Annotated in this window: 57 protein-coding genes and 8 pseudogenes (1 of these 65 running past the window's edge); 49 read left to right on the forward strand and 16 right to left on the reverse strand. The window is 32.8% G+C overall.

What is annotated here, in order from left to right; translation table 11 throughout:
• The first annotated feature begins 125 nt into the window (after positions 1-125).
• A complete protein-coding gene (locus COE49_RS24165) occupies positions 126-536 on the forward strand; it encodes a YkvA family protein (RefSeq protein ID WP_176550863.1) in 411 nt (136 codons plus the stop codon).
• Between the two features lie 294 nt (positions 537-830).
• Here the strand turns inward: COE49_RS24165 and COE49_RS24170 are convergent, their stop codons facing one another.
• Both COE49_RS24170 and COE49_RS24175 read right to left on the reverse strand, forming a co-directional pair.
• A complete protein-coding gene (locus COE49_RS24170) occupies positions 831-1,652 on the reverse strand; it encodes a class I SAM-dependent methyltransferase (RefSeq protein ID WP_088233141.1) in 822 nt (273 codons plus the stop codon).
• Between the two features lie 33 nt (positions 1,653-1,685).
• The gene (locus COE49_RS24175; RefSeq protein ID WP_088233142.1) at positions 1,686-2,126 is read right to left on the reverse strand and encodes a MarR family winged helix-turn-helix transcriptional regulator; all 441 of its coding nucleotides are present in this window, start codon (positions 2,124-2,126) and stop codon (positions 1,686-1,688) included.
• Between the two features lie 532 nt (positions 2,127-2,658).
• On the opposite strand from COE49_RS24175, the gene COE49_RS24180 reads away from it, so the two are divergent.
• Positions 2,659-3,069 carry a GNAT family N-acetyltransferase gene (locus COE49_RS24180; RefSeq protein WP_088233143.1) on the forward strand — a complete coding sequence of 137 codons (411 nt, stop codon included), beginning with the start codon at positions 2,659-2,661 and terminating at the stop codon, positions 3,067-3,069.
• A 109-nt stretch (positions 3,070-3,178) separates the two neighbouring features.
• On the opposite strand, the gene COE49_RS24185 is transcribed toward COE49_RS24180, so the two are convergent.
• Positions 3,179-3,796: a TetR/AcrR family transcriptional regulator gene (locus tag COE49_RS24185; RefSeq protein ID WP_140417530.1), complete on the reverse strand. Its 618-nt coding sequence runs from the start codon at positions 3,794-3,796 to the stop codon at positions 3,179-3,181.
• Positions 3,797-3,920: 124 nt separating this feature from the next.
• Between COE49_RS24185 and COE49_RS24190 the strand changes: the two genes are divergently transcribed.
• Positions 3,921-6,152, forward strand: coding sequence for an MMPL family transporter (locus tag COE49_RS24190; protein WP_088233145.1), 2,232 nt, complete (start codon positions 3,921-3,923; stop codon positions 6,150-6,152).
• 43 nt (positions 6,153-6,195) lie between these two features.
• Here COE49_RS24190 and COE49_RS24195 read toward each other — a convergent pair whose 3' ends face one another.
• Entirely contained in the window at positions 6,196-6,378 is a 183-nt protein-coding gene (locus COE49_RS24195) for a DUF4021 domain-containing protein (protein ID WP_088233146.1), read from the reverse strand.
• Between the two features lie 200 nt (positions 6,379-6,578).
• On the opposite strand from COE49_RS24195, the gene catA reads away from it, so the two are divergent.
• The 4 genes from catA to COE49_RS24215 all read left to right on the forward strand — a co-directional run bounded on the left by catA (position 6,579) and on the right by COE49_RS24215 (position 9,545).
• A complete protein-coding gene (gene catA / locus COE49_RS24200) occupies positions 6,579-7,229 on the forward strand; it encodes a type A chloramphenicol O-acetyltransferase (RefSeq protein ID WP_088233147.1) in 651 nt (216 codons plus the stop codon).
• 194 nt (positions 7,230-7,423) lie between these two features.
• On the forward strand, positions 7,424-7,954 hold the full coding sequence (locus COE49_RS24205; protein ID WP_088233148.1) for a GNAT family N-acetyltransferase: 531 nt from the start codon (positions 7,424-7,426) through the stop codon (positions 7,952-7,954).
• Between the two features lie 20 nt (positions 7,955-7,974).
• Positions 7,975-8,901, forward strand: coding sequence for a GNAT family N-acetyltransferase (locus tag COE49_RS24210; protein ID WP_088233149.1), 927 nt, complete (start codon positions 7,975-7,977; stop codon positions 8,899-8,901).
• Positions 8,902-9,035: 134 nt separating this feature from the next.
• Positions 9,036-9,545, forward strand: coding sequence for a GNAT family N-acetyltransferase (locus COE49_RS24215; RefSeq protein ID WP_088233150.1), 510 nt, complete (start codon positions 9,036-9,038; stop codon positions 9,543-9,545).
• A gap of 42 nt (positions 9,546-9,587) precedes the next feature.
• Here the strand turns inward: COE49_RS24215 and COE49_RS24220 are convergent, their stop codons facing one another.
• Positions 9,588-10,475 carry a DMT family transporter gene (locus tag COE49_RS24220; RefSeq protein ID WP_088233151.1) on the reverse strand — a complete coding sequence of 296 codons (888 nt, stop codon included), beginning with the start codon at positions 10,473-10,475 and terminating at the stop codon, positions 9,588-9,590.
• A gap of 171 nt (positions 10,476-10,646) precedes the next feature.
• On the opposite strand from COE49_RS24220, the gene COE49_RS24225 reads away from it, so the two are divergent.
• From COE49_RS24225 to COE49_RS24240, 4 genes and pseudogenes are all read left to right on the forward strand, one after another.
• Positions 10,647-11,207, forward strand: coding sequence for a helix-turn-helix domain-containing protein (locus COE49_RS24225; protein ID WP_088233152.1), 561 nt, complete (start codon positions 10,647-10,649; stop codon positions 11,205-11,207).
• A 66-nt stretch (positions 11,208-11,273) separates the two neighbouring features.
• Positions 11,274-11,491 (forward strand): annotated as a pseudogene (locus COE49_RS24230) (hypothetical protein); the annotation flags it as partial.
• Between the two features lie 165 nt (positions 11,492-11,656).
• The gene (locus tag COE49_RS24235) at positions 11,657-11,806 is read left to right on the forward strand and encodes an aspartyl-phosphate phosphatase Spo0E family protein (protein WP_088233153.1); all 150 of its coding nucleotides are present in this window, start codon (positions 11,657-11,659) and stop codon (positions 11,804-11,806) included.
• Between the two features lie 213 nt (positions 11,807-12,019).
• On the forward strand, positions 12,020-13,420 hold the full coding sequence (locus COE49_RS24240; RefSeq protein WP_088233154.1) for a protoporphyrinogen oxidase: 1,401 nt from the start codon (positions 12,020-12,022) through the stop codon (positions 13,418-13,420).
• A gap of 56 nt (positions 13,421-13,476) precedes the next feature.
• Here COE49_RS24240 and COE49_RS24245 read toward each other — a convergent pair whose 3' ends face one another.
• On the reverse strand, positions 13,477-14,025 hold the full coding sequence (locus tag COE49_RS24245; protein ID WP_088233155.1) for a hypothetical protein: 549 nt from the start codon (positions 14,023-14,025) through the stop codon (positions 13,477-13,479).
• A gap of 210 nt (positions 14,026-14,235) precedes the next feature.
• Here COE49_RS24245 and COE49_RS24250 point away from each other — a divergent pair, with 210 nt between their 5' ends.
• Both COE49_RS24250 and COE49_RS24255 read left to right on the forward strand, forming a co-directional pair.
• Positions 14,236-14,862 carry a class I SAM-dependent methyltransferase gene (locus tag COE49_RS24250; protein ID WP_088233156.1) on the forward strand — a complete coding sequence of 209 codons (627 nt, stop codon included), beginning with the start codon at positions 14,236-14,238 and terminating at the stop codon, positions 14,860-14,862.
• Positions 14,863-15,065: 203 nt separating this feature from the next.
• On the forward strand, positions 15,066-15,617 hold the full coding sequence (locus COE49_RS24255) for a GNAT family N-acetyltransferase (protein WP_088233157.1): 552 nt from the start codon (positions 15,066-15,068) through the stop codon (positions 15,615-15,617).
• Positions 15,618-15,654: 37 nt separating this feature from the next.
• On the opposite strand, the gene COE49_RS24260 is transcribed toward COE49_RS24255, so the two are convergent.
• Both COE49_RS24260 and cspD read right to left on the reverse strand, forming a co-directional pair.
• Complete coding sequence (locus COE49_RS24260; protein ID WP_000286203.1) at positions 15,655-15,840, reverse strand: cold-shock protein; 186 nt, start codon at positions 15,838-15,840, stop codon at positions 15,655-15,657.
• An 85-nt stretch (positions 15,841-15,925) separates the two neighbouring features.
• Positions 15,926-16,129: a cold-shock protein CspD gene (cspD, locus tag COE49_RS24265; RefSeq protein WP_000176365.1), complete on the reverse strand. Its 204-nt coding sequence runs from the start codon at positions 16,127-16,129 to the stop codon at positions 15,926-15,928.
• A 374-nt stretch (positions 16,130-16,503) separates the two neighbouring features.
• Between cspD and COE49_RS24270 the strand changes: the two genes are divergently transcribed.
• From COE49_RS24270 to COE49_RS24300, 9 genes and pseudogenes are all read left to right on the forward strand, one after another.
• A complete protein-coding gene (locus tag COE49_RS24270; protein ID WP_088233158.1) occupies positions 16,504-17,400 on the forward strand; it encodes a CPBP family intramembrane glutamic endopeptidase in 897 nt (298 codons plus the stop codon).
• Complete coding sequence (locus tag COE49_RS24275; RefSeq protein WP_140417531.1) at positions 17,400-18,059, forward strand: DEAD/DEAH box helicase family protein; 660 nt, start codon at positions 17,400-17,402, stop codon at positions 18,057-18,059. The genes COE49_RS24270 and COE49_RS24275 overlap by 1 nt, the downstream gene beginning before the upstream one ends.
• Positions 18,060-18,422: 363 nt before the next feature.
• Positions 18,423-19,028: a PRK06770 family protein gene (locus tag COE49_RS24280; RefSeq protein WP_088233168.1), complete on the forward strand. Its 606-nt coding sequence runs from the start codon at positions 18,423-18,425 to the stop codon at positions 19,026-19,028.
• A 442-nt stretch (positions 19,029-19,470) separates the two neighbouring features.
• Entirely contained in the window at positions 19,471-20,595 is a 1,125-nt protein-coding gene (locus COE49_RS24285; RefSeq protein WP_088233159.1) for a C45 family autoproteolytic acyltransferase/hydrolase, read from the forward strand.
• Between the two features lie 55 nt (positions 20,596-20,650).
• Positions 20,651-20,737: pseudogene (locus COE49_RS27405) on the forward strand (MOSC domain-containing protein); the annotation flags it as partial.
• A 258-nt stretch (positions 20,738-20,995) separates the two neighbouring features.
• Entirely contained in the window at positions 20,996-21,880 is an 885-nt protein-coding gene (locus tag COE49_RS24290; protein ID WP_088233160.1) for a GNAT family N-acetyltransferase, read from the forward strand.
• Between the two features lie 8 nt (positions 21,881-21,888).
• Positions 21,889-21,978 (forward strand): annotated as a pseudogene (locus COE49_RS28175) (DUF1349 domain-containing protein); the annotation flags it as partial.
• Between the two features lie 245 nt (positions 21,979-22,223).
• A complete protein-coding gene (locus tag COE49_RS24295; protein WP_088233161.1) occupies positions 22,224-23,978 on the forward strand; it encodes an ABC transporter ATP-binding protein in 1,755 nt (584 codons plus the stop codon).
• Positions 23,971-25,767, forward strand: coding sequence for an ABC transporter ATP-binding protein (locus COE49_RS24300; protein ID WP_088233162.1), 1,797 nt, complete (start codon positions 23,971-23,973; stop codon positions 25,765-25,767). The genes COE49_RS24295 and COE49_RS24300 overlap by 8 nt, the downstream gene beginning before the upstream one ends.
• Before the next feature lie 755 nt (positions 25,768-26,522).
• Here the strand turns inward: COE49_RS24300 and COE49_RS28530 are convergent.
• Complete coding sequence (locus COE49_RS28530) at positions 26,523-26,771, reverse strand: hypothetical protein (protein WP_373605068.1); 249 nt, start codon at positions 26,769-26,771, stop codon at positions 26,523-26,525.
• 117 nt (positions 26,772-26,888) lie between these two features.
• On the opposite strand from COE49_RS28530, the gene COE49_RS24310 reads away from it, so the two are divergent.
• Entirely contained in the window at positions 26,889-27,632 is a 744-nt protein-coding gene (locus tag COE49_RS24310; protein WP_098253435.1) for an N-acetylmuramoyl-L-alanine amidase, read from the forward strand.
• 249 nt (positions 27,633-27,881) lie between these two features.
• On the opposite strand, the gene COE49_RS24315 is transcribed toward COE49_RS24310, so the two are convergent.
• Positions 27,882-28,466 carry a LysE family transporter gene (locus COE49_RS24315; RefSeq protein WP_088233164.1) on the reverse strand — a complete coding sequence of 195 codons (585 nt, stop codon included), beginning with the start codon at positions 28,464-28,466 and terminating at the stop codon, positions 27,882-27,884.
• Between the two features lie 58 nt (positions 28,467-28,524).
• Here COE49_RS24315 and COE49_RS24320 point away from each other — a divergent pair, with 58 nt between their 5' ends.
• The gene (locus COE49_RS24320) at positions 28,525-29,139 is read left to right on the forward strand and encodes a helix-turn-helix domain-containing protein (protein ID WP_098253434.1); all 615 of its coding nucleotides are present in this window, start codon (positions 28,525-28,527) and stop codon (positions 29,137-29,139) included.
• Between the two features lie 730 nt (positions 29,140-29,869).
• The gene (locus tag COE49_RS24325; protein WP_098946133.1) at positions 29,870-31,183 is read left to right on the forward strand and encodes a BclA C-terminal domain-containing protein; all 1,314 of its coding nucleotides are present in this window, start codon (positions 29,870-29,872) and stop codon (positions 31,181-31,183) included.
• 62 nt (positions 31,184-31,245) lie between these two features.
• Here COE49_RS24325 and COE49_RS24330 read toward each other — a convergent pair.
• A pseudogene (locus COE49_RS24330) lies at positions 31,246-31,954 on the reverse strand (transposase).
• A 136-nt stretch (positions 31,955-32,090) separates the two neighbouring features.
• Between COE49_RS24330 and COE49_RS24335 the strand changes: the two are divergent.
• A complete protein-coding gene (locus COE49_RS24335) occupies positions 32,091-32,399 on the forward strand; it encodes an exosporium glycoprotein BclB-related protein (protein WP_098253324.1) in 309 nt (102 codons plus the stop codon).
• An 882-nt stretch (positions 32,400-33,281) separates the two neighbouring features.
• On the opposite strand, the gene COE49_RS24340 is transcribed toward COE49_RS24335, so the two are convergent.
• The gene (locus COE49_RS24340) at positions 33,282-33,914 is read right to left on the reverse strand and encodes a cupin domain-containing protein (RefSeq protein WP_098253323.1); all 633 of its coding nucleotides are present in this window, start codon (positions 33,912-33,914) and stop codon (positions 33,282-33,284) included.
• Positions 33,915-34,159: 245 nt separating this feature from the next.
• Entirely contained in the window at positions 34,160-34,318 is a 159-nt protein-coding gene (locus COE49_RS27740) for a hypothetical protein (RefSeq protein ID WP_001100984.1), read from the reverse strand.
• A 305-nt stretch (positions 34,319-34,623) separates the two neighbouring features.
• On the opposite strand from COE49_RS27740, the gene COE49_RS24350 reads away from it, so the two are divergent.
• The 11 genes from COE49_RS24350 to tdcB all read left to right on the forward strand — a co-directional run bounded on the left by COE49_RS24350 (position 34,624) and on the right by tdcB (position 45,472).
• Positions 34,624-35,217 (forward strand): O-methyltransferase, encoded by a 594-nt coding sequence (locus COE49_RS24350; protein ID WP_088233309.1) that lies wholly within the window; start codon positions 34,624-34,626, stop codon positions 35,215-35,217.
• A gap of 311 nt (positions 35,218-35,528) precedes the next feature.
• Positions 35,529-36,641: a toxic anion resistance protein gene (locus COE49_RS24355; RefSeq protein ID WP_140417543.1), complete on the forward strand. Its 1,113-nt coding sequence runs from the start codon at positions 35,529-35,531 to the stop codon at positions 36,639-36,641.
• Between the two features lie 24 nt (positions 36,642-36,665).
• Positions 36,666-37,499, forward strand: a complete 834-nt coding sequence (locus COE49_RS24360) for a DUF3974 domain-containing protein (protein ID WP_088233307.1) — start codon at positions 36,666-36,668, stop codon at positions 37,497-37,499.
• Positions 37,500-37,987: 488 nt separating this feature from the next.
• Complete coding sequence (locus tag COE49_RS24365; protein ID WP_088233306.1) at positions 37,988-38,293, forward strand: PTS sugar transporter subunit IIB; 306 nt, start codon at positions 37,988-37,990, stop codon at positions 38,291-38,293.
• A gap of 11 nt (positions 38,294-38,304) precedes the next feature.
• On the forward strand, positions 38,305-39,588 hold the full coding sequence (locus COE49_RS24370) for a PTS sugar transporter subunit IIC (protein WP_098946134.1): 1,284 nt from the start codon (positions 38,305-38,307) through the stop codon (positions 39,586-39,588).
• A gap of 78 nt (positions 39,589-39,666) precedes the next feature.
• Positions 39,667-39,933, forward strand: coding sequence for a hypothetical protein (locus COE49_RS24375; RefSeq protein WP_088233304.1), 267 nt, complete (start codon positions 39,667-39,669; stop codon positions 39,931-39,933).
• Positions 39,934-39,956: 23 nt separating this feature from the next.
• Entirely contained in the window at positions 39,957-41,114 is a 1,158-nt protein-coding gene (anmK, locus tag COE49_RS24380; protein WP_098253321.1) for an anhydro-N-acetylmuramic acid kinase AnmK, read from the forward strand.
• Positions 41,115-41,126: 12 nt separating this feature from the next.
• Entirely contained in the window at positions 41,127-42,026 is a 900-nt protein-coding gene (locus COE49_RS24385; RefSeq protein WP_088233302.1) for a BadF/BadG/BcrA/BcrD ATPase family protein, read from the forward strand.
• 136 nt (positions 42,027-42,162) lie between these two features.
• Positions 42,163-42,711: a glycerol-3-phosphate 1-O-acyltransferase PlsY gene (gene plsY, locus COE49_RS24390; RefSeq protein WP_088233301.1), complete on the forward strand. Its 549-nt coding sequence runs from the start codon at positions 42,163-42,165 to the stop codon at positions 42,709-42,711.
• Between the two features lie 69 nt (positions 42,712-42,780).
• On the forward strand, positions 42,781-44,364 hold the full coding sequence (locus COE49_RS24395) for an aminotransferase class V-fold PLP-dependent enzyme (RefSeq protein ID WP_098253320.1): 1,584 nt from the start codon (positions 42,781-42,783) through the stop codon (positions 44,362-44,364).
• 106 nt (positions 44,365-44,470) lie between these two features.
• Positions 44,471-45,472, forward strand: coding sequence for a bifunctional threonine ammonia-lyase/L-serine ammonia-lyase TdcB (gene tdcB, locus COE49_RS24400; protein WP_098253319.1), 1,002 nt, complete (start codon positions 44,471-44,473; stop codon positions 45,470-45,472).
• Between the two features lie 63 nt (positions 45,473-45,535).
• On the opposite strand, the gene COE49_RS24405 is transcribed toward tdcB, so the two are convergent.
• Positions 45,536-45,865, reverse strand: a complete 330-nt coding sequence (locus tag COE49_RS24405; protein WP_088233298.1) for a YkvA family protein — start codon at positions 45,863-45,865, stop codon at positions 45,536-45,538.
• 434 nt (positions 45,866-46,299) lie between these two features.
• Here COE49_RS24405 and COE49_RS24410 point away from each other — a divergent pair, with 434 nt between their 5' ends.
• The gene (locus COE49_RS24410) at positions 46,300-46,770 is read left to right on the forward strand and encodes a sigma-70 family RNA polymerase sigma factor (protein ID WP_098882675.1); all 471 of its coding nucleotides are present in this window, start codon (positions 46,300-46,302) and stop codon (positions 46,768-46,770) included.
• Positions 46,771-46,860: 90 nt separating this feature from the next.
• Here the strand turns inward: COE49_RS24410 and COE49_RS24415 are convergent.
• Positions 46,861-47,202, reverse strand: a pseudogene (locus tag COE49_RS24415) (carboxymuconolactone decarboxylase family protein); the annotation flags it as partial.
• A 230-nt stretch (positions 47,203-47,432) separates the two neighbouring features.
• On the opposite strand from COE49_RS24415, the gene COE49_RS24420 reads away from it, so the two are divergent.
• From COE49_RS24420 to COE49_RS24435, 3 genes and pseudogenes are all read left to right on the forward strand, one after another.
• A complete protein-coding gene (locus COE49_RS24420) occupies positions 47,433-47,861 on the forward strand; it encodes a ferritin-like domain-containing protein (RefSeq protein WP_088233296.1) in 429 nt (142 codons plus the stop codon).
• A pseudogene (locus COE49_RS24425) lies at positions 47,834-48,016 on the forward strand (spore photoproduct lyase family protein); the annotation flags it as partial. The gene COE49_RS24420 and the pseudogene COE49_RS24425, both read left to right, overlap by 28 nt.
• Positions 48,017-49,149: 1,133 nt before the next feature.
• A complete protein-coding gene (locus tag COE49_RS24435) occupies positions 49,150-49,605 on the forward strand; it encodes a GNAT family N-acetyltransferase (RefSeq protein WP_000597922.1) in 456 nt (151 codons plus the stop codon).
• Positions 49,606-49,984: 379 nt separating this feature from the next.
• On the opposite strand, the gene COE49_RS24440 is transcribed toward COE49_RS24435, so the two are convergent.
• On the reverse strand, positions 49,985-51,139 hold the full coding sequence (locus tag COE49_RS24440; protein ID WP_369689533.1) for an Ig-like domain-containing protein: 1,155 nt from the start codon (positions 51,137-51,139) through the stop codon (positions 49,985-49,987).
• A gap of 1,079 nt (positions 51,140-52,218) precedes the next feature.
• On the opposite strand from COE49_RS24440, the pseudogene COE49_RS24450 reads away from it, so the two are divergent.
• The 8 genes and pseudogenes from COE49_RS24450 to COE49_RS24485 all read left to right on the forward strand — a co-directional run.
• Positions 52,219-52,669: pseudogene (locus COE49_RS24450) on the forward strand (ArpU family phage packaging/lysis transcriptional regulator).
• Between the two features lie 14 nt (positions 52,670-52,683).
• Positions 52,684-53,208, forward strand: a complete 525-nt coding sequence (locus COE49_RS24455) for a site-specific integrase (protein WP_255294759.1) — start codon at positions 52,684-52,686, stop codon at positions 53,206-53,208.
• A gap of 246 nt (positions 53,209-53,454) precedes the next feature.
• The gene (locus COE49_RS24460; protein WP_098841205.1) at positions 53,455-53,874 is read left to right on the forward strand and encodes a hypothetical protein; all 420 of its coding nucleotides are present in this window, start codon (positions 53,455-53,457) and stop codon (positions 53,872-53,874) included.
• Positions 53,875-54,051: 177 nt separating this feature from the next.
• Positions 54,052-54,258 (forward strand): hypothetical protein, encoded by a 207-nt coding sequence (locus COE49_RS24465; protein WP_088233292.1) that lies wholly within the window; start codon positions 54,052-54,054, stop codon positions 54,256-54,258.
• A 529-nt stretch (positions 54,259-54,787) separates the two neighbouring features.
• A pseudogene (locus COE49_RS24470) lies at positions 54,788-55,416 on the forward strand (ABC transporter ATP-binding protein).
• A gap of 181 nt (positions 55,417-55,597) precedes the next feature.
• Positions 55,598-55,972: an HsmA family protein gene (locus tag COE49_RS24475; protein WP_088233291.1), complete on the forward strand. Its 375-nt coding sequence runs from the start codon at positions 55,598-55,600 to the stop codon at positions 55,970-55,972.
• Between the two features lie 445 nt (positions 55,973-56,417).
• The gene (locus COE49_RS24480; RefSeq protein WP_088233290.1) at positions 56,418-56,846 is read left to right on the forward strand and encodes a helix-turn-helix domain-containing protein; all 429 of its coding nucleotides are present in this window, start codon (positions 56,418-56,420) and stop codon (positions 56,844-56,846) included.
• Positions 56,830-57,671 carry the beginning of an aminopeptidase P family protein gene (locus COE49_RS24485; RefSeq protein ID WP_088233289.1) on the forward strand. Its footprint extends 937 nt past the window's final position, so only the first 842 of its 1,779 coding nucleotides appear in the window; it begins with the start codon at positions 56,830-56,832; the stop codon falls past the right edge of the window. Before COE49_RS24480 ends, COE49_RS24485 begins: the two co-directional genes overlap by 17 nt.

A 57,671-nucleotide genomic window follows, 5' to 3' on the forward strand; every position in this document is an offset into this window, starting at 1 on the left:
TGCCCCTCGCTTACCCGACTCAACCTAATATGTATAAAATATACATAATGTTTTTTGTAAGTACTCTGATACTATGGACTTAGAACAAAGAAATTGGGGGAAGTAATTTGGACCAAGATAAATTGATGAAAGCAAAAGGGAATTTATCTATCATACAAAAACTAAAAAAATGGGCTAAAAAATTAAAGAAACAACTTCTTATACTTTATTTTGCATATCGAGATGAAAGAGTTCCTTGGTATGCAAAATTATTTACAATGCTTGTTGTTGCGTATGCTTTTAGCCCTATTGATCTAATCCCAGATTTTATTCCAATTTTGGGGTATCTTGACGATGTAATTCTTGTACCATTGGGTGTTTCCTTGGCATTAAAACTAATTCCTAAAGAAGTGTTGGAGGACTGTAAAAGAAAAGTAGAAGAAAAACAAACAACAGGTAAGCCTAAAAATTGGATAACAGGTGCTATTTTCATTGTTATTTGGATTCTTATTTTTGTATGGGTTGGAAAACTTGTCTTATCATATATGAATTATTGATAACTTCCGCTAACGATAATTATGTAAACAAGCTGTCCATATGGGCAGCTTATTCTATTTCTTTCATAGTATAGATTGTTTTGAAAAAATGCACTGAATTCTCATAGGAAATTGTGGTGTGATGAAATTTTTGATTTTGAAGTATTTCAAAGTCTTAGCTAGATGGTTATGAACCGGTCCCCATAATCAAAAGGCAGGAACATTTTGTACATATCAAATATGTTCCTGCTTTTGATTGTATTAAGTTTAACATCTATGACCTAAATTAAAATTTATTAGGGTCTTCTTTATTTATTATTTTTCGAACCGCAAATGAACAAATTTCAACATCTTTATTAAGTTTACAATTCTCATCATTATACGTGTGCTTCCATCCCAATCTTTATTTGTAGGTATACCTTTAAAGAACGGGGAACAGTTCAACACTTTTATGTTAGATGACCATTTTTCTATTGTCTTTGGATTGTTTACGTAAAAATACATCATAGCGCCGTTATTACCAGATTTTTTTACAGTAGAATTCGAAAGTTTCAGTGCGAATTTTGATTCAGCATCAAAATATAATTCTCCTCCAGGAAACCGGTTTGACATAGCGACTATGATTTCTTTTAAATCTTCTTCTTTAAAGTAATAAAACACACCTGCTGATATAAAAAGAATACCATCGTTCGGATTATATTTTATATCGTCAAACCAAGAAGTATCAAAAAATGATTTAGAAATGCTAATATTTCTCGGTGTATCTTCAATTAACGTTTTTCGAAAAGAGATTGCATTGGGTAAATCAAGGTTATACCAGTGTATTGTACCGTTATCAATTCTTGAAAAAGTAGTGTCTAGTCCAGAACCGATATTTACAATAGTAGCATTCGGATGTTTTGTTATAAATCTTTTTATAGTATCGTCTATTTTTCGTGCACGGGTAATGTATGTGATACACCCGTATTCACCAAAGGTATTTGCTATTGCTGAGAAGTTAAAATCACATTCTTTAATAATCCGAATAGCTTCTGTATCATCTAAAATATCCTTATTGTTCTTACTGCCATATGCTCGCCCCCATAGCGGAATAAGCATAGTACCTTGTACTGATTGTAAATCTAATTCTTTAACCATGAAACATCCTCCGTTTAATAATAAACAATATAATTAGTCGTTATTTAACATTTTTGAAAGCATTTTATTTGTTTTATACAATCCGTAAGTTAAATCCCGTTGATCTTCTTCAGATAATGTATCGAGATTAACTGTGAAATTATTATAAATTTGTTTCCACCTCTCATAGTGCACCTTTTCAGCTTTTTCTGTCAAAGAAATTAATACAGCTCTTTTGTCTACCGTATCTTGCTTTTTTACAATATATCCGTTTAGTTCTAAGTTACGTACTGTTACACTTAATTGTTGCTTAGGGATGTTTAAGTAACTAGCAATCATTTTTAAATTTACAGGTACTTTTTGCTGGACGATATACTCCACTACGTGTTGCTCTAAATGTGTAAACTCAGAGGATTTCTCCGATAGTAATTTAAAAGTACCGGACATATTTAATAATAAATTCATGTATTCGTTTAATAATTCGTTATGGGCCATTGTTTTCTCTTCCTTTATGAATTTAGTAATTATTTTATTACTAATTTAACTATAAATCAATTAATTTTATTTAATATGGTAAATTTTTATTTACTAATTTGTCGTTTTTGAATTTATGTGGACTGAAGTCGATGTGTTTGAGTAGTTATTTTAGGAAAGGAGAATATGATTGGAAATAAAATATTACTAAACATATATAACTAATGAATATAATGTCTTTTTCAGTTATTATGTTGTAAATCATTTTATGATAAAATCTATTACATAATTTAATAAAGGGGTAGTATTGTATGGGTTATTTCTCAAATGGTTTATTAGTTTTGTTTGTTCTTATCGTATGTAGCTGTATGATTTTTGGTTGATAATATAATGGTAGTTTTATATAAAAGAAGTTAACTGTGGTGAGGTTAACTTCTTTTTATTATATGTTGAGAAGGAATTATATCGTTTATATGGAAGTTTGTTTAAGTTAATTTCATATTAAGGGTAATTTTACGAAATACAAACAAACGAGAGAATAAGGAGTATTCACATGAATAATAGTATAAGCTACACAATTGAACACCCAACAGACTTCAATGGATTATTAGCTTTATATGAATCTTTAGGATGGAACTCTCTTAAATTAACGGTTAACGAGTTAGAACGAATGTGTAAACAAAGTTGGTATGCAATTTATGTTTTTGATGATAAGAGGTTAGTAGGGATGGGGCGTGTCATATCAGATGGAGTCATAACAGGCATTATTTGTGGAGTGGGTGTATTGCCAAAATATCAGTCTAGTGGCATCGGGAAAGAAATAATGAAACGATTAATCCAGCATTGTGAACAACATAAGGTTATTCCGCAACTTATGTGTGTAGAAAAATTGCAATCTTACTATGAAGCTATCGGATTTGAAGCATTCTCGATTGGGATGACAAAACACATTAAACGATGTTAAAAAAATAATTTAATTACTATTTTATAAATTGAACTCTTAATAAATAATAAAAGAGCATGTTTAAAATTACTTCAAACATGCTCTTTTATTAGAGTGGATATATTTCATATTAATGATTTAACCCGTTCCAATAAAAAGAAACGATTTCTTGTGCTAATTCATCTATATTTGGAAGAATAGGATTGTGATTTTCATCTTTAAAATTCCCGATTGATAATAAAGATACGAAAGCATGAGCGGCAAATTCAGCGTTTCTTTTCGGGATTTCTCCAATCTGCATTACATTCTCGATTACTTTTTCTAATACTTCATACATGCTGTCTTCAGCCTCTTTTAATTCTTTCAATTGCTCTTCAGATAACGATAGTTTTGCATCTTTCATAAAATTTTTCATATCAATATCCATCGTTGCATGTAAATAGACTTTAGCGAAGTCCAATAATCTTTCTTCTAAAGTCTTATTTGTAGAGAGTATTTGAGACATATTTTCTCGTATACGCAACATCATTTGAATCATAGTAGCGGTAAATAAATCGGCTTTTGTTGAATAATAATAGTAGACGGTTGCTTTCGTAACACCGCATTCTTTCGCGACCTCATCCATGGAAACTACTTGATAATTTTGAGTAAGAAATAATCGAGTTGCAACTTCTAAAATTAGTTCTTTTGTAGATTTTGTATTTTTATTTTGACGAGGCCTTCCAAGAGGACGTTGTTTTTGTTCCAAATTCATTCGCTCCTGACATGTATTGTTAAGATAATTATAACACAAATTTTTATTCATTCTTGATTAATTAACCGACCAGTATATATAATTAATAATGGAGGGAAAAAGGAAGGTGGGTTTTTTTATGAAAAAGCACCCGTTACATATGTTAGGGAGGCTTGTAGCAGGGAAAAATACACAATGGATAACTTTATCGGTTTGGGTCCTCATTACATTATTACTTTCATTTACGTTACCACAAGTAAATAATACGAAAGAACCGAATCCGAAAAATTTACCTGAAACTGCTATGTCGCAGCAAGCTGAAGCAGTAATGAAAAAAGAATTTCCTAATAATGCAGGAAATCCGTTGTTAGTAGTATGGCATAGAGATGGTGGACTACAGTCAAATGACTATAAGCTCATACAGGACGTTTATAAAGAGTTAAAGAATAGTCCTTTAAAAGAACAATCAACGTTACCACCATTTGATACAATACCGGAACAAGTATTATCAAAAAGTGCATCAAAAGATGGTACATCATTTGTTACACCAGTATTTTTTAATAAATCTGCTGGGACGGATATATTAAAAGGAAATCTTGAAGATTTAAGAAACATAGTGAATAGTAAGGTCGATGAAGATCCATTCAAACGAAAAATTAGTGAATCCGGTTTACATGTTCGACTATCTGGACCTGTAGGTATTCAAACGGATGCGGTTAGTTTATTTAGTCAAGCGGATGTAAAATTGTTAGTTGCTACCGTATTACTCGTATTAGTTTTATTAATTTTACTGTACCGTTCACCGATTTTAGCAATTTTACCTTTACTTGTTGTTGGTTTTGCATACGGTATTATTAGTCCTACACTCGGTTTTTTAGCAGATCATGGATGGATTAAAGTAGATGCCCAAGCGATATCAATCATGACAGTATTATTGTTTGGCGCTGGAACGGACTATTGTCTATTTTTAATTTCAAGATATAGAGAGTACTTATTAGAAGAAGAAAGTAAATATAAAGCGTTGCAACTTGCGATTAAAGCATCTGGCGGGGCCATTATTATGAGTGCCTTAACTGTCGTACTTGGATTAGGAACGTTATTACTTGCTCATTATGGAGCCTTTCATCGATTCGCAGTACCATTTAGTGTTGCTGTATTTATAATGGGAATTGCTGCTTTAACAATTTTACCAGCGTTTTTATTAATTTTCGGTAGAGCGGCATTCTTCCCATTTATACCAAGAACAACTTCGATGAATGAGGAATTTGCAAGAAAGAAAAAGAAAGTCGTAAAAGTTAAAAAGTCAAAAGGTACCTTTAGCAAAAAACTAGGTGATGTTGTAGTCCGAAGACCGTGGACAATAATTATGCTCACCGTCTTTGTATTAGGTGGTTTGGCTTCATTTGTACCACGTATTCAATATACGTATGACTTATTAGAATCGTTTCCAAAAGATATGCCTTCACGTGAAGGGTTTACGTTAATTAGTGATCATTTTTCAGCTGGTGAACTAGCGCCAGTAAAAGTTGTTGTTGATACGAAAGGAAAAGAGCTTCCTGTTAAACAAGAACTGGAGAAATTTTCTTTCGTAAAAACAGTGAAAGAGCCAAAAGAGGGTAAAGAAAATAAGCAAATTAAAATGTATGAAGTTTCTTTAGCTGAAAATCCATACTCAATTGAAGCATTAGATCAAATCCCTAAATTGAAAAATAGTGTAGAAAAAGTATTAAAAGATGCAGAGATTAGTAATGCTGAAGATCAACTATGGATTGGTGGAGAAACGGCTTCATTATATGATACAAAGCAAATTACAGAACGTGATGAAGCAGTTATTATTCCAGTAATGATTAGTATTATAGCTTTATTGTTACTAGTTTACTTACGATCAATTGTTGCGATGATTTATTTAATTGTAACGGTCGTTTTATCATTCTTCTCGGCATTAGGAGCAGGATGGATATTACTTCATTTCGGTATGGGAGCACCGGCTATTCAGGGTGCAATACCGTTATACGCATTCGTATTTTTAGTTGCTTTAGGTGAAGATTATAATATCTTTATGGTTTCAGAAATGTGGAAAAACAGAAAGAAACAAAATCACTTGGATGCAGTAAAAAATGGCGTTATACAAACAGGTAGTGTCATTACATCGGCAGGTTTAATTTTAGCAGGAACTTTTGCGGTGTTAGGTACGTTACCAATTCAAGTTTTAGTACAATTTGGTATTGTAACAGCAATCGGTGTATTACTAGATACATTTATTGTAAGACCATTACTTGTACCGGCAATTACAGTTGTTTTAGGCCGTTTTGCTTTTTGGCCAGGGAAACTTTCAAGAAAGAGTGAAGAGATACAAAAAGTGGATGCATAGTTGAGAAAGCCAAGGATATTTTCCTTGGCTTTTTTCAATGTAATTAATTTTTTGAAGCCAGATCATCAGTTGCAGCATGATCAACATCTTCAATATCGGTTTCTGGCATTCCATATAAGCCGTTCATTGCTTGTTCTTCGATAGTAAGATTTACAGTGTTATTATTTTGAATTGGTGTAGCGATTTCGGTAACAGTTTCTTTTTTATTTACATTTTTGTTATTCATTTATGGATCCTCCAAATTTCATTTGATGTATGTATAGTATGTGGATGGATTTCCAGAAATATGTGAATGGATTCTTAAAGATGTTATATAATTAAATAAACAATTATGGTGAAATGTAAACGGTTAGGAGTGAACAATTATGGTGAAAGCAAGGAAATTAGCCTTCTAAAATAAAAAGAAAATTTCAGGAGGCTAATAAAATGAAGTTTCATGTAATTGATAGAGAAAATTGGAATAGAGAGCAGTATTTTGAACATTATTTAAAATTAAAATGTACGTTTAGTATGACAGCAAATGTTGATATTACGCTTTTGACAGAGAAAGTACGTCAAAATGAAATTAAATTTTATCCGACTTTTATTTATATAATTTCGAGAATAATAAATAAACATAAAGAATTTCGAACATGTTTTAATGATGAAGGAGTATTAGGCTATTGGGAGGAGATGATACCCAGCTATACAGTTTTTCATAAAGATGATAAATCTTTTTCGAGTATATGGACGGATTATTATAGTGATTTCCATATTTTCTATAAAAACTATGAAGAAGATATGAGATGCTATGCTAATGTTCATGGTCTTTTCACGAAAGAAAATATTCCGCCGAATGTATTTCCGATTTCTAGCATACCTTGGACTAGTTTTACTGGATTTAATCTTAATATTAATAATGATGCTGATTTTCTAGTACCAATTATAACTTGTGGGAAATATTTTAATGAAGAAAATAAGGTTATGCTACCAGTTTCATTGCAAGTTCATCATGCGGTTTGTGATGGATATCATGCGAGTCGATTTATAGAAGGTTTGCAGGAGTTAAGTCATACTTGCAACGAGTGGCTTAAATAACAACTAATTTTTAAGTATATACAATTGAAAATGAATAATAGAAGAGATCATGTTTATATTGCATGGTCTCTTTTTATTATTCATTAATACTAAGTAATTGTGGAAAATATAGGGTGATTTGTAGTTTAATAGTAAAGAGAGTGATTAGTGTTAATTTTCTTTGTTTTTATATGTTTTAATAAGGGGGAATTAAAGTGAAATTCGTAAGCATTGAAAGAGATGAGATCCTAATTCATAATATAGCAAATTTGTATTGTAAAGCATTTGAGAAAACAAATTTCAATGAAATGATCGAGCGAGTGAAAAGACATATAGAATATGAAGATTTTAAAGGTATAGTAGCGATAAATGATGAAAATGAAGTAGTTGGTTTTACGTATGGTTATCGCTCATTAGAAGGACAGTACTATAATCAATTAATGAGGGAAGCGTTACATCTAGAGCAAGTAAACGAATGGTTACAGGATTGTTTTGAATTTGTAGAGTTAGCAGTTCAACCCAAATATCAAAAGGAAGGTGTTGGAACGAAATTACATAATAGATTATTAGACGGTATTTCAAATAGAACGAGTGTATTAACAACACAAATAAACAATGTAAAGGCACGTTCGTTATATGAAAGATTAGATTGGGTAAATATATTGGATCCATTTTATCCAAGTAAAGATGATGTTCCTTATGTAATAATGGGAAAAGTATTAAAAACAAAAGTTATTGGTTTGTAAGCATAAAGGAGAAAACAAAAATGACGATAATATCTATAGAAAAAGCTACAATTTTAGATGCAGAAGATTTAACGGAAATAATGAAAAGAACATTTGATGAAGAAGCAAAACAATGGTTATACGGCCAAGATGATGTCATTGATTATAACATTCAACCGCCAGGATATTCTTCCGTTGAAATGATGAAATATTCGATTGAAGAACTGGATTCTTTCAAAGTGATAATGGATAAAGAAATAATTGGGGGAATTATAGTTACGGTCTCTGGTAAGTCATACGGCCGAATTGATCGTATTTTTATAGATCCTGTTTATCAAGGAAAAGGAATTGGATCACATGTTATTAAATTAATGGAAGAGGAATATCCGAACATAAGGATTTGGGATCTTGAAACATCTAGTAGACAAATTAATAATCATCATTTTTATAAAAAAATGGGCTATGAAATAATTTTTAAATCTGAAGATGAGTATTGTTACGTGAAAAGAATACAGACAAGCTCAAACAAAGAGAGTGTAGTTAAAAATGAAGATATGAAAAATAGTCAATACGAAAACTGTAACTTAGCAAATACAGAGTATTACCAAGTGAATTTAAAAAATAGTTCATTTGTTGGTAGCAATGTAATGAATATGAACATGAGCAATTGTAATGTAAGTCAATCAAAGTTTAGAAATATTAATTTTAGAAGTTCTTCATATACAGATTTAAATCTTTCTGGCAGTAAATTTAGTTTGGTGACTTTAGGTGGAGTTCAATTTAAAGATACAAACCTTGGGGAAGAGAAGGCTCCTATTTCATTTAATAGATGCGATTTGGAACGTAGCATGATAAGTAATAGTAATCTTAAAAATATGGAAATAGAAAATTGTGATGTAAATGGTATGAAAATAAACGGTATTTTAATAGAAGATTTGCTGGCGTTGTATAACCGGGTAAATAACTAACTTAATTAAGGGAAATTAGTTAGTTGAATGAAATATAAATATAGTTATATAAAAATAACATAAAGAAATGCGAATGAGAAGGGATTTAATATAGGTTATAAGAAGATAAGGTTGTTTATATGGAGGGAAGAAAAATGGAGATTAACGTTAGAGCAGTAGAAATACAAGATGCTAGAGCAATTCATCGTATATGTATACAGGATGACGTTTTACCTTACATGGTTTTTTTACCTAGCATGCGAGTAGATGCTATGGAAAATAGAATTCGAAACTTAGCACCAAATCAATATGAATTCGTTGCGGAGTATGGTGGAGAAGTAGTAGGTTTCATTGGTTTAACCCAAAGTCCGGGGCGTAGATCTCATTCGGGTGATTTATTTATCGGGGTAGATAGCGAATACCATAATAAAGGTATTGGGAAAGCACTTCTTACAAAAATGCTTGATCTCGCTGATAATTGGTTAATGTTAGAGAGAGTAGAACTTGGTGTGTTAGAAACAAATCCGAAAGCAAAAGCACTATATGAAAAATTCGGATTTGTAGAAGAGGGGATAAAGGTAGGGAATTTAAAGGCTCATGGAAATTTTATTAATGAAATTATGATGAGTCGTTTTAGACCTGATGGTTTACTTGTACATAATTAATTGTTAAAAGCATGACAAGTCAATGTCATGCTTTTTGGATTGTTATTTATGATTTGGAAGCTTCGGCTGTAATAAAAATAATGCCAATCCAATGAAAATAATTGAAATTCCTAGTGCTTGTTGTAGAGAAATGGTCTCATTCAAAATAAAATAGGCTAGTACACAAGTGCCAATTGTTTCTCCTAAAATACTCATTGAAATTACAGTAGTACTCATCCATTTTAATAACCAATTGAAAATCGTTTGTCCTAAAATCGTTGCAATGAAAGCTAATCCTATGAAGGACAACCATGTTTGTGTAGAGTAATGGAAGAAAGATTCTTGCTGCATGTAAGCAAATATACCGAGAAAGCAGGCACTACTTCCATAACTAATTACCGAATACGGAATAAGTGATAAATCTTTACGAACGTGTTGGCTAATGAAAAAATAAGCAGTAATTATTCCGGCTGCAATAAATGCTAAAATATCTCCGTATAAAGCTTCTCCACTAATTTGGAAATCTTGCCATCCAATGACGATACTTCCTGAAATAGCGATGAGGCAACCAATAATCGCTCCTTTCGTAAACCTCTCCTTGAATAAAAAATAACCACCGATCATTGAGAATAAAGGTTGTAACGTTACGATAACTGTCGAGCTTGCTACAGAAGTATATCGTAATGATTCAAACCATAATACATAATGTGCAGCTAAAAATAGCCCAGATATGAAACCGAATCTCCACTGTTTTTTCGTTAATGTTTTTAGCTCGTTTCGATTATTTTTATTACATATTAGAAATGGTAGTAGCATGATTGCTGCAAATAATAAGCGGTAAAAAGCAATAATTACCGCAGGAGCATCGGCCAATTTTACAAAAATCGCTGAAGTTGATAAGGCGAATACACCGAAAAATAAGATGAAATATGAAAAAGTAGATGATTTCAAAGTCTATCCCTCCGATAGTTTGTTTATTATAATGAACTATTTACGATATAATGTACAAAGGTAAGTATATAAGGGCTAGAAGATGAAAGAAAGTATTATTTGACTTTGTTTAATATGTCAGCACAACGGGAACGAAACATACATTATGATGGACGAAAGGGAGTAGTTATTTTGATTCACTATCGACTTGGACAAACTGTTTTAAGTTATCGTAAGAAAAATAATATGACAATTCGTGAATTCGCTGAGTATGCAGGGATTAGTACATCACTAATTAGTCAAATTGAAAGAGGACATGCCAATCCTTCTTTAAGTGTTTTGGAATTAATAGCGAAAGCATTAAATGTACCATTATTTACGCTGTTTATTAACGATATTGATACAGATTCACTCATTTCTAAGAAGAAAGATAGAAAGAAAGTATATCGGGAAAATAGCGATCACATAGTATATGATGTGTTAACACCGGATTTCATGAAAGCACGTATTGAAATGTTAATGATGGATTTAAATAAACAAGCAAATACAACAGAAAGTCACTATTCACATGAAGAGAAGGAAGAAATTGCTGTTGTCATGAAAGGAGAAGTGTTTGTGGAATTAGAAGGAAAAGAGTACTTCTTAGAAGAAGGGGATGTTGTACGTATCCCGCCAAATGTGAAGCATCGCTTTTTGAATAAAAGTGATGAATCAAATCACATTTTATTTGTATTGACACCATCTTTAGGGTGAAAATATAGTGATTTTTATTATGGGAGATAGAAAATGGAAAATAAAAGCATTTTAAAAGGTGGACTTTTCATTTTAAATGAACTATCAAAATTTAATATTATTTATCGAGCGGAATCGCATCATGATTTAATTGGGCATATGCTTACTTATTCTCACGCAATCAATATCATGTATGATTTAGGGCATGTCTTTAAATTTTCATATAGTTATTTTGATTATATAAAGAGGGCCCAGAATATAAAGATATAACATTAGAAAAATTTTGTTATATTATAAATTCTTAATGGTATGTGATAATCGGAAGAAACTTAATTTGAGTCACTTATTTGTTGATAGTATATTATTTAAAAATTTGTAAGATTTTACATGCGTGTTTTACTTTTACTAATTATGTAAGTGGGCTATACTAAAATACATACATTTTTATTATTGGAGAGAAATAAAACAACATGGAAGTATCGAAATTAGAAAAAGTAATTGAGGTTAAAAAAGAAGAGCTTTTATATTTAGTATCGGATTATGGATTTCAACATGAAAAAGTACTGACACTGAGTCAAGAAATAGACAAATTGATTAATTATTTTATGTTTGTAAAATAGAAAGAACTATGACGTGATTTGAAACTGTTATAGTTCTTTTTTATTGAGTAAATATACATTCAGGACAGTTATTAATTAAGAGTATAAAAATAAATATGTTCGTATATATTGTCTAATTTTTTACAGAATGATCAAGCTGCTAGTCGGATATAAGGACTTTTGGGTATAATAATAAAGGAATTATTAATTGTATCGGTTAGGAGCGCAGCACATATGAAAACAGTTGTTGTTATCGGTGGAGGTATAACTGGACTTTCTACTATGTTTTATTTAGAAAAATTAAAAAAGGATTATAATATCGATTTAAATTTAATCCTTGTCGAAAAAGAAGAGTATTTAGGTGGTAAAATCCATAGTGTAGAAGAAAAGGATTTTATTATGGAATCAGGAGCGGATTCTATCGTTGCTCGTAATGAACATGTTATGCCGCTTGTAAAAGATTTAAATTTAGAAGAAGAAATGGTATATAATGAAACGGGTATTTCTTACATATATTCTGATCATACTTTACATCCAATTCCTTCTGACACTATATTTGGGATACCGATGAGCGCCCAGTCGTTGTTTAGCAGTACGCTAGTCTCAACGAAAGGGAAAATTGTTGCTTTAAAAGATTTTATAACGAAAAATAAAGAATTCACAAAAGACACATCACTTGCTGTATTTTTAGAAAGCTTTTTAGGGAAAGAGTTAGTAGAAAGACAAATTGCCCCTGTGCTTTCAGGGGTATATTCCGGTAATTTGAATGAACTTACAATGGCATCTACATTACCGTATTTACTGGATTATAAAAATAAGTATGGAAGTATTATTAAAGGTTTTGAAGAGAATAAAAAACAATTTCAATCAGTAGGAAATAAAAAGTTTGTATCATTTAAAAGTGGCTTATCTACAATTATAAATCGCTTAGAAGAAATGCTGAGTGAGGCTGTCATAAAAAAAGGTGTTGTAACGACAGCTGTAAGTAAAAAAGGTAATCGCTATGAAATTTCCTTTGCAAATCATGAGTCAATCCAAGCTGATTATGTTGTTTTAGCAGCTCCGCATGATATCGCACAAACTTTATTACAGTCTAACGAGTTAAACGAGCAGTTTCATACATTTAAAAACGCATCTCTTATAAGTATTTACTTAGGTTTTGACATACTAGATGAACAACTACCAGCTGATGGTACAGGGTTTATCGTAACGGAAAACAGTGATTTACATTGTGATGCTTGTACATGGACAAGCCGGAAGTGGAAACATACATCGGGTAAACAAAAGCTATTGGTAAGAATGTTTTATAAGAGTACAAACCCAGTATATGAAACGATCAAAAATTATAGTGAAGAAGAATTAGTACGAGTAGCTTTATATGATATTGAAAAAAGCCTTGGAATAAAAGGTGAACCAGAAGTAGTTGAAGTTACGAATTGGAAAGATTTAATGCCGAAATATCATTTAGAACATAATCAAGCGGTTCAAACATTACAAGAAAAAATGACGAATCTTTATCCGAATGTATACTTAGCTGGCGCTTCCTATTACGGTGTTGGAATTGGTGCGTGTATTGGAAATGGAAAGAACACTGCAAATGAAATAATTGCAACATTAAATGAACCGTCAAATTAATAATACATAAATAAATTGATAAAATGTCCCTCCGTTATGCTGGAGGGACATTTTATTTATTTCACTTGAATTGAGACCTTTTTATTAGTTGTATTATTCTCGGTAATTGTTAATGTTATGTTACCGGATTCTTTAAATGAATATGATGAGAATTGATAAAGCTCTTTTATACCATGTTTCTCTTTTAATTTATTGGCAGGAAGTAATGTTATGTTCGGTTTCCATGTTTCCTGTTTACCTGAAGGATACTTTACTATTATTACTGGATTATTTAATTGCATTGGTTCCCAAGAGGCAAAATGTAGTTCAACTTCTCTATCTTTTTTTAGTAACTCATCTGAAAAATATCCAAGCTCTCCAACATTACCGAAAACAGTAAAGTTTTGATTTTGTAATGTAATATCTAAATATTTAGGTTGATATGTTGCTGCATGGTATATTCCATACGAAAGTGAGAGTGTGGCAGCGATTAAAATGCTAATTGAAAACGTCCTAAAGCTATTTCCTTTAAAACTAGTCATCATGAATGAGTTTGGGGCGACCTTTTTTGCAAATAAAAAAATGAGTAATATGAGTAAGAGGGATAAGCCGATGAATATATACATAGGAAATTTACACCTCCGCAATAAAATAATATGCCAACTAAATTTTACCATAAACGTATGGGGTATGGTGTAATTTTAGAAGGAAAAAGTGAGCATGGAATCGAAAGTATAAGATATATTATACGGGCGGAGTGATGAAAATGAAAATGAAAATAATACAATTAATTTTAAAAAATGAAGGTAAGAACAGGATAATAGGAGTGAATGTGATTGTTACGTACTGTTGAAGCAACGCAAAAATTATTTGACGAATGGGCAAAAACTTACGATGAAAATTTACAGGAAGCAACAGGTCCGTTATATGGATATAACAATAGTTTGATTGAAGCGAAAGAAATGATCCGACTATATAAGAGAGAAAAAATTATTGATATTGGAATTGGAACGGGTGCATTTGCTTCATTAGTGAGTGAAAATAATGAGAGTGTAGTAGGGGTGGATGTATCAGAAAAGATGTTAGAAACATGTAAAGAAAAACATCCAACGTATCATTTAGAGGTAGGATCATTTACAAATACAAATCAAGAGGATGAAGCTTTTGATATAGTTATTTCTAGTTTTTGTTTTCATGAGGTGTTACCTTCAGAGAGGAAGAAAGCCTGTGAAGAGGTTTATAGAATAGTAAGGAAAGAAGGGAGATTTCTTCTCTTAGATATTATGTTCGTATCTGATTTTGCATTAAATGAAGCGCGAGAACGAATCGGGAGAAAGTGGGATAGTACAGAAGTATATCCGTTTGTTAATGAGTTAGATACACTACTTAGAGAAACTGGTTTTTCAAGTGTAAATTGGAGACAAACAGCTCCATGTCATTGGGCATTAGTTGCACATAAATAGGGAATAAAGAGATGATCATAGTATTTTGATCATCTCTTTATTTTTTCTAATCATGCAAGAGCAAGAAGGGTTACTCGTAGTTCGTATTGAATTAAGAGGATAAGCTTCTCTTGAAATATTTGATTAATGGAACATTGAGGACTTTCCTAATTCTAAATATGTTTTCTGCTATAATAAATGAGTAGAGAGAAAGGAGTGAGCCTATGGCATTTCCTATATTAGAAACAGAACGCTTGCGTTTAGTAGAAATAGAACAATCTTATTGTCAAAAAATATATGAAATTTTTTCACTGGATGAGGTAACATGTTATTACGGTATGAATTCTTTTACGGAGTTTGGACAAGCTTCACGTATGATTGAATCTTTTTCAAAAAATTACTTCGAGAAAAAGGCAATACGATGGGGGATTGTATTAAAAGAAACAAATACTTTACTAGGTACAATTGGATTAAATAATTTACAACTATGGAGTAAACGATCCGAGATCGGCTATGACTTGCATCCCAAATATTGGGGAAATGGTTATGCATCAGAAGCAGCCAGGGAAATCATCAATTATGGATTTCAAGATTTAGGCTTATTTAGAATTGGAGCTATTACATACCCTGAAAATATTACATCTTGTAAAATGTTATCTAAAATAGGCTTTCATAAGGAAGGATTATTACGTGGATATATTCATCAAGGAAATAAGCAACATGATGCATTACTGTATTCTATAGTTCGAACGGATGTAGAGCATGTAAATTTATAATAAAAACCCCTCTTATTAAAAGAGGGGTTAAGTAAAATTAACCTAACTTAGGTAATAAACGTTCTCCGCTTTTCATGCTACTTTTACATAAAGGGCATTTAGGCTCTTCTTCAAATGAAAAGTTCTTTCTCATCCATCCTAAACAATCCTCTGATTCACATTCCCAAACAGGGGTTTGTTCTGGTGGTACTTCTGCTACATCGTTCTTTCGATTGCGATACATGTAACCACTCCTTTTATGTAAAAATTTTAGTTATATATTAAAAAGGTTGTTAACCGAGCTGGTAACAACCTTTTTATTGTTTGAATTATAGCTTTACAACGTTTTTAGCTTGAGGTCCACGGTTACCGTCTTCAACTTCGAAGCTAACTTCTTGACCTTCGTCAAGAGACTTGAAGCCGTCGCCAGTGATAGCTGAGAAGTGAACGAATACGTCGTTACCGTCTGCAACTTCGATGAAACCGAAACCTTTTTCGCTGTTAAACCATTTTACTTTACCTGTTAATGTCATGGTAATGCCTCCTAAAATTTAAAAAGATTACAATATGATCGGCCTTATTTGAATGAAAAATAAAAGTTCACATATTATCAAAAACCCATAAGGAGTACGAAATGGTCCTGATTGATACTTGATAATATGCAAAGAAAATATAGTGTTAAATTGACCTTAATTACTATCTTACAACAAATGGTGTGAAATAGCAAGTGCTGGTAATATCAGTAAGGAATAGGATGGGAAAAGGCACAAAGGCATCTCTTTTATTTATATATTATTCCTAATTTTGGTTTATGCTAAACTAAGAACATTTTTATTGAAAATTTTTATAAGGGAAACGATATATATTTAAGAATAGTGGTGATGTATTTGTTAAGGAGGAGAGAATATTGCAACCTACTCAATTTAAAATAATTGAAGCAGCAAAAAAAGGAAGAAGAAAAGTTCATCCTGTATTTGCTGTTATACTTGCGATTGTATTTTTAACGTTAGGTGAATTGTTTATGTTATTGATGTTGTTTTTACCGAAAGCAGAAACAACCTTTATAAAGGCGATTTATAGCAATATTGAGATGATATTAACGTTTGGCGGTGCTATATTTTTTGTTTTTTTATGGGTTAGATTTGTAGAGAAAAGATCATTTTCATCAATTGGTTTTTGGAAAGATCAATGGATAAGAAAATATGTGAGAGGTGCATGTATAGGGTTTATTTTCATTTCAATACCAGTAATGATACTTGTATTAACAGGAATTGTACAACTACAAATGCAACAAATTACACCTACCACTATACTTGGAATTGCGGGATCTTTAGTTGCTTTTTTAATACAAGGTGCGACAGAAGAGATTGTTGTTCGAGGTTGGTTATTTCCGATTCTTTCTGTTAGAAGTCGTATATGGGTTGGGATTGTTGTGACGTCTTTTTTATTTGGGTTTCTTCATTTACTTAATCCAGGTATTACAATTCTTTCAATATCGAATATAATATTAGTTGGTATATTTGCGGCTTTTTACGTATTAAAGGACAGTAGTCTTTGGGGGATATGCGCATGGCATTCCATTTGGAATTGGGCGCAATATAATGTTTACGGCTTTGCAGTTAGTGGCATGACGATATATTCAACGTCATTATTTAAACCTGTAACAAATGGAGCAGAAATCTTTCATGGAGGTTCATTCGGAATTGAAGGGAGTATCATTACAACAATATTGCTTTCTATCGCTTCAATTGTTTTATGGAAACAGTTATGGGGGAGAAAAGCGAAACAACGAGATTTTATTTAATGAAAGTGGGAGAAACTATGGGGATTATAGCGTTTGAGGGAGCAAGCGCTGTTGGTAAAAGTACAACATGTCGTGAACTAGAAAAAAATTATGGTGCTTATATTATACCTGAAGTAAACTTATTATTTGAAAGACCTAAAAATGAACATAGAACATGGTATTTTGAAAAGCAAGTAGAGCGTTGGAATATAGCAGTGCAGAAATCGGAGCAATATGAATTAGTAATACTTGATGGGGACATATATCAGCCACTTAGTTATAATTGGTGTTTCCATTTTGATATATTTAATCAACCGTTATCTTTAATAGAAAGCTTTTATAAAGAAAAGATGATAAATAGGGAAATTGGTTTTCCAGATCAATATTTTTATTTATACACGAATGATGAAGAACTGAGAAAACGGAAAGAATCTGATGAGACGAAAAGAAGAAGAAACTTTGAAAAGCATTTACATATAGCTAAAATGTTTCAGCGTTATTATGAAAATTTAAATAACATAACAGGCGGGTACTGTAAATTGATTGAGGCGAAAAGTGTAAAATCGAATGAATTAGAAATTGTAAAAAGTTTAAAAAGCTTGAACGTGTGTGAAGAAAGACGTTTTGATGTTTCGAGGTTCGATGTTATTACGAAGTGGTTAAAAGAAAATCGTGCATAAATAAACAACGAGTGCCTTATAAGGTGCTCGTTGTTTTTATGTATATTGAATAGTGCTTGAAAAAAGATTTTTTTAACAGAATAATCTTTTAATTTACAATGAAAAGAAATACAATATAAGGAAATGCGTATGTGGTTTAAGCAGTTAAAAATATGTAAGAGGGAAAATCGGGCTGGAGGAAATCTAATGTCATTAAAAGAATGATTAGTCCAAATGATAATCAATGTTTCGATTTATATAGAAAGGAGGATTTATGTGAATATAAAAAAATGAATAGCGGTAAGATGTAAAATAAAGAAATGCTACACCGATGTTTAATAGAGGAAAATTATGGACAGGGATATTGGGGAGGAAACAAGCGAGATGAAAACATTTTTAAAAATAATAGGTATTATAGCTGGTATGGCGGTAATCGGAGTAGGTTTAACATATGGTATGCTATATTATTTGAATAATAGTAAACCGGCTGCGAAAAAGACAACACCAGCAGCTCCAGCAGTAGAAGTACTAGCCGATAGTAATGTGAAAGCGGAAGATGCAAAGCTTTTAGAAAATGGCAACTATTCATTACCAAATAGTGGTTTTAATAAAAATTTTAAATGGACAGATGAGAACATACAAACAGCATTACATGAAATGGCACATCAAAAAACGAAAGCAGATCAAAAATGGGGCTATATTTTTATAACACAAGAACGTATTGAAAGTTTACTTGAAATAATAAATAGTAATGATGTTGCACAAAAAAGTACATATGTAGATATTTTAGAACGATGGAAACTAGGAAAATATGAAAAGGTTGATGCGGATCACAATAAGATTTGGAAATTACAAAGCGGGAATTTAGGAGAAGGGAAAGGAGTAATGTCAGAAAAGGAGCAAAAAGAATTAATTAATCAAGTGTTTATGCAAAAAGGTACATATTCAGGTAGTAAATTAATTGCAGGTGGGGGACAGCCTAATAAATAAAGTGAAGGCTTTTACGGGTAGTTGATCTCCCACCTAACTTCCTCGCATTCGCCAAATTTTGAGGTGAGAGTCTTACTGCCCGTTAATGCGGGATAAAATATGTATCAATGAAAGAGAGTAAGTGCTTTTTGGCAGTTACTCTTTTTTGTGCAATTTTTTAATAGTGTAGTCGCACCCTAGTAAGGTAAGAAATGACTGAAGTACTGGGGATACCCATCTAGATTTATATGAGTTTCTTAATTTCAAGAATAAGATGATTGCTTATAAGTGGGTTCAATAAAGGTATTACAGTAATATTAGCAAAGCTCTAATTATCTAGTAAATAATTATTAGTTTGAGATTTTAAAACGAGATGCATGAAGGGAAGAGAGTAAAAAACATCAAGAATGAATAAAATTCATTTGGTATGATATGGATATATACAATGTGAGGAGGGAATTAGATGTATCAAGTAAAAGGGTATTTTTCATTATTAAAAGGAAACCATTATCAAATTGGAAAAAAGCAAGGGGAATTTGTGAAACAACATCCGTATCTCATTCCACAATTTATACAACAAGAACATTCAGTATCGGATAATTATTGGAAAGAATCTAGGAATATATTGGGGCAATATTGTCCAGGGATTAATGAAGAAATTGAAGGATTTTGCGAAGTATTGAAAATACCTTCTAAAAATATGATGTATTATTATCAAACATTATTAAAAGCAGGTTGTAGTCATTGTGCAGTATTACCTAAAAAGACAGATTCAGAGCACACATATGTATTAAGAAATTATGATTTATCACCAAAAATAGATGATATGCGTTTTTGCTCGACGCATGTTGAAGGGGCATATGCACATAGTGGTTTTTCTTCTCAATATTTTGGCCGAACAGAAGGGGTTAACGAACATGGGTTATCTGCTACATTTTCCGCATGTGGTCAACCAGTTGGGAATATTGAAGGTTTAAGAAAACCAAAGGTAAATGGATTACAATGCTTTGCGGTAATCCGGGTATTATTGGAGAAATGTAAAAATGTTCAGGAAGCTATATCATTAATAAAAGAACTGCCTATTGCAAGTAATATTAATATAATTGTAGCAGATCCTATAAATGCAGCACATATTGAAATATTTGACGGGCATAAATCCATAACAACAAATGAAGATGACAATCAAGCTTTCATCGTATCAACGAATCATGCAGTTAGTTCATCTATTCAGAAATTAAATAATAGGAAATTAGAACAATCTACAAAGAGATATCACATTTTACATGAACATATAAATCGAGATGAAAAGTTGAGCATGGAGTCTTTAAAAGGATTAGTAGAAGAAGAATATCCTGTAGGGCTGACAGTACATAATTATGAAGAATGGTTTGGGACTTTGCATTCTGTATTATTTGATTTACATGATTGTACAATGAATATCTGTTTTGGATCGCCACTTTTCAATGATTGGTATTCATTGAAAGTAGGAGGAAGTCTTCCATTTTCTGAGGTGAATGTGAACTTTAAAAATAAAACGTATACTGACTTTTGGAGAGAAGAGAGAAATGATTTGATACCTAAAAGATAAAAAGGTACATTGAAATTCATACGAAATTTTGTATTTCACTATGAAAGGAGAGTAGTCTACTAGTTGGCGAAAAACACTTGAAAAACGAATGCGGGGAGAAGAAATTAGTACGAAAGAGAGAATTGAAGGGGAAAAAGAATAAATAAATTTTATTATAAGTAGTGCATTTCTATTAGTGAAAGCTAAGTAGAAATGCACTGTTTTTATGTAATTAACTTATTAATATTCAAAAATATTAATATTGTTTTATTCAACTTATTTTTGAATGGTTGAAACATAAAATTTATTAGACTATTTTTTTATATTTTATGATACTATATTGATTTGTAAGACCTATTGTTTTATGAGTAGGTCATACAAGTATATCTAATTTAATGGAATTGACGTATGGAGGTACAACATGGGTAATGTTGAAAAATTTGCAAATCTTCTAATAGAAGAACCAGAAAGAGAGCAGTTATTTCCTTTATTTGAAGAAGTGTTTGGTATTACAAGTCAAACATTGAATGATTTTTCGAAGAAAGGATATTGGGATGATACATATAAAGCTTTATCATGTTTACACGAAGATAAAGTGATTGCAAATGTTGCAGCATTTTCACTACCATTGCTACTAGATGGTGAAAGAATACATGCAGCAGCCATCCAATCAGTAATGACGCACCCTAGTTTTCGTAGACAAGGACTAATGACGCAATTAATGCGTAAGATGATAGAAGAAATCGATAAGCAATGTGAGTGTGCGTTATTGTTTACTGAAACCCCTGAATTATATACATCATTTGGGTTTAAAGTTGTGCAAGAACATCTGATGACTATACCATACGATAAAAATAATAATAAGGATTCTTTACTTAGAAAGGTAGACTATTATACTGAAGAGGATAGACAGTTAATACATGAGGCTGTTGATAATAGTCAAAGGCTTTCGAACATATTTTCAACATTAAACTTCCAATCTTCACTTTATTTGAATATGTATAACTCAAATTGGAATGAAAAACTGTATTATTCAGAAAAACTAGATGCTTTAATTGTATATGAAGTAAAAGATCAAAAGTTGAAGTTATTTGGAGTGTTCGCACCGGTACTTCCAGTTTTAGATGAATTATGTGAGGAAATTAATGAGGAATTTACAGAAATCGAATTTTATTTTTCTCCAGATCAATTAGGAATTGAGGATGTACAATTTACAGAATTACAGTCTAGTAAGTATTTGATGGTTCGAAGTAGTAAAGCGTTAGATTTTAAAGGGTATAAATTCCCAGTATTAACGGAGTTTTAAAAAGTATTTTGCTGGAGGATATAGATGACAAGCCTGTTAAAATAGATTTTTACACATGTAGTTCATCTAATAATAATGAATTCGAGACTGAATTTTAAAATTTTACAATTGAACAAATATAGATGGAAAACCGCATTCTTATAATGAAGAATGCGGTTTTTGTATTTCCATGATAAAAAGCAAATTTATTGACCAGATAGGAATTAATACTTATCATTTAATAATGTTAAATATTAATTTACATAATATAATAGAAGTAATGAAGAAATTACAAAATATATCGCTTAAATAAGGAGGGATCTGAATTATTCACTGGTAATTTCATGGGAAAAGGAGATTATGTATGAAATCATTTCGTAAGTTATTACAATATTTAAAACCATACATGTTCTTCGCTATTATTGGACCGCTATTTATGGTACTTGAGGTTGCGATGGACTTAATTCAACCGACTATTATGCAACATATTATTGATGTTGGGATTGCAAATCGGGATTTAAATTATGTAATAAAAATGGGGCTTCTTATGATAGGAGCAGCGGCGCTCGGTTTAGTTGGAGGACTTGGGTGTATGATGTATTCTACAAAAGCAGCTGTTAATTTCGCAACAGACATAAGAAAAGATGTTTTTGCAAAAATAGAAACTTTTTCTAGCAATAATCGTGATTCATTTGGAACAGGAAAATTACTAACGATCGTGACAAATGATGTTACTTCAATTCAATCGGCGATGACGATGACATTGCGTGTTCTTGTTCGTGGCCCGTTGTTATTTATAGGAAGTATAATTATCGTTTTTGTAACAGCTCGAGAATTATTTCCTATATTACTTGTAGTCGTTCCGATTTTATTACTAGCGATTATATTAATTGCAAGTAAAGCGAGCGGAACGTTTAAAAAAGTACAAGAGGCACTAGATAAAGTGAATACAAAGTTACAAGAAAACTTATCTGGTGTACGTGTTATAAAAGCGTATGTAAGACAAAAATATGAAATTGGTCAGTTTGGAAATGTTAATACAAATTTAACGAAGATAAATATTCGAGCTGTGCAGCTTATTTCATTAATGATGCCAATCATTATGCTAGTTGTAAGTGGCGGGATTGTCGCCACATTATGGCTTGGTGGAGAAAAAGTATTTAATGGAACTCTTCAAGTGGGAGCGATTTTAGCATTTATTAACTATTTGAATATTATTTTAATGTCACTTATGTCTATTAGTATGGTATTTATTCAAATTGCTCGAGCTTTTCCATCCGCAGATCGTGTACAGCAAGTTTTAAATACTGAAGTTGATATTATGAGCGAAGCAAACGCGTTTGTACCTGAGGAGGTCGAAGGAAATATTGACTTTAAAAATGTAAGTTATAGTTACGCGAAAAATAATGAATATGTTTTAAAAGATATTTCATTTAGTATACGAAAAGGGGAAAAAGTAGGGATTATTGGATCAACAGGTAGTGGGAAATCTACTTTAGCTAAACTATTACCACGTCTTTATGATGTTGATCATGGTGAAATATGTATAGATGGAATAAATATTAAATCCTACGATTTACAAAAATTGCGTGCTTCAATAGGTTTTGTACCCCAAAAGGCATTGTTATTTTCAGGAAGTATTGAAGGGAATTTACGTTATGGTAAAGAAGATGCCGCGCGCGATGAACTGGAAACAGCAGCTTCATCAGCTTGTGCGACGGAGTTTATCAACAAACTGGAAGAATCTTATCAATATAATTTAACACAAGGTGCGACAAATTTATCAGGTGGACAAAAACAACGCGTATCTATTGCAAGAGCGCTTGTAAGAAAACCATCCATTCTTATCTTAGATGATTCTACATCAGCAGTTGATGCTAAATCAGAATCCAATATTCAATCAGCATTAAGAACAGAATATAAAGGAACTACGACATTATTAATTGCCTCTAAAATCTCATCTATAATAGATGCTGATAAAATTCTCGTACTAGATAATGGTGAATTAGTTGGTGATGGTACTCATGAACAACTGTTAGAACAATGTGATGTATATCAGGAAATCTATCTTTCCCAAGGTGGCAATTTACATAAAGAAGGTGGGAAAGAACATGCGTAATTTTCAAGGACAATTTGCAAATAAAGGTGGACGTAACGCACCGAAGATGGGAAAAGCGAAAAATACTAAAGGAACTGTAGTGCGTGTATGGAACTATATGGGGTATCAAAAGGCTGCGCTTATGTTCGTTATATTTCTAGTATTTGTTACGACGTTACTTGGGTTATTAGGTCCGTATTTTATGGGTGTAATTATAGATCAATATATTGTACCGAAAGATTTAAGCGGTACGGCAAGAATGTGTATGCTACTTATAGCGATTTACGGTGTAACGGTGCTTTTAACATGGCTACAAACGTACGTCATGATTAACGTTGCATTAAAAACAATTCAAAAAATACGTCAAGATATTTTTGAGAAAATCCAAACACTTTCTTTACGGTTCTTTGATGTACGTTCTCAAGGCGATTTAATGAGTCGTGTGACAAATGATATAGATAATTTGAATCAAGCGTTGACACAAAGTGTGGTGCAAATTATTTCATCAGCGTTAACTTTTATAGGTGTGACGATTGCGATGTTCGCATTAGATTGGATTTTAGCAGTTGTAACTTTAATTACAGTACCTATTATGTTTATTGTTACAAAAAAACTAGTTGCATATAGTGGTAAAAACTTTGCGAAGCGTCAAAAAGATTTAGGAGAATTAAACGGATTTATTGAAGAAGCTATAACAGGGGCGGATGTTACAACGTTATATGGGAAAGAAAAAGAAACTGTACAAAATTTCAACAAAATTAATGAACAACTAAGAATTTCAGCTACGAAGGCGGATACATTTTCAGCCTTTATTTTTCCGAGTATGAACTTTATTAATAACTTGGGAATGGGGCTTGTAATCGGAACTGGATCAGTTATGGTTTTAAATGGAATGACTACAGTAGGTGTCATTGCAGCTTTTATTAATTATTCGCGTCAATTCTCAAGACCATTAAGTCAATTTGCAACTTTAATGAATACAATTCAAGCGGCAGTTGCTGGCGGGGAACGTGTTTTTGAAATTATGGATGAAGTTCCAGAAATTCAAAATAAAAAAGATGCATTTGTTGTAGAAAATCTGCAGGGGCATGTCGCACTTGAGAATGTTTCATTTGGCTACGCGGAAAATAAAATGATTTTAAAAGAAGTGAGTCTTAAGGCGAATCCTGGAGAGACAATTGCTTTAGTTGGTCCGACTGGATCGGGAAAAACAACAATCATTAATTTATTAACTCGTTTTTATGATATACAGCAAGGCCAAATTCAAATTGATGGAAAAGATATAAAGGATTATGATATTAATTCTTTACGAAGTAAAATAGGAGTAGTGTTACAGGATACGTATTTATTTGCTGGATCGATTATGGATAATATCCGTTATGGCCGATTAAATGCTAGTGATGAAGAAGTAATCAATGCAGCTAAAGCAGCATCAGCACATTCTTTTATTAAGCATTTACCGAATCAATATGAAACAGAAATAGCTTCAGAAGGATCGAATTTAAGTCAAGGGCAAAAACAACTTCTTGCGATTGCACGTGCAATTTTAGCGGATGCAGATATTTTAATTCTTGATGAAGCGACATCGAATATTGATACGAGAACAGAATTACAAATTCAAACAGGGCTAAACAATTTAATGAGTGGTCGAACAAGTTTTGTAATCGCTCATCGACTCAAAACAATTGAAAAGGCAGATCAAATTCTCGTAATAAAAGATGGTAGTATTTTAGAGCGAGGAGATCACGAATCTCTTATGGAGGATCGAGGGTTTTATTTCGATTTATATACAAGTCAGTTTAAAATTTAATAAGAAAATTCATGTGGTGCGGTTTCTCTAGAAAGGAGAAATCGCATTTTTAATATTTTTGCACATTCATTATACGTAACGTACTTCAGTCCAAATAATTGAATTTCGTATGAAAACAGAACTATAACAAAATGGAAGTGTCTAAATTCCGAAGAGAAATTAACAACGAAAGAATTGGATGTATATAACAAGTCAGATTTAAGGAATTAGTATTTTGTTTGTGTTATCAAATCTGTATTTGACAGGGTATATAGACAAAGAAGAGCCTGATATGGCTCTCAGGCTCTTCCCTCAATAGCAAAGAGTAAGTCTTTTAATTACTCTTCTGTTACATAATACACAAAATATATATAGATGTATAGAACAGGAAATTCCAATATAATTATTCGAATATAGTGTTTAAAAATAAAATCATAAAAGTTAAATAAGGAATTAAATTGTAAATGTTGATTTATAGCGTGTTATGAGCGGACTTCTATTGATTGAAAGTTAATAAAGTAATATTGAGATAATAAAATATGAAATATTGCATATTTTATCCTACTGTTTGCGGGCAGTAAGATCCCCTATCTCAAAATTCAGCAAAGAGGTTAGGTGTGGGGATTGGGCTGTCCGTAAAAGTCAGATTGGTGAAGGCTAATAATCAGTGGGGATGAAGGAAATCCCCACTGATCAAAATTTTATTTTAAAATTGCAACGATAATTAGAAAACAGATATCCTTATATATATTACGTAACAATATGTAAAGTGTTTTTTAGCAAAAACTAGCAGCCTCAGTGACAGATGGAAGAAATAATTTACGTGGTATCGTAACAACCTCAAGAGCAATTTTGGTTGAATAAAGAAGAATATGCGTTAAATCTAAAGCGTGTGTTAATAGTAATATGAAGCTGTTCAGAATTACAAAACTTCCCCAAAAGAAATACAGATTCCACAACTTAAAACGATAGTTGTGGTTTTTATTTTTGAAGTTCTTTGTTTTAGAAAATAGATAATCTAGAATTGAAAAATTTTTAAATAGATTAGCGCCCTATTTATTGTTTGTTGTAACTATATTGAATATTTGGTCGGACAATAAGACGAGCTTTGAATATATTAATAAAAAAGGGGATGTAGAACAATGGCTAGATATAGTTTACATGGAGGCCACAATAGTATTGTACAGGGTGCAAATTATGGGAATCGGAAAGAACACATTATGGACCGCCAAGTTAAGGATGCAGTTGTAAATAAATTAAGAGCATTGGGACATACAGTTTATGATGATACTGATGAGGTAGGAACAACACAAGCACAAAATTTAAGTAACATTGTAACAAAAACTAACTCACACGATGTAGATTTAGTAATTTCATTTCACCTAAACTCGTATGATACGAATGCTAATGGTGTTGAAGTGCTTTACTATGACCAGCAGGCGTTAGCAGCAAAAGTAGCAGCGCAACTTTCAAAAGATATTGGTTGGTCAAATCGTGGTGCGAAGGAAAGAAAAGATCTTTATGTGTTAGCGAATACGAAAGCACCTGCAATCTTAATTGAACTTGGATTTATAGATAATGAAGCAGATATGGCAAAATGGAATCCAGATAAGATTGCAAATTCAATTGTATACGCATTAACTGGACAATCAGGTGGGGCAACTCCGCCTCCACCATCAAAAAAAAATATCATCCAATCAGGAGCTTTTTCACCATATGAAACGCCTGATGTTATGGGGGCATTAACGTCCTTAAAAATGACAGCTAATTTCATCTTACAATCTGATGGTTTAACGTATTTTATTTCTGAACCAACTTCAGATGCACAACTTAATGGAATGACGGACTACCTAGATCGTAAAGGTTGGTGGTATGAAGTTAAATAAAAATATTTTGGTTTAGTGGCAGAGTTAAATAGCGATAGATCGAAAAAGAGGACTACTTGTTTTTAGTAATCCTCTTTTTCTAATTTTATCCCGCTATTTGCTGGGCAGTAAGATGCCTATCTCAAAATTAGGCGAATGCAAAGGAATTAGGTTAGGTAGTGGACTGCCCGTAAGTGGAAAATACATTGAGAATCTCAACTTTATTGGTGAAAAATATCTTTAATAAGAAAAGAAATATAGGATTTGAATTTAATTTACTACAATTGAAAATGCACTGAAAACTAATAAAATAGCCATAAGGATGTTAAATAATCGAGTATGTTTTAATAATATTTTTTGAAACATTGAACCGAATAGGCTCCAACTAAACGTACTCATTAAACCGACTAAACCTAGAAATAAGGAAAAGAAAACGTAGCTTAAATAAGATTGGTAATAAGGGAGTATAAAAGTCGATACTACAGTCAGTCCGAATAATATCCCTTTAGGGTTAACAAATTGAAGGGAAATCCCCACTGTAAATAAGTTTGTATTACTTTTTTCAGTGGGCTCTGTATTGCCTTTACTAGTAAGTATTTTAAAAGCTAAATATAGCATGTACGCTACACCTAAAATTTTTAAAGGTAATTCGATTATGGGTAGTATATTAATGAGGACAACATTAAAGAAACTGCATAAGAAAGTAAGTATGAAAAAACCAAGAGCTACGCCAATGCAAAATTGTATGCTCCTCTTTAACCCATGTTGATTGGCATATGTCATCGCTAAAAAATTGTTAGGACCGGGTGTGAAGCTACTTATAAAAACAAATAATAAAAAAGAAAATATAGGCATTTCAAAACCCTCCTGATAAAATAGTATGTTATAATGACCGAAAAGAACAATATAACGTGTGCTTTTTATTATACATAACGGTCGTTATATTGTATATAGTGTAGAGGTGTTTTTTATGGAAGAAATTCAACTTATTCTGGCGAAAAATTTAAAAATAATTCGAGAGAAAGAAAAATTAAGTTTAGAAAAGGTTTCACAATTAACTGGTGTAAGTAAAACGATGATTGGACAAATTGAAAGAGGAGAATCAAGTCCTACGTTAACAACAATATGGAAAATTGCAAATGGATTGAAAGTGTCTTTTACTTCCTTAATCAATAATCCACAGCCGGATACGAAAGTTGTTTTACGAAATGATGTTCAAGTATTGTCTGAAGACAATGGGAAATATAAAGTTTATACCTCTTTTCCTTTCCAAGATGATAGACATTTTGAAATTTATACAATTGAAATTGAAACAGGAGGAAGATTAAGTTCGGAAGCGCATAAAGAAGGAACGGAAGAATTTATAACAGTGTTCGAAGGAGAATTGATAGTTGAAGTAAATGATTGCGAATATACATTAAGTAACGGAGATTCAATTCGCTTTATGGCGGATAGATCGCACACTTATAAAAATTCTGGTCGAACATTAACTCGATTAAGCATGACAATTTATTATCCTGTTTCATAAGCGTGCACTTACATTTAGTAATATAAAGAAAGGTGTAATGATAAGGCCATCTTTGAGAGATGGTTTTTATTTTTGTAATTCACAAAAAAAGACACTCATTTGAGTGTCAACATAGTATTGTTCTCGTGTATAGGACTGGAGAGTGTTCCTCAAATACGTATTGAGATGGTTCGTAAAGGAGAAACTGTCTTCACATTTAATGTAACATGGGTAGAAGGGGATGTAAATCTTCTAGATGCCATAAATGGTTGAATGATTGGTAATTAAATTTCATATCTTTTCATATTTTATTTGAAGTATAGAATAACTTGTCCGCTATATTGTATGAGAACTTTCTATAATAGAAACGGCTTCCTATTTAAAGGCAAACCCAGTTTTAGTAAAGAAATAATCTATATTTATATGTGAAAAGTGGTGTTGTTACTTGCGGAATATAAGTTAATGGTTAATTTGAGTTTTTGTATTCAAATTAAAATGTGTGTTTGGACCTAAGAGATAAACGTGGAAAAATAAAATAAACTCTTCAGTTTAGGTGAATAATCTAAGCAGTCAATTATTAAAAACATATAATTAATATGTGAGTCATGAACATAATTAAATAGTATTTTAATTATAATTCATGTTTTCTATTTTAAGTTAAACATATAATATAAATTCTTTTTTTATTACATTTCATATTGTTCTTAAAATAGGAAAACACTCAAATACAAAATAAGTAAGGAGGAAATAAATGACACATAATAATTGTTTTGGTCATAATCACTGCAATCCGATAGTTTTTACACCAGATTGTTGTAATAATCCACAAACAGTTCCAATTTCTAATGAGCAATTAGGGCGATTAAAAGCTATACTAAAATCTTTAATTTCGGCAGTTGCAGCGTTTTTTGCAAATCCAAGTAACGCAAACAGATTAGTTTTACTCGGCTTGTTTACGCAACTACTGGATTTACTAAATGAATTACCACCTTCTTCAGAAGGTAAATATTTAAAACAATTAATTCAAAGTATTATCACTGTACTACAATCTCCTAATCCAAACTTAAGCGAATTACTTTCCTTATTACAACAATTCTACAGCGCTCTTCCACCATTCTTCTATTCGTTAATTATTGACCCTGCATGTTTACAAATTCTATTAAACTTATTAGTTCAACTAATTGCTGCTACTCCAGGAGCAGGAGCAACAGGCCCAGCAGGAGCAACAGGCCCAGCAGGAGCAACAGGTCCGGCAGGTCCAACAGGAGCAGGAGCAACAGGCCCAGCAGGAGCAACAGGCCCAGCAGGAGCAACAGGTCCAGCGGGAGCAACAGGAGCAGGAGCAACAGGCCCGGCAGGAGCAACAGGTCCAGCGGGAGCAACAGGCCCAGCGGGAGCAACAGGTCCAGCGGGGGCAACAGGAGCAGGAGCAACGGGAGCAACAGGAGACCCAGGAGCAACAGGTCCAGCAGGAGCAACAGGTCCAGCGGGAGCAACAGGTCCAGCGGGAGCAACAGGAGCAGGAGCAACAGGTCCAGCAGGAGCAACAGGTCCAGCGGGAGCAACAGGTCCAGCAGGAGCAACAGGTCCAGCAGGAGCAACAGGCCCAGCAGGAGCAACAGGCCCAGCGGGAGGTACGGGACCTACGGGGACTAGTACTACAAATGTATCAAGTTTCGCCGCTAATACTACGGGCGCACTAATCGGTGTAATTGTAGTTGGAACTGATGTACCTCTTCCTAGTGATCAAAATTTATCTGGTGGTATTACAGTTGATGGTACAAATACTATTTTCACCGTTCCTAATACTGGTCGTTATTTAATTAACTATGGAGTCAATTTAACCGCAGCTCTATTGCTAAGTACACGATTAATTATTAATGGTGCGCCTAATACAGCTTCTACAATTACTCCAATACTTTCAGCTAGCGAGTTTAATAATACAATTATAGTATCGTTAACAGCAGCAAGTACTATAAAATTACAGTTGTTCGGATTACTCGGCGCCGCTACTTTATTACCTGGAAGTGCTGGCGCTACATTAACAATAGTGCAAGTTTCATAAAAAATGAAAAAATCCTTCCTATATTGAAGTGAACCCCGAAAACGGGACACCTATCAAAACACCTAAACCATCTGTTCCCTATATTCTTTAGGGGATAGGTGGTTTAATTTCTCTTGAATTCGCACACAATTGTAGTAATGAATGTATTCTAGCACAATCTTTCACAAAGTTGTGTTGGATACTTTTGTTATCTTTTGTGAATAGAAAGCTTCGCTTTTTAAATGACCAAAGAAGCTTTCCATGACGGCATTATCATGGCAATTTCCTCTCCGGGACATGCTGGTGATAATGCCTTTTTCTTTGGCATACGCTTGAAATTCCTTCGCAGTATAAATACTCCCCGGATCTGAGTGAAGGATGACACCTTTTACTTTTTGCCCTTTTATTGCTTGTTTTAATGTCTTCATCGCTAATGTTAGAGTTTGTTTTCAACTCATTCCATAGAGTAATAACGGTATGTGGTTTCAGCTCCTTTTGATTTCCAGCTACTTTCCCCATACAAGTAATTTTGTTCTTAAGTGTTTATTTTCTAATCGTAGCTGTTCCAGTTCAATTAGCTTCTTTTGGTCCTTTTCTATAAGAATATTGCTTTCCTACAGGTTGTTGAAAACGATGAGTTTGATCTGTACGATACCATTTCATCCATTTCTTAATTTGGGAAACATTTTTAATTCCGAGTGTTTCCATATTGATACGATTTGAATAACCATCCTTTTTCATCTCAATCACTTTCCACTTTACTTCTTCTGGGTAATACACTCTTTCTTTCAAATGAAAAACACCTCCGTTGAATTTGCATACTTAGTATGCGAATTCAGGAGTTGTTTTTTTCATGTACCACTATTCGGGTTCACTTCAGAAGTGCCCTCAATTGTTACACACTCTTTAACAATTGGGGGACACTTTTTTGACTACATTTTCTTCAAATGACAAAATGAATATTATAGGGGTAGATGTTACCATTACGGCGCAGTTATACGAATCTACAACACCTAATAATATCTTCACACCGATAGAAGGTGCTTCGGTAACGCTAGCACCTCCTCTAAAGGGTCTTATTAACGTTGGTACGATTCGCAGTGGCATTACACCTGGATTAACGATATCAGTAACTCCACAGACACGTTTGTTAATGGTATTCTCTATTACAACTACAGGTATTTCAGCAGCTACTACTGCAGCTGGTTATGCGAGTGGAGGGGTAACTATTCTTTAGGTACAAGAGAATGTTACTATGTTAAGAAGAAAAGGCGTAATCTTAATGATTGCGCCTTTTCTGTTAAATAATTGTACTTGAGCACCTAATGGAATTAGGTGTATTTAGACACAGTTATAATTTTAGGATATAGTTCTAGCATTTATACAATTTGTATACTAATATAGATAATTTTATTCTTAGCGTGTTAGATTTAAGTTTGAATTTTAGGAAAATTAAAAAGGAATACTACTAATAATCAGTACCCTTTGTAAAGGACATTTTGAAAAAAGTTAGGCAACATCAAGAAGAGGATTTTTGTATCCAGCAGGAGTCATCTTCTTTACGCACTTCTCTGACTTACAGATTTTATGTATGGGTTATTTGATAGAATTTGAATATCTCTTTCGGTGAAAAATTGTCATTTTGAACCTTCTACGATTTCAATTTTCTCTCATTATACAAGAAATATCCTATAGAATAGACTTTTTAGTGTCTATCCTATAGGTGCATTTTATAAAAATAGTATTAATTTTTATGGCTGAATATAGTATTTTTGAAATGTTTTACTTATTTTTATTACAGTTACATCCTTTTTTCTTTACATAGCCTTGCTCGGCTAAATCTCTTTGCGATTGGGAATTGGAAGATTGAGAATTCGAAGACTGAGAGGATGTTGACGAGCTACTATTTTTATTATGAGTGTAGTTTTGTTGATAGTTATAATTACTCATAGTACTATCACCTCCAATTAAATATATAATTATTATATGTACTAGCTCTATTAATCGTTACGATAAAGAATAGGAAATTAAGATGTTGCTATTAAAAAAATCTCCAAGGGTTTTCCGAGGAGATGAATTTTAGTTTTCTAATTTAGTTTTCTAATAGAAATGACTTAAATCAGTAGCCCCAATATGGTGGGAAATAATATGAATCTTGGTAATATAAATTTTGTTGTGGATTAGGAGGAGGAGTTGGTGGATTTATCATTCCTCGGTTTTGATTACAGTTTGCCGAAGGACCAATTACCGTAGTAGATTGAATAGGGGATACCGCTTGTTTCCATTGTTGTTCATTGAGGCAATAAGTATGAGCCATTATATTAGCGGGAGTTAATCTTAAAATATCAGAACCGAAAATAACTTCTGGGGTTGGAGCATCGAAAATCGCTAATAAATGAGTATGATCTGCTGAAGCGATTTCATAATGCCACCATGCTTGCGGAATGTTGGCAACCTGCCCTGGTTGAATCGGTAAGTTTAATATTTGATTCGTAAATGGATTAAGTAAAGAAACAACAGCAGACCCAGAAATACAGTAAACAAGTTCAGCTGCATTTTGATGAATATGTGGTTCTACAACATTACCTGTACTTAAATAAATATCTAATAAAGAAGTATTTTCTAAAGTGTTTAATTGTTTTATGCCAAGAACGTTTATATAATTTTGGGCATCTTTCGTAAAAAAATTACTTTTACCCAAGTCATAAGTGAAATTGGTTGAAGGAGATGTGTAGTCGATATTGGAAGTCATTTGTATTACCCGCCTTTCTATTAGTAAGTAAGGTACAAAATTAGGATATGTGTCTAGTGTTTGTTATGTGCAGTTGTCGGTATCATAATAAATTTACCTATTTCATAAATAACGTAGGTGGTACTTCGTATTTATAATAATGTTAATATGGATATTTATATGATGGTTAATCCTGAAAAACTTATGCATTTAAATGTGGAAATATAAAATAAAGACGCATTTCACGGGAATGCGTCTTTATTTTATTACTTTTCTAACATTTCAAGAGGTACATCTTTTTCTCCAGCTACCTCAAATTTAATTTCCCCGTCTTCTTCATAAATACGTGTAATAATCGGTATAGTAATCATTAATTTTTTGTGCTGCTTTCGCTTTCTAGCAGCATCTAAGCTAATCACGTTCATAAGTAAGCATCCTTTCCTCTAGAAATATATAAACAAAAGAAAATGCGTCCGAAAAGGGCGCTTAATTGAATTTGAAATACCGATTCATTTCAATGGGGTTTATATTATTTTATAACTGCAATTTTAATGTGAAATAATATGAATGGAATAATTGCACGTAGAAATTAACTTTACCAAAAAACGAAACAATATGCTATAAAAAATTATAAAACTTTGTCATATAACGGGAAAAAGGCTTTCGTTTCGCATATAATAAAAAGTAGACGGGCAGCAAGAGCTTTTTCATCATATTGCTTGGAAAGGCGATGAAAAGAATGGATACTTTAGATTCATTATTATTGCAACTTGAACAATATGGAGAAGAGCATGATAGAAATAAAAAAACAAGGGAAGAAAAATTGCGGAATGTTTCTCGTGAGATGGGGCAATTTTTATCGATTTTAGTTAAAGGGTGTAATGCAAAAAACATTTTAGAAATTGGAACTTCTAATGGTTATTCTACACTTTGGATAGCAAATGCGGTAGAAGAAACAAATGGAAATGTAACAACGGTCGAGCTTTCTTCAGAACGAGTTGGAGAGGCGCTTGTAAATTTTGAAAAGGCAAACCTTTTGCAAAGAATCGATGTTCATAATCAAGAAGCGGGGGCATTTTTAGATTCACAATTAGATCACTCATTTGATTTTATTTTCCTAGATTCAGAGCGTACGCAATATATGTGGTGGCTTGAGCATATTAAACGTATGTTACAACCAAAAGGTCTTCTTGTTATCGATAATGCAACTTCTCATGCAAGTGAATTAGCTGAGTTTATAAAAATGATCGAAGAGGATGATACGTTTGAAACGGTGTTATTAGCGTTTCAAAAGGGAGCATTTGTAGCTCGAAAGAATAAATAGATGTGAGCGTAATGTAATTATCACATTGAAAGCGGATAGCTGTCAAAAAATGAGCGCCGCAAAAAGGAAGAACACAAATTATATAGGTAACATACGAAGAATCCGTCTTCAGCATGTTGTTCTCTAGGTCTTAAGTCTGAGGAAAATTATGTTGATTACAGGTATACTTATAGTAAGAAACAGGGAATGACTGCATAAACAGGCATTTCTAAAAAATCGATTTCAAGCAGTCAAAATGTATATGAAATACGATATAATAGATGAAATATAGTGCATATAAATTCGCACATATAAATAAAGGAGCGATTTTGTTGACTGAACTCGAGAAAAAAGAACCTGTATCGATTGTGAAAGACAATAATGTAGAGGTAGTAGTAGATACAGTTATAAAAGATGAAGAACTAGAGGAACTGAATAAAGAAGCAGATCTTTATGTACAAAAGTTAAATAGCGAGCAAAATACGGATTTATCAAAAGTATTGTCTCAGCTAGGAGATTTAGGGGATAAAGAGCAACAAGCAGCAGGACAAACGTTATCAGCGTTAAAACGTCCTGTAACAGCGATGATGAATGGGAAAAATGAAGAAATTCCAAATACATTGTTAGAGTTACGAAAAGTGGTATCTGAACTTGATCCGAATTCATTAAAAGCAAGTGGTATGAAAAAAATAATGTTTAAAGTATTTAAGAAAAACCCTCTTGAAACATACGTGCATAAATATCAGTCTATAGATAAGCAAATTGAGGAGATTATAAGATCGCTTTTAATTGGCCGTGATAACTTACAAGAAGATACAGTTGGTCTTGAGATGCTTAAGGAGCAATCGCACGATAAAATTCACGCTCTTGATAAACAAGTATACTTAGGGAAAAAGCTTGCTGGTATGCTAGAAGCTGAGAAACACAATCCAGAGCGTCAAAGAGATATTCCATTAATTAATGATGCATTAGAAAAGATACTTGTACGTACACGTAATATGCAGCAAGCAAAAAGTGTATTATTACAATCTATCGCATCTGTAGACATTATTAAGAAAAATAATGAAAAATTAACAGAAGCAATTCGTAATGCCATTACGATGACGCAAAACGTTGTAACAGTGTCAGCTGCTATTCAGCTAGCATTAACGAATCAACGTAAAACAATTGATGCAGTGAATGCGACAAATGAAGCGATTGAATCGATGGTATTAAGCAATTCTCAAGCGTTAAAACAAAATACAGAAGAAACAACAAAACTCCTTGAAAATCCTGCTATTAGCATGGATAAATTACGCGAATCATTCCAAAATGTATTTGCGGCTATTGAAGCTTCTGAGAAATCTTCAGAACGGATTATCGAATCTAGTAAGAAATTCGTTATTGAGCTAGACACATTTAACGATGAGATGAAGCAGAAACTCATTCAACGTCCAAGGAAATAACAGATTATTAGAGGAGGTGAAAAAATGAGTTTCATTCAAACAGTACTAGTACTATTAGGTACATTACTTTTAATCGCATTTACTGTCGTTGTATTAGTTGTATATTTCGGACGAAAACTGTATTTTTCATGGACGAAACCATATAAAAGAGCACACGATTCTTTAGAAAAGTTATCGAATAAATCAATACCGTTTCTACAAGAATTTACGCAGCACCCACTCTTTTATCGTTGGATTCGTACGGAAGGGAAGAAAGAACAGCATACATTAAATACTCTTTTCTGTACATCAGGACAACGTACGAGAGAGCAAGTATTCTCTATGTTACCGAAAGAAAAGCAGAAAAAAGTACATGTAATGGCAAAAACAACGAAAAAGCTTACAAATGAAGATATCGATGTGGCTGCGATGAAAGTGAAAGATTTCTTAAGGCAAGAATCACAACAAACAGTAAAACCGACAGACTTATCGTTTTATAAATTGTATTTTTATGATCGATATCCAGATGCATTGAATACAATTCAAGCGTATAAGCGCTCAATCAATCCTTCATTACAAAGAACGGTTGATGACATTACAATTTCAGTATTGAATGCATTGCCATACTATCAAGAGCAGCGTATGTTTGAACAACAGCATAAACTTGAAACGTTCTTAATGAAAGATTTAACTGCGATGTTATCGTTAGTAGTACAATTACCACCGTCACAACGACCGGAAAAAGAAGAAGAATTAAAAATCTACTTGCAAAATTTCAAAAAAGAAATGGAAGAAGTAGAGCGAGACATTCGTGATTCCATTGATCACGATTTGAATGTGAAGATGAGAGCAGCGACTGAGAAGTTTAAGAATAAATAAGAGAGGTTCCCTTAAAAAAGTTTTAAGTTATCACTTTTTTGAGGGATCTCTTTTTATTTTTGATAGAAATAATACTGTAATCAGAAATTACAGTATTAACGATATAATTTAATAATAGCCATAATATGAAAAGAAACCGTCCCAAAAGGTATTATGGGACGGTTTCTTTTATGAATAGGTTGGTTATATGAGTGGAAATAAAAGAGAAAGGAATAAAAAAGATGACGATACAACATATCAATAATAAACGTTTAACGATCATTTATACGCCTTCCTATCATATGTTTATTTAAAATACTATCCGAGGTCAGGTTGGCCTTTCAATTGAGAGAAAATGATATTGAAACATTAATTTAATAGGAGGAATATTTTTAATGAAATTTACTTTCAATATAACTAAATCGTTTCATTACTTCATATGCTTGTTAGTAAAGTGAAACTTTCTTTCATTTGAAGGAAATAATTTATAAGCATAGGAGGATTCAATAATGAAGGTTTTATTCGTTTGTTCTGGAGGAATGTCCAGCGCAATTGTTGTAAACGCTTTAAAAAAAGAGGCGGAGAAAAAGGGTGTAAACATGGAAGTGCATGCAATTGGAACAAGTGAGGTGGAAGAAGAAGTAAAGAATGGTTGGGATGTTGTAATGGTTGCCCCTCAAATTAGACATCGATTTGATTCTGTAAAAAAACTTGCAGAAGAGGAATCTGTTCCATGTGGTATCATACCGCCGCAAGCATACACACCGCTTGGTGGACCAACATTATTGAAAACTGTAAATGAATTAATTAGTTAGGGGGAAGCGTTATGAATAAGTTTGTCACGTTTCTTGATAAAAATTTATCTGGACCGATGGCAAGGCTTTCTGAACAGAGGCATTTACAAGCAATCCGTGATGGAGTTATTTCGGCGTTACCATTTATTATCGTTGGAAGTTTCTTTTTAATCATAGCATTTCCGCCATTACCGAAAGATAGTTTCATATCAGTTTGGGCATTAAAAAATCAAACAAGTATATTAATACCATATCGGTTAACGATGTTTATTATGTCTTTATATATAGCATTTGGAATAGGGTATAATTTAGCGAAAAGTTATAAGTTAGATGCTTTATCGGGAGCGCAGCTTGCAGTATGTTCACTGCTATTAACATTAACCCCTGAATTAATCGATAAAAAAGGGTTTATGCTTCCGATGACAAATCTCGGAGGTCATGGATTATTCGTGACGATGATTGTTTCTATTTTATCAGTTGAGATTTTAAGATTTTGTAAAAAGAATAACGTAACAATCAAAATGCCAGAACAAGTACCACCATCAGTATCGCGTTCGTTCGAAGCACTTATACCTGCAGCTTTCGTTATTATTATTATGAGTCTTATTACGATTGTTTTTAAAGTTGATGTACATTATGTTGTAGATAAATTAGCCGCCCCGTTAGTAAAAGCAGGTGATAGTTACTTTGGCGTTATTATACCTGTATTTTTAATTACATTTTTCTGGTCTTTCGGCATACATGGTGTATCAGTTGTAGGAACTGTTGCGAGGCCGCTTTGGGATGTGTATTTAGGGAAGAACGGTGAAGCTGTAGCGAGTGGTGCGAGCCATTTTCCATTCATTGCACCAGAGCCGTTTTATCAATGGTTTATTTGGATTGGTGGCTCGGGTGCAACGTTAGGTCTTGTGTTAGCGATGATTGTATTTGGTAGATCAAAATATTCGAAAGCATTATCGAGAACTTGTATTGTACCTGGAATTTTTAATATTAATGAACCGGTTATTTTCGGTTTACCGATTGTACTGAATCCAATTTTAATTATTCCTTTCGTCATTACACCGCTAGTAACAGCTACTATAGCGTATGTTGCAACTGTAATGGGATTTGTAACACCAACTCATATAATGCCGCCGTGGACATTACCAGCTCCAATTGGCGCTTATTTAGCTACAGGTGGAGATTGGCGTGCAGTTGTATTAGTTTTTATAAATATAGCAATATCATTCCTTATTTATTTACCATTCTTTAAAATGTACGACAAAAATATGCTTGAAATAGAAAAGAGCGGTGACGGGGAATCTGTTAATCAGTAAACATTATACTGTTATTTTGAGTGATAGGCTCTTTGTCTATCACTTCTTTCATATTAAGTCTAGAGAGGGTGAAATGGAATGAATATAAAATTTAGTTATAAAGGTGTATTTTTATTATTATTTGGAGTGATTTGTGCAAATTTACTTTTTGTACCTTTATTAAGGATGCTAAATCTATCACAAATGCATAGTATATGGCTCGTTACAAGTATTGCAGCAAGTGTTTTGCTTACGATTGTTGTTTCTTTCATTGATGGCACATTTGTATCGAAAGTCCAGTTGTTTATTAGATTTATAGTGTTTTCTGTAGGTTGTACGTTGTTTACTTACATAATTGTTTTTTAGTGAATAGGGGGGGCATGCACGTTATGTATATTGCAGGGATAATGTCCGGTACATCGTTAGACGGAATAGATGTAGCGCTCGTCCATATAGAAGGGAGTGGTGTAAAATCTAAGGTCGAACTCATACATTTTAATACTGTTCCATTTTGTAACGATATAAAAAATGAAATACAACAATCCTTATCAATAGAAAATTCAAATGTCCAACTCATATGCAGTTTGAATTTTAAGCTCGGTTTATGTTTTGCAAACGCTGTAAAGGAAGTTTGTAAAGAGTCAAATGTATCATTGGAAAAATTAGATTTAATAGGTTCTCACGGACAAACGATTTATCATCAGCCAAAACAAGATGGTAATATGATTCCTTCCACATTGCAAATTGGAGAACCAGCAGTTATAGCATACGAAACGAACACGACGGTTATCTCTAATTTCCGAACGATGGATATGGCAGCAGGGGGACAAGGTGCGCCACTTGTGCCATATTCAGAGGTCATTTTGTATCGTCATCAAACTAAAAATAGACTCCTACAAAATATTGGCGGGATCGGTAATGTTACTGTAATACCAAGTCAACGGAGCGATAAGAGCGTTATAGCTTTTGATACAGGTCCAGGGAATATGGTAATTGATGAAGTCTGTCAAAGGTTATTTCAGTTGCCATATGATCAAAATGGTAAGATTGCAAAACAGGGAGTAATTGTAGATGAAATTTTGAATTATTGTATGAACCATCCATTTTTGAAAATGAGTCCACCGAAGTCAACTGGTAGAGAACAATTTGGAAAAGAGTTTGTAAGTGAATTATTAAAACGATTTGAAAAGTATAGTAAAGAAAGTATATTGACCACTGTCACGATGTTTACAGCAATTTCAATTGTTCATCATTATAAGGAGTTTATTTTGCCGTATTATAAAATCGATGAGGTGATTTTAGGGGGTGGTGGAAGTTATAATGATACACTTGTTGAAATGGTACGAAATGGATTGAAAGAAGAAAAATGCGCAATTTTTATTCAAGAAGATATAGGCTATTCTTCCGCAGCGAAAGAAGCAATCGCATTTGCAATTTTAGCAAACGAAACGCATCATCGTAATCCGAGTAATGTGCCGAGCGCAACAGGTGCAAAGAAATCTGTAGTTTTAGGGAATATAACTTTCCCTCCAATAAGAAGAAAATGAGGCGAACATACTATGAAGTATATGATTGGAGTAGATGGTGGGGGATCAAAGACAGAGGCGATTGCTTTTGATCAAGATGGAAATGAACTTGCAAGAGGTACGAGTGGATTTGGAAATATATTAATAGATTATAAGGACGCACTTTCACATATTATGGATTCGATTGATCAATGTCGGGAAAGTTTAATAAATGAGAAATGCGTATGTATTTGTTTAGGATTAGCAGGTATAAGTGGAGCAAATACAGATGAATTAACATTACGTCTAAAAAAGAAGTACGGAACACAAATTGAAGTTTTTAATGACGCAATGATTGCACATGCGGCTGCTTTAAGAGGGAAGGATGGAATTTTAACGATTGGCGGTACAGGTGCAATTTGTATTGGGAAAAAGGGAGAAGTGTACGAGTATAGCGGGGGATGGGGACATATTTTAGGAGATGAAGGAAGCGGATATTGGATTGCGTTACAAGGTTTAAAGAGAATGGCAAATCAATTTGATCAAGGAGTTACACTTTGTCCATTAAGCTTAAGGATTCAAGAGCGGTTTCAACTTTTGACATCGTCTCACATAAAAAGACTAGTATATAGCTCTTCAAAAGATAAAGTTGCAGCAATTGCACCATTCATTATTGAGGAAGCGAGAAATGGGAATGATGACGCACATGAAATTATGACGCAAGCTGGAAAAGAATTAGCAAGAATTACAGTAGATATTTATAACAAGATGCAGTTTGATTTATCAACTCCAATTGCAGTAAGTGGCAGCATATTACGTTTCGTTTCTGAAATATATGCTGAATTTAAGAAATGCTGTGGGAAAAGTATGGGAGAAGTTACATTTGTATCACAATCAGAACTAGCAGCGAAAGGGACATATTATTTAATGAAGGATTTATATTTTAAAGTATAAATAATTAAATGATATTTTGGTATGATTTGTAAAAATATGATGTTAAAATGTATAAAGGGATGTATGTTAAAAACGTACAATATAGGTAGTCATTGAATATTGTATATGTATTCCCATGTAGAAAGTGAATGATTACATGATTAATAGTATGCAGTTTTTGTATTTGGTGGTTTCTTATTTATTCGGAAACATATTGACCGCTTATATCGTAACAAAGTGGAGACATAACGTTGATATTAGGGATGAAGGAAGCGGGAATCCTGGCGCAAGAAATATGGGGCGCGTATATGGAAAAGGGTATTTTATCGCTACATTTTTAGGTGATGCAATCAAAGGGGCAATCGTAGTTTCTATTGCAAAATACCTTTTTGAAGATTCTACATTCGTAATGTTAACATTATTGGCCGTTATCATTGGACATATTTACCCAGTTTTATTTAAAGGCAAGGGCGGAAAAGGCATTTCAACATTTATTGGAGGACTCATCGCATTCGATTATTTGATAGCGCTTACTCTTATAGGCATTTTCATTGTATTGTATTTAATATTTAAAGGATTTACAAAGCCAGGGTTAATTACAATTGCTTGTTTACCAATTTGCATGATTTTGTATTCTTACTCTATTGTTACGACAATTATAAGTGCACTTATAATTGTACTTATTTTATATGTAAATCGAGAATGAAATGAACTTTTAATAAGTGGAGTTTATCTCCACTTATAATTTTTATTAAATGCACAAAGGAGATACAACATGGGGTTAATTTATAAAGTTGCTGATCAAGATTGGGAATTTGAAAGTATACATAAATTAAATTATAAAACTTTTGTAGAAGAAATTCCGCAACATGAAGAAACGAAAGAGCGTGTTCGTATTGATCGTTTTCATGAAGAAAATACATATTTAATTTGTTTAGATGCGGGTAAGTTAGTAGGTATGGTTGCGTTGCGAGGAAAACGACCATTTTCGTTAGATTATAAAATTCCAAATCTAGATTTTTATTTGCAAGAACATGGAGAAAATGTATATGAAATTCGTTTGCTTTCAGTAGAACGTGAATATCGAAATGGGAGAGCGTTGTTAGGTTTAATTCGCTTTTTACATCGTTATTTGCTTCTAAATGGATATGAATTGGCACTCATTTCAGCCACAACACGTGAACTACCTTTATATGAGCAAATGGGATTCAAACCTTTCCATACGTTAGTTGGTACAGAAGCAGCAGCTTTCCAGCCAATGTATGTTACCCCTGCTATGTTTGAAGAGTCGAGCGTTGGGGGTATTATGACGAAAGAATACACGTTTTTACCTGGTCCAGTAGATATTGAAGAAAATGTTCGAAAGGCATTTTCTACTAAGCCTATTTCGCATCGCTCTAAGTCATTTCAAGTGACGATGGGCAATGTAAAGAAACGATTACTTCAGATGACAAAAGCAAAGCGTGTACAAATCATGTTAGGAACAGGGACGTTAGCGAATGATGCGATCGCATTACAGTTACGCTCTTTAAAAGGGAAAGGACTAGTATTAACAAATGGGGAGTTTGGTAATAGATTAGTGGGACATGCAACACGTGCGCAATTACATTTTGATACGTATAAAAAAGAAATAGGAGAACCGTTTATTTATACAGAATTAGAAAAAATAATGGGAACTGGAAATTATGAATGGCTTTGGTTTGTTCACCATGAAACTTCAACTGGAATGTTAAATAATTTAGATGAGCTAAATGTTTTATGTAAAAAGTATACAGTGAAACTATGTGTAGATTGTATCAGTTCGATTGGAGCAATACCGATAGATTTGAAGGATGTATATTTTGCAAGCGGTGTTAGTGGAAAGGCAATTAAATCGTTTACTGGATTATCTTTCGTTTTTCATAATCACAATGTGAAAGTAAACGAGACATTACCGGCCTATATGGACATTGGTATGTACGAAGAAAATGAAAGCATTCCATATTCTCATTCATGGAATTTAATTTATGCTTTGCAAGAAGCATTGAAGAGATTTGAAGGCGAAATAGCATTTAAAAAAATAAAAGAGACGTATGCATATATTGAACAAGCTATTACTAATATGGGTTTAAATCTTGTTTCACCTAAAGAACATGCCGCGCCAATTATAGTTACCATTCAATTAAATGAAGATCAGTCTTCTAAGGCGACAGGCGATGCCTTAGCGTTACAAGGATATATTGTCCATTACGAATCAGCGTATTTACAAAAGAATAACTGGATCCAAATCGCATGCCTGAATCATTACAAAGAACGTGATATGAAGAGGATGTTGAATTGTTTACATATGTGTACTTTAAAGAATAGCGTACATATATGAGAAATGATTTTTTAACATAGTAGATTGCGTATAAAGGGATTATTACTTACGAAAGCTTAGGAATGAGACAAACAGTAAATTATAAATCATTAGAAGAGGTGTTAGTATGATAACTAAAAAACTACCATTACATATAGCAGACATTAAAAAAGCTCAAAACATTTTAGACAGAAATGCCCGTAAAACGCCATTAGTAAAATCTTTTTATTTAACCAGTAAAACCGGCGGAGAAATTCATTTGAAATTAGAAAATATGCAATTAACGGGTTCTTTTAAATTCCGTGGTGCATTTAATAAAATGTCTCAGCTTACAGACGAAGAAAAAGAAAGAGGAGTTATTGCATGTTCAGCAGGCAATCATGCGCAAGGAGTTGCTTTATCTGCTCATTTACTCGGTATTAAGAGTAAAATTGTTATGCCGATTTCTGCACCTCAGGCGAAAGTTGATGCAACTAAAGGATATGGATCTGAAGTGGTTTTACATGGTGAAACTTTTGATGATGCAAAGGAAAAATGTGAAGAGATTATTAGGGAAACAGGTGAAACATATTTACATCCATATGACGATGTAGAAGTAATGGCTGGTCAAGGTACAATAGGATTAGATATTCTTGATGATATGTGGGATGTAGATACTGTCATTGTACCAATTGGTGGAGGTGGGATTATTTCTGGTATTGCTGTTGCATTAAAATCTTTTAATCCATCCATTAATATAATTGGTGTCCAAGCAGATAATGTTCATGGAATGAAGGCATCTTATGACAAAGGTACGATTGTAGAACATTATGAGGCACCTACTATAGCAGATGGCTGCGCAGTTAAAATACCAGGCGATTTAACTTTTGAAGTTGTAAAAGAATTAGTAGATGATATTGTAACAGTATCAGAAGGCGAGTTAGAAGTAGCGATGAAAGACTTATTACAGCGTGGTAAAGCTGTTGTAGAAGGTGCAGGTGCATTAGCTACTGCTGCTCTACTTGCAGGGAAAGTGGATACATATATTAAAGGGAAAAAAGTAGTAGCGGTTATATCTGGCGGGAACGTAGACTTACAGCGTATTTCGAGTGTTTGTGAGCAATTTTTTGTAGCGAATGAAGTGAAATAGTATTTGAAAAACATTAATTTTATGAAAGAAGAGCTAAGAGAAATTATCTTAGCTCCTTTTTTATTATGTTTGTGTGGAAGTAAATAATGACTCCATTTTGATTTTACTCTTTTTTCGAATTTCACTGTCTGCGTGCCGCATTACATATTTATGTGCTATAGCAATTGCTAAAATATCATCTAATAAGCCAATCCCAATAATAGCAGCTATATCCGGAATGAAGTCGATTGTTAATACGTAATAAGATAAAGCGGCTAATATGATGAATTTTGCTTTAGTAGGTAACCCTTTTTTTCTCATTGTATAGTACAAAATAATACTTTCATATACACTAGATTTCCCGAGGTTTGCTGAGCTTTTTTTGAATTTTTTCCAAAGTGTCTGTTTCTCCATATAAACACTCCTTTTACAAAAACATAGATTTTTTAAAAGGATAGACAAAGAAGTGAGGGAATAATCAATTTTATTGATTTTCTTATTGTATATTTCCATGAAAATAGGAAATTACCTGTTCAAAATAAAATAATGCGAGTTATGCAATGATTCACATTATTTCGCTACCTAAATATGTACAGTAAAATGTATGTGGATGATTTAGGTATTATTATGCATTTTATAAGGGGGAAGGGGAATGAAAATAATAGAACTGACAAGTGTATTTTCTTTTTTATGAATTTATAGTTATAACATCCTAAATTTTGTTTATAATTGTAAATGGTTATTAAAATGTACAAATGTTATTTCTTTTTAAATAAAAAATATAAAAGGCAAAAATAATGCAACTTTTTAACGTGCGTATTCGTGTTATATATGAAAGGAGGAGGGGGATGGAGATTGAAGAAATATACAAGGTTTATATAAACGATGTGTATCGGTATTTATTTTCCCTTTCTCGTAGCCGTCACGTAGCGGAGGACTTGATGCAGGAGACTTTTTACAGGGCGTATCTTTATCTAGAAGACTATGAAAACCAAAAGGTAAAATCTTGGCTTTTTAAAGTGGCATATCATACGTTTATTGATTTTGTTAGAAAAGAGAAAAAAGTAGCTTTTGTAGGAACGGAGGAATTAGAGACAATACAAGCAAGTGAATCTACAGAGGAGTATGTAGTTGCAAAAAATAGTTATGAAAAATTAATTCAGATTATTCATACTTTACCATTGGTAGAGGCACAAGCTATTTTACTATGTGACGTACATCAATTAACGTACGAAGAGGGTGCTTCTGTATTAGATTTAAAGTTAAACACGTATAAAAGTCACATATTTCGTGGGAGAAAGAGATTGAAACAATTGTAAATTTAGCCATAGAAAAAATGCACACAAGTTTTTTCGTTTTTATTTATTGTGTAAAGATAGCAACACATCAACTCGTGAAATATATTCCTATTACTGCTTTAACTCTTGGATACACTCCTGTACAAGAGTTACTGCCTGACTTATTGTACCGCCACCAAATGCAGCTGTCACTCCCACCGCCTCAAAGATCTCCTGTTCTGAAGCTCCTTGATCTAGACATCCTTTAATGTGATAAGTGATACAATATTCATCCTGAGAATAAAGACTAATACCTAAAGCAATTAACTGTTTTTGTTTTTTTGATAAGGTGCCCTCTTTAAAGCATTCCTCTGTAAAGGAATTAAATTGTTCGGCTAGTTTAGGCATCTTCTCAGTAAATAAACCTAAACCATACTTATAATGAAGAAGTGCAGATTATGTAGAATTTCTACCTTAAAATTCCATATTTAATCCAGCTCCATTTCTCATATTTTTTAAACAAAAGTTAGTATGAGCCTAATGGGAATTGATTAAACAAAAATGATATTTATATCAAGGTGAGTGGAAGAGGAGCGAAGATTTAGAGATATGATATAACAGGAAATTAACTGGTAGTATTGCACACACGATATGGATAATCCATCGAATTCTGTAAAAGGATAACGTAAAAAGGAAGTGATGATATAGAAAAACAGAGTGTAGTCAATACATTAAATGCCTTTCTAAAAGGGCTGTACATGGGTATTCATGCCTATGAGCATTATATAGAGAAGTTAAAAGATCCAGAAATAAAAAAGGAATTTCAAAGAATACAACAAGATCACAAACAACATGCCTTAAAAGTAGCAGAAAGAATACAAAATCTTGGAGGAGTGCCAGTTGATAATGAAGGAATCGTTGGGTCTGTTCAAGGTTTGATAGGTCAATTTACAGTACCAGATACAATAGAAGGAATTTTAAGTAGCGCGTTAAAGGGCGAAGGATATTATGGTGTTCAAATATCAGAAGAAATTGTACAAGGTGATTTAGATCCAGCAAGTCATATGTTAATACATGATATTTTAGATAAAGATAGGGAACATGTAAATGTATTAAAAAAACTTACGCATTAACATTATTAGATGAAGAGAGAAGAAGATATAAATGGGGGAAATATGGAATCGGAAAATATATTTATCAAAAAGAAGAAGAGGAGGATATAAAAAATCATCTTTATTCTTATATGAAAAAGTTTTTTCAAAATGCAAAGTTGGAATATTTCACATAATAAGCCTCACCTTACATGCCCGTCAACTTGAGAAAAATAAATGCCCTAGAACGAATTTTTGTTGCAAGTTAGTACCAAAATTCGTTTTGGGAGTACTATAAAATCTTAGCTTGATGGGCATGGGGGACTGACGGCAAAACGCAGATTTTAAACGCTAAGAATATGCAGGACTTCATGCAGACTACAAGAACGGTTTGAGCTGCCAAATACTATTGTACAGGAATGTATGAAATTTTACATACAGAGAAGGGAACGGAAAGCTAGAAAACTATTGATATGAATGACTTTCCGGGATTTGGTTACCACTGATAATGGGACGTTATGTTAACTTCACATATATACTATATACATTCAAAATCGAATTTAAGTAGGCTACTAGGCATACATCCAATCTAAGCTTTGCCCCTGAGCATAAAATTAGTTATAAGTCTAATTTCAATAAGGAGTGAACCTCGAATCATGGTATATATACGACAAATGCCACTCTATGCCCAGAGCCCTTGGGGTCTTCAAAATTGTATATTTCGATTCACGTATCTGTGGCTTAGAAACGAAGACAATTTCTGGTTTTTTTTGACGGCTGTTGGGCACGAAAGAGTTTATGGCTATAGGTTTTTCGGCGGGAGATGGAATCATTATTCGGTTGCTATAAACGATATTGTTTCCTTCCATTGTTCTCCTCCGACTCCAACTCTATATTAAACACTACGCCTGACCTTCGTAATTTGAACTAAACCATTAGATTTTCATCCTGAACATAAAGGGTAGAACTTCTGATAACAAGAATTATGTGGACACGAAAGTCCCCCAGTTAAATAATCTGGAGGACTTTTAATAGTCTTCTAAATACATTGAATCCCGACAATGAGATATTATGTAAACTAGATATATAATGTATTCACTTAAAAAACATTACCTAGCCCAAAATAATAAAATTTAATTATAAGAATAACTTGATAGGAAAACATGATATAATAAATTATCTAAAAATTATAAATTTAGAGACTATTCATTATGAGAAAGGCGTTCTTTATGAAAAACGGAAGGTCTTTTATCGTTAATGATTTTAAGGGAATAACACCTAATTAACATAAATGGTATAGGTGTGCCCTAAATTGGAAAGGGGAAAAATTATGATTAAAACCGCTGTGAAACTTGTAGAATTAAATGCAGAAAACTGGTATGAATGTTGTGAATTAGAGTTATCAGATGGACAAGCAGAATATATTGAACCAAATGCTATTTCAATAGCTCAATCAAAATTCGAACCAACTCTAAAACCCTATGCAATTTATTGCGAAGAAAAAGTGGTAGGATTTTTAATGTTTAATTCTGAAATGGAAGAACTTGATGGGTATTGGGTATATAGAATAATGATTGATAAAAAATTCCAAGGTAATGGTATAGGGAAAGCAGCAACTAACTTAATGATTGAAGAAATGACTAAATTACCAAATGCAAAAAAAATAGTAGTGGGTTACCATCCAGAAAATAAAGGGGCCCATTATTTGTATTCAAGTTTAGGTTTTGTTGATAATGGTGACAGGTTCGGTAAAGAAATGGCAGTTATAAGATATATCAATGACTAAGAAATCAATGTAAAAAAATAAAAACTAAAAGTAACATGTAAGGAAGAGTTTGTCTTTACTTCCAATAACGATAATTTTGTGAACAAGAAAGTCCTCCAATTAAACAATCTGGAGGACTTTTAATAGTCTTCTAAATATATTGAATCGCGATAATAGGATGTTATAAAAACCTTTTGTGAATAATCATTCATAAAAGGTTTTTTCTTTTTATAATTATGTTCTGATCTTTTGATCTAGAATACTGATTCGTCGTGTAGGAGCGAAACTTCATAGTATTAAACGTATCAACTTAATAATATCCAAACTCAATCCAAAAAAAATAAAAAAGGCCTGACCATTTTTTAGTCAGGCCTCGTATTAAATTACAGATTATTTCCCTTTAAGCACTAGGAATGTTTGGAATCAAATTCTGAACGACCTTAATGAGATTATTTGCAATATCTTGTTGCTGAGATGTAGCTGTACCAGATCCCTCAGTAAATACTGTAACGCAGATTGGGCAAGCTTCGATATGAATCCCCAATAGATTTATAGCTAGACCACCTGGTATATCCACAGTGAGGATCGATGTGGAACCTTCAGGAGGCGTACAAGTCTGACAGTTCGTTTCAAGGGCCATAGAGTTACCTCCTTTCTTGATAGAGTTAATATATAAATATGTTCGGAGATACTCAAATGACAAAGGTATTTGTACAGGCCTGGAGAATTGTGTTAGTGACTCAGATTCATCCCCAATGAACTCAAATCCTTCAGGAGATGTTACAATTATTGGATTAGTATTAGTATCCTGTACAATGAAAATTCCACCAAGTTCAATGAATTCAGCAATGATCCCTCCTGGCTGCATCATTGCTATAATGTCCATATCAGTAATATCCCCTTGGATTCCCATCCAAACACACCAGTAATCCGCTGCCAGTTGTTTACCTGTATTGTATTGATCTTTGATAATTGATGAGGATATCTGTACAACAGTATATTTAGTGAGTGACCAGAGCTGTTTAGCAAAATCATAGGAAACAACACCATTCTCAAGGAGTAAGATACCCTTACCAAAGCTGAAAGCTTTGCCAGGAAAATTCATACTGATCGTTTCATTCATAGAAACTGTTCTCTTTATATCCAACGTACAATCATTGGATTCCTTTAAAGTTTTCATTTGAACCACTGGTTCAACAACGGTGAGAAAACTATCCGAACTCATGATTCCGTCTAATCTTGCAAAAATCTGAGCTCCCCCAGTATCAATTGCTGTAGTCAAACCCTTTGTTTCTTCCTCATTTGAAACTATTACACTTGAAGAATTACTGGAGTACCACTCTACAAGATTTGTAATGTCTCTAGTTGATTTATCGGAATATATACCTATCGCAGTAAATTGGTGACTCGAACCTGAACAAAGAGATAAAATCTTGGGATCTATCTTAATAGAAACCAAGACAAGTTTTCTTTTTTCGTAACATCCTTTCTCTTTTGTGATAAACAAAAGAGGGGGAGGGAATTGATGGGGAGTGTTCACCTGTTTTAGCCTCACTTTCTTTATCAATACATTTAATCAATATATGTTGCATACAAAAATCGGTTTGGACTTGATCGTTCTCCTGATTATAGAGGGTAATTTTAGTCCATGTTAACTTGGAACCATCCATTTCGGCAGGGTAATCAATCGTTAGGTCTATTCTTGTTGATAAAGGTGAGAATGTTACTTCGTCGGCTGTTAGTGTATACACTTCATCAACCGTTTGAGTTGTAACTTCAACACAAATGATTAGTGGGGAAAGGACGAAAGAGAAACTCACGTATGCATTTATTTACTTAGGTTTGTGATTACAATAGTGAAATTTCATTAAAGGGTTAATTAGATTTTTCTATAAAAACGATATTTGATATGTAAAAGTTAGAGCACTTTGGAAAGTGATCTGTAAAGGCTATTTATTCTAAAAAGAGAGGGTAGAAGATATGATATGAGGTTATTTTTAATTGAGTGTGTATCTTTTGCACAAAAATTGCATTGTGTAAAAATGAGGAAACTAAAAAAGAGCACCATGCACAAGTGCTCTTCAAGATAGGAGGTCACTCTATGAGCTGAGTCTAGGCTAGAAGAATATGGTGTAAAAAAGAAATAAGAACAAAATTTTATAATCAGACTAATAAAAAAGAGTAGCTAGCAAAAGCTAACTGCTCCCTACAAGGAGATACAGAGAAAACTACTTTAAATGAGTTCTGGCTAACAGCCTATCTACAGTATTGACGGAATATTGAGTTTTATCCAGGGAGTAGATGTATTTAATGAAAGAATATAGTCCAACACATTGCGAATAATGCAATCCAACCAATGCTAAGTCATATGTATTTCAAAATTTTCATAATTACTCCTTTTAGATATAAATTGCTAAATGAAGATGGATTTTATACACTTTTTACAAAATACTCCTTTTCTAATAAGAAAGTTACCAAAATATGAGAAAATGATATAATAATATCAATTACACATTTAGTACTACTGGAAGAACCAGCGGACATCAAACTATAAAGAGCATTAGTGATATTGCTCTATAGTTCGGTGTCCGCTTTTTGTTTTTTTAACAAAATAGATAAGGGGTGTTTATATATATGATGCAATTAACTTTCTTACCTAAAATTGACCGAAAAGCAACACAGGTTCGTTTAGAAGAAATTTTAGAAAACATTCGTATTTACAGACAATTTGGGATGATTAGAAACGAGATGAAGGTCACAGCCTCTGGTGAGGTATCATGGTCCAACAAACATAATAGGAAATCCAGCTGAAGATGTTGCTATGAGTGAAAGAGAAGTGAAATTACAACGTTTTTCTTTTCAAATTGATAAGGCATTAAGTCGTTTTAGCAAAACCCAAAGGGACATCATTGTAAAACGATATTTGGAGGATGAAGAAGTTTTTGATTACATGGTTTATAACGAGATTGGTATGAGTGAACGTACATATAGACGAAATAAATCTAATGCTTTTTATAAACTAGCTTTTGCTCTTAGATTAGAAATATATGAAACAGAAGAGAGTATTGGAGGGAACGAACGATGAATTTTGTCTAGCCTATTCGAGATCCAGAGCAAATACAACAGATTAAAGAATATTTGAAGGAAAACAATGAACGTAATTATATTTTATTTGTAATAGGAATCAACACGGGATTACGTATTAGCGACATTCTCAAATTGAGGATAGGTGATTTAAAAGGTAGCCATATCTCAATGAGAGAAAAAAAGACAGGAAAACAGAAACGTATTCAACTAAATCCAGCGTTAAAGAGAGAACTACGTTGGTACATTGAAGAACGAGATGACAGTGAGTATGTAATTAAGAGCCGAGAAGGTACTAATAGACCAATCGGACGCAGCATGGCTTATAAGATACTTAGAAGTACAGCAGAAGAATTTGAATTGAAGGAAATAGGCACTCATACATTACGAAAAACATTCGGTTACCATATGTACATGCAAACAAAGAATATCGCTTTACTGATGGAGATATTCAATCATTCATCAGAGAAAGTTACATTAAGATATATTGGTGTAAACCGAGATGCAATGGATAAAGCTATGACACGATTTAAAATATAGCAGCATCCTTTTTATTTTTTTCTTTTTATAATTACCCATTTTTTATGAGTTGTGTAATTCGGAAAGGGAAGTTTTATAAAGCCATAAATACCAAGGGATGTAGCGATAGGGGCAGTTACACAAAATATAAGATATGGGTAAGTGATGGAAGCTTTTCACTATAAAATAATGAGCGAATGATAATGTTATTCCAATGAACCTATTGGCTACTAGGTTAATACGATGTAACGGGAGGGAGATGAAAAAATGAATAATGGTCATTATGAATACAAAAATTCTTTTCATCAATATTATCCAAACGAGTCTTATCCTTTTGTAATGGACAACAGAAATATAGATATGAGTAGAGGGATAAGACCACAACAATGGCAACCACAGCAACAGCAACAACAGCAACCACAGCAACAGCAACAACAGCAACCACAGCAACAGCAACAGCAACAACAGCAGCAACAACAACAGCAATATAAGTGTCAATGTGATGGGAAAGAAGCTCTTTGTGTTTCAATTCCAGTTCCAATTACAGTTGTTCTTTTGGGGACGAAACTCCAAGTTGAATTACCGTGTATTAGAATAACTTCCGAAGAAGATATTACACCAGTATTGAAAAAGTTGATAAAGTCCCTTGGTGGTTTACTTGGCGGTACAGGTAGCACTTCATCTTAAAAATACAACTTTACTTAGTTATTCGGATAATACTAGCGTCCGTTTAAGTGAGGCAAAGTAGACTAGAATAGCAATAAGCAACTTTTGTGTGATTTGAACTATAACTCTACACTGTGTCAAGGTTATGACAAGGATAAAAATAAAATTTCATTTGATACGTAAGGAGTTGTTAAGTGGATGGGGCAGTTATCTATGTTCGATATGGATGAAACGAAAATCAAGCTGTATGAAGTTTTGGAAGCTGATAACTCCCCTCACAAGATTAAGAGTTATTACTTACACAACGATTATATGGGTAAGGTTAAGTACTTCTTTATTAGAACAACAGACGACACGATTATTGATATGTGTTTGAGTCAGTTTCCAGAAGTGTTTGCAGTATAAAAGGGATTCACTGAAGCGCAGATCAAGAAGATATACAGAGGAAGATTAATATAAAAATTTCACTTTGTAGAAATAAAAACCCTAGTTTCCTAGGGTAATGGTATAACAGCTCAATATATTTCACTTTTTTATATCCTAATGTAATATTACGTTAAAAACATCAGGTAAATGTAACCAATTGAAGAAAATAAAAGAGCAGCTAGCAAAAGCTAACTGCTTAGCCCCAAGTAAGAGAGAGGAGCGCTTTATTAGGTCTAAGGCTGAAATAAGGGTTTTAGATGTTAAGACCAAAGACCTGAATATAGTATAGATCTCACTTCAGAAATTATGCATATAAATTATATTCCTACAAAAATGGTTAAAAAACAAAGCAGCTAGCTCAATTAGCTAACTGCTCATCTCCAAGGGGGAACAAGGAAAAAATCTAATTTCATATACATTATTGACGAAATATTTAGTTTTATTCATTTGGACAAAAAAGGGACTGTATATAAGTACACTTCGGACCAATTTTTTATGGTAACAGTTATTGGTATATAGAAATTTACAAGTAGAAAGCGATATAGAAGTGACAGCCTTACATCCAATCACACTAGATGTAAAGGAAGGGGAATTCATTGGTATTGTTGGGCCATCTGGATCAGGTAAAAGTACATTACTTTCCATTGCGGGTGCACTTTTATCTTCTTCTAAAGGAAATATTTATGTATCTGAAAAAGAAATGACGGGGGTTCGTTTGAAACGAATCGGGTTTATATTTCAGTTTGTGAATCTTGTAACATTCTTAACAGTTAAAGAACAACTTCTATATATTGCAAAATTAAAAGGAGAAAATAAAACTGAAGCAAACGAATATGCAACTGAATTACTAAAAACTTTTGGATTAACACATCGAATTAACCATTATCCTAGAAAACTTTCTGGTGGTGAGAAACAACGTGTAGCAATTGCTCGTACTTTTATGAATAATCCAGATTTGATTTTAGCCGATGAGCCTACTGCTAGTTTGGACTCAAAACGTGCTAGAGAAGTTGTTGAAATGATGGTAAAGAAAAAAAAGCAGCAATTATGATTACGCACGATGAAAAAATGCTTGATGTATGTGACCGTATATTGACGCTTAGAGATGGAAAATTACTACGGAAAAATGAAATTTGAAAATAGGTAAAGATAAAAAGGCTCTTATAGAATTAGATATAAGAGCCTTTTTATCAATGTTAATTATAATATACAGAAGTTAAATGGCGTAATGTAATATTCCATTCATACCCTGTTCATAATCCTTAGATAAAATAAATCTCGTAAAAGGAAGAGAGAGTTTAGAAAAGGGGGGATTGATGTGCTAGCATCAGCTATTACATTTATTACAGCTGCACTTATTTTTTATTCATTTGGGGTTTGGAGTGAAAAAATTCAAAAAACATTAAAACCTTGGCATGTGTATATATTTTGGATTGGATTAGCATGCGATACGATTGGGACTACATTAATGGAGAGAATGGCTTCAGAAGGTTCTCTATTCAGCTTTCATGGGATAACGGGTTTATCGGCAATTTTACTTATGTTATTTCATGCTGTTTGGGCCACTTTAGTTTTAAAGAAGAAGGATATAAAAATGATTGCAAAGTTCCATACATTTAGTGTAATTGTGTGGTTCATTTGGTTAATTCCATATATTTCAGGGCTTGTATATGGAATGACAAACAACTCATAAAATAGATTTAAATTAAATCAGATTAACAAATCTCACAATAATCATGACTAAAAACAGACAAAACTTAACAACCTTGAACGGTGTTTATACAACTATTATATATACACAATCTTATGAAAAGCCTTTCGTGCAAAAACACGGAAGGCTTTTTACTACACTCATAATTCAAATATAATTAGGGATTAATTTAAATTAAATATTTCTCTTTTCATATCTTCATCTAGTTTAGAATCAATAACAGCTCTTCATTCATAAATCGTTTGGATTAGCTTCAAAAGCTAGCGATTTAAAGGAAATTGACACTCTATGTTTCTATCGAGTATTTTTTGCACCAGAACCCTTGAGAGAATATATGATAACGTTAATTAAATGAATTTTATAAAACCTTGCGTTTTACGCTAATAAAAATTATAAGATTCAAAAAAATGAAATTTGAGGTAAAATAATGAATATAGGAATAAAAATAAAGAAATTGAGGACCGAAAAAGGAATGACTTTGAAAGAGTTAAGTGAAAAAAGCGAACTATCTGTTGAAATTCTGTCTCAATTTGAAAGGGGGCTTACTACCATAGCAGTTGATTCACTTGAAAAACTAGCTGATATTATTGAAGTACATTTAACACATTTTTTTGATCATCCACTTAAAAGGAAAGATAGGGTTTTAAGAAGTTATGAACAAGAAATAGTGGATTCAGTAGAAGGTGGCTTTATTAAGTATAGTTTAAGTACAAATTTAGAAAATAAACAACTTGTTCCAAGGTTTATAGAAATACTTTCTCAAAAGAAAGATGAAGAAATATTATCTTATAAGCGTGAAAGTAAAGAATTTAGTCTTAAGGAAAATGGAGGTATTAGTAATGGATATCAGGAATAGAATTGAAAAGTTAAGGCAGCTAATGAAAGAAAATCAAATGGATGCTTATATAATTCCCAGTTTTGATGCACATCAGAGTGAATATGTAGCAGAACATTGGAAAGGTAGACAATGGATATCAGGATTTACAGGGTCAGCAGGTACTGTAGTTATTACATTAAATGATGCTGGGTTATGGACAGATGGTAGATACTATATTCAAGCTGAAAAGCAGCTTGAGAACTCAGGAATCAGTTTGTTTAGAATGGTAGATCCAGGGGTGCCATCTTATACAGAATGGCTAGGAGACGTTCTTAAAGAAGGAAGCATTGTAGGATTTGATGGAAATGTTTTTTCAATTAATATGGTTAAAAAGATGGAAAAAGATCTAAAAGCAAAGAAAGTCGCATTAAAAATGAATCAAGATTTAATTGGTGAACTGTGGGAAGATAGACCGGAGATTCCTAAAGGACCAATTTTTACCCATGACGTAAAATATGCAGGCAAATCACGAGTAGAAAAATTAAATGAAGTAAGAGAAGAGATGAAAAATAAAGGAGCAAATTATTATATTTTAACTTCACTTGATGAAATTGCATGGCTTTTGAATATAAGAGGAGCCGATGTGCCTAACAATCCAGTTGTAATAGCTAATGTAATCGTAGCAGAACAAAAATGTTATTTATTTATTGATTCTTGCAAGGTTCCCTCTTTGGTTAAATTAGAACTGGAAGCGGAAGGAATCGAGTTAAAAGCGAATCATGAAATACAAACATTCTTAGGAAATATTTCAAGCGGAGATACCGTTATTTTGGATGCGGATAAAACTAATATCATATTATATAA

The sequence above is a fragment of the Bacillus sp. AFS029637 genome, assembly GCF_002584985.1.
In the GTDB taxonomy this organism is placed as follows: domain Bacteria; phylum Bacillota; class Bacilli; order Bacillales; family Bacillaceae_G; genus Bacillus_A.

Coding starts and splice junctions, on each gene's coding strand:
- COE49_RS24165 (WP_176550863.1), top strand. CDS start 126: ATGAAAGCAAAAGGGAATTTATCTATCATACAAAAACTAAAAAAATGG.
- COE49_RS24370 (WP_098946134.1), top strand. CDS start 38,305: ATGAATAAGTTTGTCACGTTTCTTGATAAAAATTTATCTGGACCGATG.
- COE49_RS24210 (WP_088233149.1), top strand. CDS start 7,975: ATGACGATAATATCTATAGAAAAAGCTACAATTTTAGATGCAGAAGAT.
- tdcB (WP_098253319.1), top strand. CDS start 44,471: ATGATAACTAAAAAACTACCATTACATATAGCAGACATTAAAAAAGCT.
- COE49_RS24275 (WP_140417531.1), top strand. CDS start 17,400: ATGAAAGTGGGAGAAACTATGGGGATTATAGCGTTTGAGGGAGCAAGC.
- plsY (WP_088233301.1), top strand. CDS start 42,163: ATGATTAATAGTATGCAGTTTTTGTATTTGGTGGTTTCTTATTTATTC.
- COE49_RS24255 (WP_088233157.1), top strand. CDS start 15,066: ATGGCATTTCCTATATTAGAAACAGAACGCTTGCGTTTAGTAGAAATA.
- COE49_RS24215 (WP_088233150.1), top strand. CDS start 9,036: ATGGAGATTAACGTTAGAGCAGTAGAAATACAAGATGCTAGAGCAATT.
- anmK (WP_098253321.1), top strand. CDS start 39,957: ATGTATATTGCAGGGATAATGTCCGGTACATCGTTAGACGGAATAGAT.
- COE49_RS24280 (WP_088233168.1), top strand. CDS start 18,423: ATGAAAACATTTTTAAAAATAATAGGTATTATAGCTGGTATGGCGGTA.
- COE49_RS24360 (WP_088233307.1), top strand. CDS start 36,666: ATGAGTTTCATTCAAACAGTACTAGTACTATTAGGTACATTACTTTTA.
- COE49_RS24180 (WP_088233143.1), top strand. CDS start 2,659: ATGAATAATAGTATAAGCTACACAATTGAACACCCAACAGACTTCAAT.
- COE49_RS24350 (WP_088233309.1), top strand. CDS start 34,624: ATGAAAAGAATGGATACTTTAGATTCATTATTATTGCAACTTGAACAA.
- COE49_RS24480 (WP_088233290.1), top strand. CDS start 56,418: ATGAATATAGGAATAAAAATAAAGAAATTGAGGACCGAAAAAGGAATG.
- COE49_RS24310 (WP_098253435.1), top strand. CDS start 26,889: ATGGCTAGATATAGTTTACATGGAGGCCACAATAGTATTGTACAGGGT.
- COE49_RS24325 (WP_098946133.1), top strand. CDS start 29,870: ATGACACATAATAATTGTTTTGGTCATAATCACTGCAATCCGATAGTT.
- COE49_RS24460 (WP_098841205.1), top strand. CDS start 53,455: ATGAATAATGGTCATTATGAATACAAAAATTCTTTTCATCAATATTAT.
- COE49_RS24435 (WP_000597922.1), top strand. CDS start 49,150: ATGATTAAAACCGCTGTGAAACTTGTAGAATTAAATGCAGAAAACTGG.
- COE49_RS24375 (WP_088233304.1), top strand. CDS start 39,667: ATGAATATAAAATTTAGTTATAAAGGTGTATTTTTATTATTATTTGGA.
- COE49_RS24295 (WP_088233161.1), top strand. CDS start 22,224: ATGAAATCATTTCGTAAGTTATTACAATATTTAAAACCATACATGTTC.
- COE49_RS24285 (WP_088233159.1), top strand. CDS start 19,471: ATGTATCAAGTAAAAGGGTATTTTTCATTATTAAAAGGAAACCATTAT.
- COE49_RS24315 (WP_088233164.1), bottom strand. CDS start 28,466: ATGCCTATATTTTCTTTTTTATTATTTGTTTTTATAAGTAGCTTCACA.
- COE49_RS27740 (WP_001100984.1), bottom strand. CDS start 34,318: ATGAACGTGATTAGCTTAGATGCTGCTAGAAAGCGAAAGCAGCACAAA.
- COE49_RS24405 (WP_088233298.1), bottom strand. CDS start 45,865: ATGGAGAAACAGACACTTTGGAAAAAATTCAAAAAAAGCTCAGCAAAC.
- COE49_RS24235 (WP_088233153.1), top strand. CDS start 11,657: ATGGAAGTATCGAAATTAGAAAAAGTAATTGAGGTTAAAAAAGAAGAG.
- COE49_RS24245 (WP_088233155.1), bottom strand. CDS start 14,025: ATGTATATATTCATCGGCTTATCCCTCTTACTCATATTACTCATTTTT.
- COE49_RS24240 (WP_088233154.1), top strand. CDS start 12,020: ATGAAAACAGTTGTTGTTATCGGTGGAGGTATAACTGGACTTTCTACT.
- cspD (WP_000176365.1), bottom strand. CDS start 16,129: ATGACATTAACAGGTAAAGTAAAATGGTTTAACAGCGAAAAAGGTTTC.
- COE49_RS24170 (WP_088233141.1), bottom strand. CDS start 1,652: ATGGTTAAAGAATTAGATTTACAATCAGTACAAGGTACTATGCTTATT.
- COE49_RS24175 (WP_088233142.1), bottom strand. CDS start 2,126: ATGGCCCATAACGAATTATTAAACGAATACATGAATTTATTATTAAAT.
- COE49_RS24300 (WP_088233162.1), top strand. CDS start 23,971: ATGCGTAATTTTCAAGGACAATTTGCAAATAAAGGTGGACGTAACGCA.
- COE49_RS24340 (WP_098253323.1), bottom strand. CDS start 33,914: ATGACTTCCAATATCGACTACACATCTCCTTCAACCAATTTCACTTAT.
- COE49_RS24260 (WP_000286203.1), bottom strand. CDS start 15,840: ATGTATCGCAATCGAAAGAACGATGTAGCAGAAGTACCACCAGAACAA.
- COE49_RS24410 (WP_098882675.1), top strand. CDS start 46,300: ATGGAGATTGAAGAAATATACAAGGTTTATATAAACGATGTGTATCGG.
- COE49_RS24195 (WP_088233146.1), bottom strand. CDS start 6,378: ATGAATAACAAAAATGTAAATAAAAAAGAAACTGTTACCGAAATCGCT.
- COE49_RS24465 (WP_088233292.1), top strand. CDS start 54,052: ATGGGGCAGTTATCTATGTTCGATATGGATGAAACGAAAATCAAGCTG.
- catA (WP_088233147.1), top strand. CDS start 6,579: ATGAAGTTTCATGTAATTGATAGAGAAAATTGGAATAGAGAGCAGTAT.
- COE49_RS24290 (WP_088233160.1), top strand. CDS start 20,996: ATGGGTAATGTTGAAAAATTTGCAAATCTTCTAATAGAAGAACCAGAA.
- COE49_RS24395 (WP_098253320.1), top strand. CDS start 42,781: ATGGGGTTAATTTATAAAGTTGCTGATCAAGATTGGGAATTTGAAAGT.
- COE49_RS24385 (WP_088233302.1), top strand. CDS start 41,127: ATGAAGTATATGATTGGAGTAGATGGTGGGGGATCAAAGACAGAGGCG.
- COE49_RS24190 (WP_088233145.1), top strand. CDS start 3,921: ATGAAAAAGCACCCGTTACATATGTTAGGGAGGCTTGTAGCAGGGAAA.
- COE49_RS24365 (WP_088233306.1), top strand. CDS start 37,988: ATGAAGGTTTTATTCGTTTGTTCTGGAGGAATGTCCAGCGCAATTGTT.